At 37.0% G+C, this 57,671-nt stretch carries 53 protein-coding genes, 1 pseudogene and 2 riboswitches (2 of these 56 running past the window's edge); of the genes and pseudogenes, 12 read left to right on the forward strand and 42 right to left on the reverse strand.

Annotation, left to right across the window (positions count from 1 at the left end; all coding sequences use genetic code 11):
- The 8 genes from AC1DCY_RS02965 to AC1DCY_RS03000 form a co-directional block, all read right to left on the reverse strand.
- On the reverse strand, nucleotides 1–232 hold the 5' portion of the coding sequence (locus tag AC1DCY_RS02965) for a M20/M25/M40 family metallo-hydrolase (RefSeq protein WP_477347305.1). It extends 1,418 nt beyond the left edge of the window; 232 of the gene's 1,650 nt are visible here — the first part of the coding sequence; the start codon lies at nucleotides 230–232; the stop codon falls past the left edge of the window.
- Between the two features lie 57 nt (nucleotides 233–289).
- Nucleotides 290–1,012, reverse strand: coding sequence for an amino acid ABC transporter ATP-binding protein (locus AC1DCY_RS02970; RefSeq protein ID WP_053483812.1), 723 nt, complete (start codon nucleotides 1,010–1,012; stop codon nucleotides 290–292).
- A gap of 4 nt (nucleotides 1,013–1,016) precedes the next feature.
- A complete protein-coding gene (locus AC1DCY_RS02975; protein WP_477347308.1) occupies nucleotides 1,017–1,682 on the reverse strand; it encodes an amino acid ABC transporter permease in 666 nt (221 codons plus the stop codon).
- A 32-nt stretch (nucleotides 1,683–1,714) separates the two neighbouring features.
- Nucleotides 1,715–2,533 (reverse strand): ABC transporter substrate-binding protein, encoded by an 819-nt coding sequence (locus tag AC1DCY_RS02980; protein WP_477347310.1) that lies wholly within the window; start codon nucleotides 2,531–2,533, stop codon nucleotides 1,715–1,717.
- Between the two features lie 174 nt (nucleotides 2,534–2,707).
- A complete protein-coding gene (locus AC1DCY_RS02985; protein ID WP_477347312.1) occupies nucleotides 2,708–3,460 on the reverse strand; it encodes an SDR family NAD(P)-dependent oxidoreductase in 753 nt (250 codons plus the stop codon).
- A 45-nt stretch (nucleotides 3,461–3,505) separates the two neighbouring features.
- Complete coding sequence (gcvPB, locus tag AC1DCY_RS02990) at nucleotides 3,506–5,080, reverse strand: aminomethyl-transferring glycine dehydrogenase subunit GcvPB (protein ID WP_477347314.1); 1,575 nt, start codon at nucleotides 5,078–5,080, stop codon at nucleotides 3,506–3,508.
- A gap of 21 nt (nucleotides 5,081–5,101) precedes the next feature.
- Nucleotides 5,102–6,493, reverse strand: coding sequence for an aminomethyl-transferring glycine dehydrogenase subunit GcvPA (gcvPA, locus tag AC1DCY_RS02995; RefSeq protein ID WP_477347316.1), 1,392 nt, complete (start codon nucleotides 6,491–6,493; stop codon nucleotides 5,102–5,104).
- Nucleotides 6,494–6,517: 24 nt separating this feature from the next.
- Nucleotides 6,518–7,294, reverse strand: coding sequence for an SDR family NAD(P)-dependent oxidoreductase (locus AC1DCY_RS03000; RefSeq protein WP_477347318.1), 777 nt, complete (start codon nucleotides 7,292–7,294; stop codon nucleotides 6,518–6,520).
- A gap of 181 nt (nucleotides 7,295–7,475) precedes the next feature.
- Here AC1DCY_RS03000 and AC1DCY_RS03005 point away from each other — a divergent pair, with 181 nt between their 5' ends.
- Nucleotides 7,476–8,855: a sigma-54 interaction domain-containing protein gene (locus AC1DCY_RS03005; protein WP_477347320.1), complete on the forward strand. Its 1,380-nt coding sequence runs from the start codon at nucleotides 7,476–7,478 to the stop codon at nucleotides 8,853–8,855.
- Nucleotides 8,856–8,997: 142 nt separating this feature from the next.
- On the opposite strand, the gene AC1DCY_RS03010 is transcribed toward AC1DCY_RS03005, so the two are convergent.
- The 4 genes from AC1DCY_RS03010 to cdaS form a co-directional block, all read right to left on the reverse strand.
- On the reverse strand, nucleotides 8,998–10,053 hold the full coding sequence (locus tag AC1DCY_RS03010; RefSeq protein ID WP_477347322.1) for an LLM class flavin-dependent oxidoreductase: 1,056 nt from the start codon (nucleotides 10,051–10,053) through the stop codon (nucleotides 8,998–9,000).
- 14 nt (nucleotides 10,054–10,067) lie between these two features.
- Nucleotides 10,068–11,009 carry a ring-cleaving dioxygenase gene (locus AC1DCY_RS03015; RefSeq protein ID WP_477347324.1) on the reverse strand — a complete coding sequence of 314 codons (942 nt, stop codon included), beginning with the start codon at nucleotides 11,007–11,009 and terminating at the stop codon, nucleotides 10,068–10,070.
- 52 nt (nucleotides 11,010–11,061) lie between these two features.
- On the reverse strand, nucleotides 11,062–11,505 hold the full coding sequence (locus AC1DCY_RS03020; RefSeq protein ID WP_477347326.1) for a MarR family winged helix-turn-helix transcriptional regulator: 444 nt from the start codon (nucleotides 11,503–11,505) through the stop codon (nucleotides 11,062–11,064).
- Nucleotides 11,506–11,604: 99 nt separating this feature from the next.
- On the reverse strand, nucleotides 11,605–12,225 hold the full coding sequence (gene cdaS, locus AC1DCY_RS03025) for a sporulation-specific diadenylate cyclase CdaS (protein ID WP_477347328.1): 621 nt from the start codon (nucleotides 12,223–12,225) through the stop codon (nucleotides 11,605–11,607).
- Nucleotides 12,226–12,487: 262 nt separating this feature from the next.
- Between cdaS and AC1DCY_RS03030 the strand changes: the two genes are divergently transcribed.
- Nucleotides 12,488–13,054, forward strand: coding sequence for a hypothetical protein (locus AC1DCY_RS03030; RefSeq protein WP_477347330.1), 567 nt, complete (start codon nucleotides 12,488–12,490; stop codon nucleotides 13,052–13,054).
- A 309-nt stretch (nucleotides 13,055–13,363) separates the two neighbouring features.
- On the opposite strand, the gene AC1DCY_RS03035 is transcribed toward AC1DCY_RS03030, so the two are convergent.
- Complete coding sequence (locus tag AC1DCY_RS03035; RefSeq protein WP_477347332.1) at nucleotides 13,364–13,933, reverse strand: DUF6434 domain-containing protein; 570 nt, start codon at nucleotides 13,931–13,933, stop codon at nucleotides 13,364–13,366.
- A 170-nt stretch (nucleotides 13,934–14,103) separates the two neighbouring features.
- Complete coding sequence (locus AC1DCY_RS03040; protein WP_477347334.1) at nucleotides 14,104–15,534, reverse strand: DHA2 family efflux MFS transporter permease subunit; 1,431 nt, start codon at nucleotides 15,532–15,534, stop codon at nucleotides 14,104–14,106.
- Between the two features lie 170 nt (nucleotides 15,535–15,704).
- On the opposite strand from AC1DCY_RS03040, the gene AC1DCY_RS03045 reads away from it, so the two are divergent.
- Nucleotides 15,705–16,247: a TetR/AcrR family transcriptional regulator gene (locus AC1DCY_RS03045; RefSeq protein ID WP_477347336.1), complete on the forward strand. Its 543-nt coding sequence runs from the start codon at nucleotides 15,705–15,707 to the stop codon at nucleotides 16,245–16,247.
- Nucleotides 16,248–16,389: 142 nt separating this feature from the next.
- Here the strand turns inward: AC1DCY_RS03045 and rnz are convergent, their stop codons facing one another.
- The 19 genes from rnz to AC1DCY_RS03140 form a co-directional block, all read right to left on the reverse strand.
- On the reverse strand, nucleotides 16,390–17,322 hold the full coding sequence (gene rnz, locus AC1DCY_RS03050; protein ID WP_477347338.1) for a ribonuclease Z: 933 nt from the start codon (nucleotides 17,320–17,322) through the stop codon (nucleotides 16,390–16,392).
- Between the two features lie 97 nt (nucleotides 17,323–17,419).
- The gene (locus tag AC1DCY_RS03055; protein WP_477347340.1) at nucleotides 17,420–18,256 is read right to left on the reverse strand and encodes a class I SAM-dependent methyltransferase; all 837 of its coding nucleotides are present in this window, start codon (nucleotides 18,254–18,256) and stop codon (nucleotides 17,420–17,422) included.
- Nucleotides 18,253–19,752 carry a cobyric acid synthase gene (locus AC1DCY_RS03060; protein WP_477347341.1) on the reverse strand — a complete coding sequence of 500 codons (1,500 nt, stop codon included), beginning with the start codon at nucleotides 19,750–19,752 and terminating at the stop codon, nucleotides 18,253–18,255. The genes AC1DCY_RS03055 and AC1DCY_RS03060 overlap by 4 nt, the downstream gene beginning before the upstream one ends.
- Nucleotides 19,731–20,159, reverse strand: a complete 429-nt coding sequence (locus AC1DCY_RS03065) for a hypothetical protein (protein WP_477347343.1) — start codon at nucleotides 20,157–20,159, stop codon at nucleotides 19,731–19,733. Before AC1DCY_RS03065 ends, AC1DCY_RS03060 begins: the two co-directional genes overlap by 22 nt.
- Before the next feature lie 276 nt (nucleotides 20,160–20,435).
- Nucleotides 20,436–20,972: a cob(I)yrinic acid a,c-diamide adenosyltransferase gene (locus AC1DCY_RS03070; protein WP_477347345.1), complete on the reverse strand. Its 537-nt coding sequence runs from the start codon at nucleotides 20,970–20,972 to the stop codon at nucleotides 20,436–20,438.
- Between the two features lie 14 nt (nucleotides 20,973–20,986).
- Nucleotides 20,987–21,547 carry a nitroreductase family protein gene (locus tag AC1DCY_RS03075; protein ID WP_477347347.1) on the reverse strand — a complete coding sequence of 187 codons (561 nt, stop codon included), beginning with the start codon at nucleotides 21,545–21,547 and terminating at the stop codon, nucleotides 20,987–20,989.
- A gap of 37 nt (nucleotides 21,548–21,584) precedes the next feature.
- Complete coding sequence (cobA, locus tag AC1DCY_RS03080) at nucleotides 21,585–22,352, reverse strand: uroporphyrinogen-III C-methyltransferase (RefSeq protein ID WP_477347349.1); 768 nt, start codon at nucleotides 22,350–22,352, stop codon at nucleotides 21,585–21,587.
- Complete coding sequence (locus AC1DCY_RS03085; protein ID WP_477347350.1) at nucleotides 22,349–22,987, reverse strand: precorrin-2 dehydrogenase/sirohydrochlorin ferrochelatase family protein; 639 nt, start codon at nucleotides 22,985–22,987, stop codon at nucleotides 22,349–22,351. Before AC1DCY_RS03085 ends, cobA begins: the two co-directional genes overlap by 4 nt.
- Nucleotides 22,980–24,347, reverse strand: coding sequence for a cobyrinate a,c-diamide synthase (locus tag AC1DCY_RS03090; RefSeq protein WP_477347352.1), 1,368 nt, complete (start codon nucleotides 24,345–24,347; stop codon nucleotides 22,980–22,982). The genes AC1DCY_RS03085 and AC1DCY_RS03090 overlap by 8 nt, the downstream gene beginning before the upstream one ends.
- A gap of 11 nt (nucleotides 24,348–24,358) precedes the next feature.
- Entirely contained in the window at nucleotides 24,359–25,480 is a 1,122-nt protein-coding gene (locus AC1DCY_RS03095) for a cobalt-precorrin 5A hydrolase (protein WP_477347354.1), read from the reverse strand.
- Nucleotides 25,473–26,258, reverse strand: a complete 786-nt coding sequence (gene cobM, locus AC1DCY_RS03100; RefSeq protein WP_477347356.1) for a precorrin-4 C(11)-methyltransferase — start codon at nucleotides 26,256–26,258, stop codon at nucleotides 25,473–25,475. Before cobM ends, AC1DCY_RS03095 begins: the two co-directional genes overlap by 8 nt.
- A complete protein-coding gene (gene cobI / locus AC1DCY_RS03105) occupies nucleotides 26,258–26,965 on the reverse strand; it encodes a precorrin-2 C(20)-methyltransferase (RefSeq protein ID WP_053483789.1) in 708 nt (235 codons plus the stop codon). Before cobI ends, cobM begins: the two co-directional genes overlap by 1 nt.
- A complete protein-coding gene (cbiE, locus tag AC1DCY_RS03110) occupies nucleotides 26,958–28,178 on the reverse strand; it encodes a precorrin-6y C5,15-methyltransferase (decarboxylating) subunit CbiE (protein ID WP_477347358.1) in 1,221 nt (406 codons plus the stop codon). Before cbiE ends, cobI begins: the two co-directional genes overlap by 8 nt.
- A complete protein-coding gene (locus AC1DCY_RS03115; protein WP_477347360.1) occupies nucleotides 28,135–29,268 on the reverse strand; it encodes a cobalt-precorrin-5B (C(1))-methyltransferase in 1,134 nt (377 codons plus the stop codon). The genes cbiE and AC1DCY_RS03115 overlap by 44 nt, the downstream gene beginning before the upstream one ends.
- Complete coding sequence (locus tag AC1DCY_RS03120) at nucleotides 29,268–29,927, reverse strand: precorrin-8X methylmutase (protein ID WP_477347362.1); 660 nt, start codon at nucleotides 29,925–29,927, stop codon at nucleotides 29,268–29,270. Before AC1DCY_RS03120 ends, AC1DCY_RS03115 begins: the two co-directional genes overlap by 1 nt.
- A 12-nt stretch (nucleotides 29,928–29,939) precedes the next feature.
- Entirely contained in the window at nucleotides 29,940–30,701 is a 762-nt protein-coding gene (cobK, locus tag AC1DCY_RS03125) for a precorrin-6A reductase (RefSeq protein ID WP_477347364.1), read from the reverse strand.
- Nucleotides 30,698–31,630, reverse strand: coding sequence for a sirohydrochlorin chelatase (locus AC1DCY_RS03130; protein WP_477347366.1), 933 nt, complete (start codon nucleotides 31,628–31,630; stop codon nucleotides 30,698–30,700). The genes cobK and AC1DCY_RS03130 overlap by 4 nt, the downstream gene beginning before the upstream one ends.
- Nucleotides 31,631–31,644: 14 nt before the next feature.
- Entirely contained in the window at nucleotides 31,645–33,315 is a 1,671-nt protein-coding gene (gene cobJ / locus AC1DCY_RS03135; RefSeq protein WP_477347368.1) for a precorrin-3B C(17)-methyltransferase, read from the reverse strand.
- A 4-nt stretch (nucleotides 33,316–33,319) separates the two neighbouring features.
- Nucleotides 33,320–33,691: a (2Fe-2S) ferredoxin domain-containing protein gene (locus AC1DCY_RS03140; RefSeq protein WP_387081853.1), complete on the reverse strand. Its 372-nt coding sequence runs from the start codon at nucleotides 33,689–33,691 to the stop codon at nucleotides 33,320–33,322.
- Between the two features lie 139 nt (nucleotides 33,692–33,830).
- Nucleotides 33,831–34,012, reverse strand: a riboswitch (cobalamin riboswitch).
- A gap of 374 nt (nucleotides 34,013–34,386) precedes the next feature.
- A riboswitch (cobalamin riboswitch) is annotated at nucleotides 34,387–34,571 on the forward strand.
- 159 nt (nucleotides 34,572–34,730) lie between these two features.
- Between AC1DCY_RS03140 and AC1DCY_RS03145 the strand changes: the two genes are divergently transcribed.
- From AC1DCY_RS03145 to AC1DCY_RS03165, 5 genes are all read left to right on the forward strand, one after another.
- Nucleotides 34,731–35,477 carry an energy-coupling factor ABC transporter permease gene (locus AC1DCY_RS03145; protein ID WP_477347370.1) on the forward strand — a complete coding sequence of 249 codons (747 nt, stop codon included), beginning with the start codon at nucleotides 34,731–34,733 and terminating at the stop codon, nucleotides 35,475–35,477.
- Between the two features lies 1 nt (nucleotide 35,478).
- Complete coding sequence (locus tag AC1DCY_RS03150; protein WP_049664351.1) at nucleotides 35,479–35,751, forward strand: energy-coupling factor ABC transporter substrate-binding protein; 273 nt, start codon at nucleotides 35,479–35,481, stop codon at nucleotides 35,749–35,751.
- A gap of 3 nt (nucleotides 35,752–35,754) precedes the next feature.
- Nucleotides 35,755–36,525 carry a cobalt ECF transporter T component CbiQ gene (cbiQ, locus tag AC1DCY_RS03155; protein ID WP_477347373.1) on the forward strand — a complete coding sequence of 257 codons (771 nt, stop codon included), beginning with the start codon at nucleotides 35,755–35,757 and terminating at the stop codon, nucleotides 36,523–36,525.
- On the forward strand, nucleotides 36,525–37,361 hold the full coding sequence (locus tag AC1DCY_RS03160) for an energy-coupling factor ABC transporter ATP-binding protein (RefSeq protein ID WP_477347375.1): 837 nt from the start codon (nucleotides 36,525–36,527) through the stop codon (nucleotides 37,359–37,361). Before cbiQ ends, AC1DCY_RS03160 begins: the two co-directional genes overlap by 1 nt.
- A gap of 247 nt (nucleotides 37,362–37,608) precedes the next feature.
- Nucleotides 37,609–41,097, forward strand: coding sequence for a S8 family peptidase (locus AC1DCY_RS03165; RefSeq protein WP_477347376.1), 3,489 nt, complete (start codon nucleotides 37,609–37,611; stop codon nucleotides 41,095–41,097).
- A gap of 439 nt (nucleotides 41,098–41,536) precedes the next feature.
- Here AC1DCY_RS03165 and AC1DCY_RS03170 read toward each other — a convergent pair whose 3' ends face one another.
- A complete protein-coding gene (locus AC1DCY_RS03170; RefSeq protein ID WP_477347378.1) occupies nucleotides 41,537–42,640 on the reverse strand; it encodes a glycosyltransferase family 4 protein in 1,104 nt (367 codons plus the stop codon).
- 299 nt (nucleotides 42,641–42,939) lie between these two features.
- Between AC1DCY_RS03170 and AC1DCY_RS03175 the strand changes: the two genes are divergently transcribed.
- Genes AC1DCY_RS03175 through AC1DCY_RS03185 form a run of 3 tightly spaced genes read left to right on the forward strand, consistent with a single transcriptional unit; the run spans nucleotide 42,940 to nucleotide 45,458 of the window.
- On the forward strand, nucleotides 42,940–43,539 hold the full coding sequence (locus tag AC1DCY_RS03175; RefSeq protein ID WP_477347380.1) for a glycosyltransferase family 2 protein: 600 nt from the start codon (nucleotides 42,940–42,942) through the stop codon (nucleotides 43,537–43,539).
- A 39-nt stretch (nucleotides 43,540–43,578) separates the two neighbouring features.
- On the forward strand, nucleotides 43,579–44,607 hold the full coding sequence (locus AC1DCY_RS03180) for a polysaccharide biosynthesis protein (protein ID WP_477347382.1): 1,029 nt from the start codon (nucleotides 43,579–43,581) through the stop codon (nucleotides 44,605–44,607).
- Complete coding sequence (locus AC1DCY_RS03185; RefSeq protein ID WP_477347384.1) at nucleotides 44,604–45,458, forward strand: SDR family oxidoreductase; 855 nt, start codon at nucleotides 44,604–44,606, stop codon at nucleotides 45,456–45,458. The genes AC1DCY_RS03180 and AC1DCY_RS03185 overlap by 4 nt, the downstream gene beginning before the upstream one ends.
- Before the next feature lie 253 nt (nucleotides 45,459–45,711).
- Here AC1DCY_RS03185 and AC1DCY_RS03190 read toward each other — a convergent pair whose 3' ends face one another.
- The 6 genes and pseudogenes from AC1DCY_RS03190 to AC1DCY_RS03215 all read right to left on the reverse strand — a co-directional run bounded on the left by AC1DCY_RS03190 (nucleotide 45,712) and on the right by AC1DCY_RS03215 (nucleotide 54,154).
- Complete coding sequence (locus AC1DCY_RS03190) at nucleotides 45,712–46,845, reverse strand: DUF4261 domain-containing protein (protein ID WP_477347386.1); 1,134 nt, start codon at nucleotides 46,843–46,845, stop codon at nucleotides 45,712–45,714.
- A gap of 304 nt (nucleotides 46,846–47,149) precedes the next feature.
- Nucleotides 47,150–47,596, reverse strand: coding sequence for a YfmQ family protein (locus AC1DCY_RS03195; protein WP_477347388.1), 447 nt, complete (start codon nucleotides 47,594–47,596; stop codon nucleotides 47,150–47,152).
- A 173-nt stretch (nucleotides 47,597–47,769) separates the two neighbouring features.
- Entirely contained in the window at nucleotides 47,770–49,200 is a 1,431-nt protein-coding gene (gene pdxR, locus AC1DCY_RS03200; RefSeq protein ID WP_477347390.1) for a MocR-like pyridoxine biosynthesis transcription factor PdxR, read from the reverse strand.
- A 1,258-nt stretch (nucleotides 49,201–50,458) separates the two neighbouring features.
- Nucleotides 50,459–52,435: an AAA family ATPase gene (locus tag AC1DCY_RS03205; protein WP_477347392.1), complete on the reverse strand. Its 1,977-nt coding sequence runs from the start codon at nucleotides 52,433–52,435 to the stop codon at nucleotides 50,459–50,461.
- 9 nt (nucleotides 52,436–52,444) lie between these two features.
- On the reverse strand, nucleotides 52,445–52,933 hold the full coding sequence (locus AC1DCY_RS03210; RefSeq protein ID WP_477347394.1) for an ABC-three component system middle component 4: 489 nt from the start codon (nucleotides 52,931–52,933) through the stop codon (nucleotides 52,445–52,447).
- Nucleotides 52,923–54,154: pseudogene (locus AC1DCY_RS03215) on the reverse strand (ABC-three component system protein). Before AC1DCY_RS03215 ends, AC1DCY_RS03210 begins: the two are co-directional and overlap by 11 nt.
- Nucleotides 54,155–54,535: 381 nt before the next feature.
- Between AC1DCY_RS03215 and AC1DCY_RS03220 the strand changes: the two are divergent.
- Entirely contained in the window at nucleotides 54,536–56,149 is a 1,614-nt protein-coding gene (locus AC1DCY_RS03220) for a P-loop NTPase family protein (RefSeq protein WP_477347395.1), read from the forward strand.
- A 344-nt stretch (nucleotides 56,150–56,493) separates the two neighbouring features.
- Here the strand turns inward: AC1DCY_RS03220 and AC1DCY_RS03225 are convergent, their stop codons facing one another.
- Together AC1DCY_RS03225 and AC1DCY_RS03230 are read right to left on the reverse strand one after the other, a co-directional pair.
- Nucleotides 56,494–57,285 (reverse strand): putative hydro-lyase, encoded by a 792-nt coding sequence (locus tag AC1DCY_RS03225; protein WP_477347396.1) that lies wholly within the window; start codon nucleotides 57,283–57,285, stop codon nucleotides 56,494–56,496.
- A 65-nt stretch (nucleotides 57,286–57,350) separates the two neighbouring features.
- On the reverse strand, nucleotides 57,351–57,671 hold the 3' portion of the coding sequence (locus AC1DCY_RS03230; protein ID WP_477347436.1) for an NRAMP family divalent metal transporter. The gene runs 897 nt beyond the window's last position; 321 of the gene's 1,218 nt are visible here — the last part of the coding sequence; its start codon lies off the right edge, out of view; its stop codon occupies nucleotides 57,351–57,353.

A 57,671-nucleotide genomic window follows, 5' to 3' on the forward strand; every position in this document is an offset into this window, starting at 1 on the left:
TGGATTTACCTTTGGTCCCCTTAACAAAAGCAAAAACATTATATCTTTCAATATCATCATTTCGTGTTTGTGAGATGAAAGTTTGACTAGGATTATTTTCGAAGTATGCTAGGTTTTGAATCTCTTTGTACAATTTATTCGCAATTTCAATTTCACCCCGAGTGTTTACTACACTCTCAACCTGTACTAAGTTATTTGTTACCTCTAAGACTGTCTCATAGCTTTTTAACACATCCACAACCTTCTTTCTGAATTTTCAGTATTATCTAAGTACACGTCTATCAATTCCTCATAAAACTTGTTGTAAAAACTTAGCTGTTCTTTCGTGTTTAGGGTTGGTGAAAATTTCCGTCGGCAAACCATCTTCAATAATTTCTCCTTCAGATAACATGATTACACGATCAGCCACTTCTTTAGCAAAACTCATCTCATGGGTGACAACAACCATAGTCATCCCTTCTTTCGCTAATTTTTTCATCGTTTCTAAAACTTCTCCTACGAGTTCAGGATCGAGTGCTGAAGTTGGCTCATCAAAAAGCATGATTTTGGGCTCCATAGCTAAAGCACGAGCAATTGCTACCCTTTGCTTTTGACCTCCTGATAATTGATCTGGATAATAATCTACTTTATCTGCTAACCCTACCATTTGAAGTAATGCTAGACCTCGCTCAATCGCCACTTCTTTTTTGATTTTCTTCACTTGTACAGGAGCCTCTATAATATTTTGAATAACGGATAGATGAGGAAATAGATTAAAGTGTTGAAAGACCATCCCCATATCTCGCCTTATCAAATTCAAGTTATCCTTTTCCGCATTAATCTCCTTTCCATCAATGGCAATTGTACCAGCATCTTTCACCTCCAAAAAGTTCATACATCTAAGCAAGGTACTTTTTCCCGATCCACTGGCGCCAATTAATACAACCACTTGTGATGATTGAATGTCCAACGTAATATTCTTTAAAACTTGTAAATCACCAAATGACTTTTGTAAATTCTTTATTTTAATCATCTTATCATCTCTTTCCTACATCTAATTTTCTTTCTACCTTTTTGAAAATAAGAGTAAATATTAAAACGAGAATCAGATAATAGATACCCACTACGAAATATGTTTCAAGTGGCATATAGTTGGCGGCTTGAGCCGATAATGCATGATTATACAATTCTGAAACAGCTATATAGGCGACTAAAGAAGAGTCCTTCAAACCTATGATAAACTGGTTACATAAAGAGGGTATAGAACGTTTAAATGCCTGTGGTAAAATAATTCTCCTCATAAGTAGCATATATGACATTCCTAATGAACGAGAAGCTTCCACTTGCCCACGATCAATGGATTGAATGGCACCTCTAAAGATTTCTGCGATATATGCGCCAGAATGGATTCCTAACGCCAATGCGCCAGCTGTAAAATCTGAAAGGACAAATACACTCGATATCCCATAGTATAAGAACATTAATTGAACAATTAAAGGCATTCCACGAACGATAAAAATATAAACATCTGCGATTTTTTCTAGAATCTTCAGATTTGAGACTTTAAAGAAAGCAAATAATAAACCAATCATTGTCGCAATAATTAAGGACACACAAGTTAATTCAATCGTAATCCACGCAGCTTTTAAAAATTCAATCCCATGCTTCTCAAATATATAGAGTATTTTCTCTATAAATTCCATAACATCACTCCAACGTTAAAGTATAGTGAAAGTTATTTTTCTAGTAAATTAGCATTAAACCATTTCATACTAATTTTTTCGTAAGTTCCATCTTCAACCATATCAGCAATAGCTTGATTAATCGCTTCTAGGAGTTTTTCATTTCCTTTATTCACCGCAACAGCGATTTCTTCTTTTTTGATTACGTCATCTACAGCTTTTACCTTTAATCCTGTCTCATTCATAATGGACAAACCAACAATACGATCTGTTATCACTGCATCTAGACGACCAGTTGGGATATCTTGTAAAGCATAAATGTCACTAGAAAAAAGTTTGATGGATGATGTATATTGTTTTGCATCCTCTTCATATGTGCTCGCTTGCATTACACCAATTGTTTTATCTTTTAAATCATCTTTTACTTGAATAGTAGTGTTATCTTCCCCTACAAAAATTTGGGCACCTGAAATATAATATGGATTTGAAAAATCTACTTGTTTTGCACGCTCCTCTGTTGCTGTCATACTCCCGATAATGGCATCGTACTTATGACCCTTTAAACCTTGAAGAATCGTTTCCCATGGATTGGTTACAGGATTGGCTTCAAGACCTATACGCTTAGCAATTTCTTCACCTATGTCAACATCAAAACCAACTAATTTATTATTCTCTTTATAATTTAATGGTTTTAATAATCCACTCATGGCAAATGTTAATTTTCCGTCGTTCACCAATTGCATCTTTTTATTTCCATTCGATTCTGTACTAGTCGCTACTTGTTTGTCCGATTTTTGTCCGCATCCTAGAAGTGTTAACACTATAATAAATATGGCTACTACATATCCAGATTTCAATAAGTTAATTTTCATCCTTACGCCTCCATCTACCTTATAGTTTTTGTTTTCACATAACCCACTTAACATGCTGTTCGGTGAAACGGAAAATCATGTAGAAAGCGTTTTCATCAAGATCATCATTGTTTTGAAAAAAACAAAACCGAGCTCCCCTCACAAAAGGCATTTGTCGGTTTTGTATTACCATACTTATGCCAGTTCTCCACCATCTATCGAGATATTTTGACCTGTAATATAAGCTGCTTGATCTGAAGCCAAGAATGCATATAGGGCTGCAATTTCTTCTGGTAGTGCATGTCGCTTTAACGGAATACCGGCATTTACTTGCTCTAACATTTCTGGAGTATACTCAGCCTTTTGCATTGGTGTTAAGACATATCCTGGGCAAATTGTGTTGACACGAATCGTCGGAGCCAACTCTAGTGCCATCGTCTTAGCCAATAGATTGACTCCTGCCTTTGAAGCGTTATAATCAGCATAATAGGGGTGACCTGTTATCCCATTAGTTGAAGCCGTCATCAAGATAACACCAGCGTTTTGTTGTATCATTAATTTAGCAGCTGCTTGGCTTGTATAGAACACGCCAGTAAGATTAATATCTATCACTTTGTTCCACTGCTCTGGTGAAATATCTAGAAAATTCGCACGAACACTAATGCCTGCATTCGCAATAAATATATCTACTCCCTCCATTTTTTCTACGATTTTATTAAATATCTCATTCACTTGTTCTGCATTGCTAACATCTACTGAAAAACCTGCGAAAATACCCGGGTTTTCTGATAGCGTAGCTTGGATGGCTTCCTTATTTATATCTAGAATTACTACCTTAGCTCCTTCAGCAACAAACCGTTTTGCTGTAGCTAGCCCAATACCACTTGCTGCTCCAGTGATTACTACTCTTTTATTTGCTAAACTATCGAAAAATGCATCTTTATTCATCGACTGTCTCCTATATAGCTATAGTTTTATAACTAGACAAATAATTTATTTCAGGACATTCACTTCTTGGGTCTTTTTTTGATAGAGACGCCACGAAAGGCACCATTTATCTGGGTTATCCAAGTAATCTTGTTCATCTAGCTGATGGATGGTGCTATTATATGGGGCATTCTTAACAATTTCCGGTGTTTCATATGCTTCTCTGGAAATTTGCTCGAGAGCCGCAATATATTCATCCAAATCAGCCTTGGAGTAAGATTCTGTCGGCTCCAGTGTAAATGGCTCGGGGACGATATAAGGATGATGACTTGTCCAATAATGTAAGCCAAAATCGGTCATTCTTCGTTGGACGTCTTCTGTCGTTATACCTGTCTCTTGTGTCAACTGCTCCCAACTATACCGTACTTGCTCTAAACGTTGCCCTTTTACATAAGGTGCACTTGCTCCTCGAATTTTCTGAACACGGCTATATAGATAGTTATTATTTAACACAGCAGTTTGTGCCACAGCTTTTAAACCAGACGGCCCTAAAGACCTAATCCAAGCATACGATCGTAGAATAGTTTGTGCTACGCCATGAAATGCTCTTACCTTGCCAATAGAATGTGTCAAAGCATCATTTAAATAATAACCCTCTTTATTTTTCTCAACGATTGGACCAGGTAAGTATTCTTTTAACTCTCTCGTAACACCTAATGCTCCTGTCGCTGGTCCACCACACATATGTGGTGCTGCAAATGTTTTATGCAAATTGAAAAAGCACATATCAAATCCAGCTTCTTTTGCTCTTGTTATACCTAATAAGCCATTTGCATTGGCCTGATCGTAATAACAAATACCACCTGCTTCATGAACAAGTTTTGTAAATTCTTTAATCTTAGAATTATAAATCCCTGTATCTTCTGGATTTGCAACAACAAAACCTGCAGTCCGTTCAGAAAGTACTTCCTTCAATTTATCAATATCCGGGAAGCCATCTTTGTCAGGATACAAGGTAATGATTTTATATCCTTTTACTGCAGCTGTAGCAGCTTGCGATGGATGTGAAAAAATCGTTGTAATAATTTCATCACGTTGATCCCCTTCTCCTCTTGCTTCATGATATTTCTGTACGATAGATGCCATCGCAAATAAGGCTTGCGTTCCTCCACTTGGCTGAAATGAAAAAAAGTCTAACCCTGATATTTCTCGCATAGCTAAATCTAAATTATGAATAATTTCAAGCATTCCTTGCACGGTACTGATATCCTGTAATGGATGTAACTCCATTATTTTATGATTTCGAATTAAAAGCTCATTTATTTTAGGAATGTATTTCATCGTACATGTGCCTTGGCCAATTTCCACATTGAAATCTGAGCCTAATGTTTCTTGTGATAATCTAACATAATGGCGTAACACACGAGCTTGCGCTATTTCGGGAAGATTCACCTTATCAGCACGTAACATGTTGTGAGGAAGTGTAGAGAGGCCATCACCAACTGCCTTTACAACCTGTTCTGAAGCTAAAGGAATTTCTACCCCTCTTTCACCAGCTTGATGTAATTCAAATATAATGGGTTCATTCCATTTCGCTTGATGAAAATCTACTTTCGACTCTAATCTTTTTATTTTTTTCACAGTTATCTTCTCTCCTCTCACTTATTGTTGCTCTACAATTTCCTTAATTGCGGCTACTAAATAATCTAAATCTTCTTTTGTATGAACTTCAGTTACGCAATATAATGCACTTTGGCCGTACTCTGGGAATTCCTCTGATAAATTCTTCCCACCGAAGATGTTTCTTGTTAATAATTCTTTATTAATTTGTGCTACTGTTAAGCCTGTATCATTAAAATCAACAATAAATTCTTTAAAGAATGGAGAAACAATACGCGATCCATTTACTCCCTCAATCTGGTTTAACTGTTTCACGGCATATTGACTATTTTGCATAATTGTTTGTCCTACTTCATACATCCCGTCAGGTCCTAACAAAGAAAGATATACACCGGCAGTAATGCCCCATAAAGCCGTCTGTGTACCGACTGATTCCTTTCCTTTTTCTCGTAAAGCAAAGGATGTTCGTTCATACGCTACATCACCAAAGCCATACTCTCCTTCTTTTTTTGTAGGGACAATCCCAAATAATCTTGAAGGATATTCATTAATAAAAATTTCATCATCTTTTGTAGCAATGAACCCTGCTTGACCGCCACTATAATTCATATGCATGCCTAGGGGTTGTAAATCCCCACATACAATATCAGCACCATAGTGACTTGGCGGTGCTAAAACACCTAACGAAATGGGGTCTACCCCAACGACAATTAATACACCGAGTTCTTTAGCCAATTTAAAGATTTCTTGTCCTTGCGTTTCTATACATCCTAAATAAGATGGATTTTCAAAATAAATGGCAGCCACTTCATCGGATAATTTACTTTTTAAATCTTCCAAATCTAATAATCCCGTATTAATATCAAACGCCACCCCACTAAACGACAATTGAGGAGTACCATAGTTTGTTATAATTTTTCTTCTTTCTGGTGATACAGTATTCGCAAGTAACACTTTATTTCTTTTGGTAATACGACTAGCCATTCGAATAGCCGTCGAAGCAGCTTGACCCCAATCAAATGTTGGCACACTTACAACATCCATATCTACTAACTCAGCCATCAAACTTTGATATTCAAAAAGAGCTTGAAAGCGACCATGATCTTCATAGGGTTCGCCTGCATATGCTGTCAAAAACTCAGACCGTTGATTTACTTCATCACACACTGCAGGTACAAAATGTTGCGAACATCCAGCTCCCAAGAAATTTAAGTATTCAGTTGAACTTATATTCTTATTTAATAAACCTTCAATATGACGTCGTAACTCATATTCTGTTAATGCCTTTGGAATATTCAAATCATCTTGATACCGAAGTTCTTTAGGAATACATTCAAATAGATTTTCTATCGAATTTACACCGATTTCTTCTAACATTTTTTGTTTTACTTCTGATACCATATTTGGGATATATGGATGGACTTTTTTAGTCATTCAATAACCTCCTAAAATTTTTATTTATGCTAATCCTCCGCCATCTACGGTCAACGTTGTTCCTGTAACCCAACTAGATAATTCACTCGCAAGGAATAATACACCATTGGCAATATCAGTTGGTGTACCTAGTCGCGCAAGGGGGCGATTAATGGCTGAATCCTTCAAAAACGCACGTTCTTCTACATTTAATTGTTCTGCTTCACCTCTTAAAAGAGGTGTATCGGTGTCGCCTGGGCAAATGCAATTCACACGAATATTTTGGTGTCCATGATCAATAGCCATTGCCTTCGTTAAATTCACTACTCCAGCTTTTGCTGCACAGTAAGAGGCCGCCTTATCTCCACCTTTTAGTCCCCAACCTGAGCCAGTATTGATAATACTGCCACCACCACTTTCACTCATCAGTGGAATCATATATTTAGATAGTAAAAAAGCGCCTTTCAATGACACATTTATAACTGCATCCCATTCACTCTCAGTTAATTCCACAACCGTTTTACGCCGAATGATGCCTGCATTGTTAAATAACACATCCACATTTTGAAATTGCTCTTTGATATAATTTGCTGCTGTCTCGCAATCTCTTGCATTTGTTACATCACATTTAACAAACCAAGCTTGATATCCTTCCATTTGTAATTTGGATGCAGCAACATTCCCCTTTTCTTCATCAATATCTAGTAACACTACCTTCGCTCCGACTTCAGCTAAGCGTTTGGCTGATGCAAAGCCTATTCCAGATGCTCCTCCAGTTATAACTGCAACCTTGTCATGTAATTTAAAATAGTGATTATTCATTTCATTCCCCTTTCTGTTTGTTACTAACTATATAAGCAAAAACCATGCCAATTTCTTTCATCAGCATTTCTAGGCTTCCGTTACTTCTGTAGGTCCAACAATTGTCAATATCGTCAAAACATTGACATTTCTGAACATTCAGACTTAAAATGATTTTCAATACGTAAAGGGGGGATTATTTTTGACATTCTATAACACTATTTCAAAAATAATTGAAACTTTTTCTCAATTATTAATGGTTGACATTGCTTTTTTTAGTTCAGAAGGTGAGCTACTCGTAGCTACAACCGCTTATAAAGAAAAAAAAGGCATAAAAGTACACCTTCCATACTTTCAAAAATATAAAGCCGAATCATTTATTGATGTTAAAAAACCTGGACATATGAGTATGTGTAAAGGTTGCCATTTTCAAAATAACTGTCCTTCGAAAGTTGAAATATTAAAAAATCTTATTCAAGATGAAAATCACTACGGTTATCTTAATTTTGTTAGTTTTACGTCTGAAGGGGAAACACAATTACTGAGTCAACAAAGTACCTATCAATACTGGTTAACTAAATTAGGAGATGTACTGATTGATTTACAAAAAAGCTATGGGCATTACCAACCACTAAAAAAACAAACACTTAAAGCAATCCCTTATATACTTGGAGATAATTTCTCACACATTCACACGACATTAAAAAATATTAGAAATAGTGCTTCGTCAATTTTATTAACTGGGGAGACAGGGACAGGCAAAAGTCTATTGGCAAAATACATTCATGAGCATAGCTTGGTGCAAAAAGGAGAATTTATTGAAATTAACTGTGCGAGTATTCCAGAGTCATTGTTTGAAAGTGAATTATTTGGCTATGAAGAAGGATCATTTACTGGTGCACGTAAAAAAGGGAAACTAGGTTATTTCGAATTAGCTGATAAAGGGACATTGTTTTTAGATGAAATTACCGAGTTGCCTATCCATCTCCAAGCTAAACTATTAATGACACTGCAAGATGGCATTATAAGACGAGTCGGAAGTACAAACTTTAAAAAAGTAAATATTAGAATAATCGCAGCAACCAATCGTCCATTAGAGGAATTAGTGAAAAAGGGGGAATTTCGTGCGGATTTATATTATCGTTTAAATGTTATTCCTCTTTCCCTTCCTCCGTTAAGGAATCGAAAAGAAGATTTGCACGATTTAGTGAATACTTTAATGGACAAGCTTCAGAATCGTACCGGTAAATTTATCCAAAGCTATAACTCTACCTACTTTGAACTGCTTCAAAGTTATCATTGGCCTGGGAATATAAGAGAGTTAGAAAATGTTATTGAATACAGCATGATTATGGAGAACTCGATGGAGCTTTCAATGGCTAGCTTGCCACCTTATATTTTAGAAAGCGCTCAACATAAATCTCAACAAAATCCTGCTAATTCATTGAAACAAGCAGAGAAAGAACTGATTCTTCAAAAGTTAAATGAGTATGGCTCTGATCGTTCTGGCAAGCAAAAAGTAGCTGATGATTTAGGTATTAGTGTTCGTTCCTTGTATAGAAAGATTCAAACCTTCGCTTAACAATCACCTAACTTTGGTTACTTCAATAAATCACTAGAAATACCCCCTCACCTACTAATCTACAATAAAAGTAAGTGAGGGGTTCCAATAATTGACGCTTATTTGACATCATGCTCTGAATCCAACAGCGACACCAGGCAAATTATTTCGCTGTATATTTTTTGATCGCAGGTAAAATATCGTTCCCTATAATTTCGATATTTTTCATTAATTTATCGAATGGCACGCCGCCAAAATCAATTTGTGCCATAAATCGTTGCATGCCATAGAGCTCGTATTGATATAGTAATTTTTCAATAATTTGTTCCTTACTGCCGACCATTAAGGCGTCTCGTGTATCTGGTGCTTCCGCAAATTGTTGCTTTGGATAACCGGCGCCCCGAATTGCTTGGAATCCACCATTTAAATGTGGGTACATCCCTTCTAGTGCCTCTTGTGTCGTATCAGCAACATAGAAAAGGCTAGTTGTAGCAATCGGTAACTCTTGCGGATCAAAGCCACTTCTCTCTGCTGCTTCTCTGTAGGCATCTACTGATGGCTTAAAGTTAACTGCAGGACCACCTAAAGTCGTTAACATCATCGGAATGCCCATATAGCCTGCTTTTATGGCACTAGCAGGTGGTCCACCGACAGCACGCCAAATTGGCAACGAGCCATTTTTAGGCTGTGGTAAAATTTGCGCATTGTGAAGTGGCGCACGGAATTGTCCTTCCCAAGTGACCAGTTCGTTGTCATTTATTTTTTTCAGTAACTCTAATTTTTCTTCAAAAATTTCTTCGTAATCCTTTAAATCAACGCCTAGTAATTGATATGCACCAACTCGAGAGCCACGCCCAGCGACTATTTCTGCACGGCCATCTGAAATTAAATCAATCGTTGCAAAATCTTCATATACACGTACCGGATCAGAGACACTTAGTACCGTTGCAGAGCTTGTTAATTTAATTTTTGATGTAGCTTGTGCGATCGCTCCTAAAAGAACCGTGTGTGCCTGTGTAGTAAAATACGATTGGTGACTCTCACCCACACCAAATACATCAATACCTGCTTGTTCTGCAAGCTGACTTACTTCAACTAGCTCTTGGATTCGTTGCTGAGCTGAAATACGTTCACCTGTTAATGGATTTGGAATATGATCCCCTAATGAATACAGGCCAAATTCGATGCCTTTTGATTGATCAATGCGGTATTTTTCCATGATTAAACCTCTCCTTAATCTAGTGGTTCTAAAATAGCTTCGATTTCTGCACGTCTTTCTTCTAAAAATGGTGGAAGATCAAGTTCTTTTCCAAGATCCTCTATTGTCGAATCAACTGTAAACCCTGGGCCATCTGTTGCCATTTCAAATAAAATTCCATTACGGTCTCTAAAATAAAGACTTTGGAAATAATAACGATCCACAATGCCAGTACTATCAAAGCCTTGCTCCTTAATTTTGACATCCCACTGTTGCAATTCCTCCACTGTTCCGACACGTAGTGCAAGATGATGAACACTACCACGACCTGGTTTCTCACTTGGCCCTTCTAGTTCTTGAACGACGATTTCTCCAAGCACTTCACCAGGGATAGATTGCAAGACTGCTTCTTTTTCACTTTCTGCTACAGCTGTGTAGTTAAATAATTCTTTTAATAAGTTTACTGTCCGTTGCAAGTAGCGCACTGTTATTTCAACTGTACCCATCCCTAAAATGCGATGTTCTGCAGGGATATTAGAGCCGTCCCATGGGTGCCAATGAGCTGGTGTTGCGTGATCATGATTGTTTAAAAGTACCATTCGTAACCCTTCATGATCCTCAAAAAACAATGCATCTTTCCCTGCATAAGTTGTAATTTCACTATGTTCAACCTCTAATTCTTGAAAACGATTTTTCCAATAGTGCAGACTGTCATAGCTAGGCACTAGTAGTCCGATACGTGTAATGGCATTTGTTCCTCGAACTGTCCGTCCTGCTACAGGCATTTCAAAAAATGTTAATTCTGTACCTGCTGCTCCTGTTAAGTCTCCATAAAACAAGTGATACATGGAAGGCGAATCTTGGTTTACTGATTTCTTTACACGACGTAAGCCGAGAATTTTTGTATAAAAATCATTATTACGTTTGCCGTTTTTTGTTAGCATTGATATATGGTGATGTCCACTTAATTTGTTCATGAATGTTTCCTCCTTGTTTTCACTTGACTAGGCAAGTGATAGTGTAAAAAAATCACGCTGGCGGTATTTTTTTTTCACGACTATGCTTCTCTAATTTCGACATTAATGTATTTAAAGTTTTCATTTCTTCTTCTGTTAATACTTCTTCAAAAAATGAGGATTGAAATTGTAGCTGACTTGGTGTTGCCGCATCAATCATCTGCTCGCCTTTAGCAGTTAGCGAGATTGTTTTAGTCTTCCAATTTTGCTTACGTTCAATAAGTCCCTCTTTTTCAAGACGAGCAAGCATCCGAGACATACCACCTTGCGTCACTATCACTTTCTCTGCTAATTGGGATTGCGTTAACGGTGCATATGTCTTTATTTGTATCAGGACATCAAATTGTGCAGTCGTTAAGTCAAAACGCTTTAAAAACTCATTGGATAGCTGGTTACTTTGATTTGTAAAGCGCATCATCCGAATCCATGTCAGTAACCCGAGCGTGTGTTTTCGCATCGCTTCCTCCTCCTCTCATTCATCACTTTACAACGCAAGAGATAAATAAGCAAGAAAAATATCTCGAATTCAAGATATTATTATAGTGTGAAGCTCACACTATATAATGCCATGCGTCGTAATTGGATATAAGTTTCCTTTAAAGGCAAAGGAAATTCTCCCTGTTTCTTCAGACACTACCATAACAAGTGCATCACTTTTTTCACTTAACCCTAATGCTGCTCGATGTCTTGTACCTAATTTCTTTTCCCCCGTATATCTCTCTGACAGTGGCAGTACATTTGCTGCTGATTTAATGAGATTTTGGCTTATTAAAACTGCGCCATCATGCAGCGGATTTCCAGGAAAAAAAATAGATTCTAATAAGGAATGCGTCACTTCTGCGCCAATATGAATACCAGGCTGTATATGAGGTGTCAGAGAATCCTCCCGTTCAATCACAATTAGTCCACCGTGTCTTCTTTTAGACATATTTTGTACGCAATGCGAAAGCTCAGGATATTTTTCAGTAAACGGGGAAAGATAGCAATTCAAATAAAATGTTGCAGCTTTCATTTCAATCGTTACAAATTTCTCTTTAATTTTTTCAAAGTTCCCAAGTAAACAGTTTGCATCAGTATCCATAGCTTCTACACTTTGCTGTAATGAATGAATGACCTGCAGAAGTTCTTCCTTTAATGTTTGTTTCATTGGTGAAAAATCGCAATTTGTTGGATCCACAAAAAACACCCCGCTTTTCAATTTTTTTATGAAACAACTCGTATTTATTATTAGTGTCTCTAGATGGAATTATTTTATTCGCCTTGACTAATACACCCTGCTTCTAATGTATGCTTCGCTTGTAGATCAGATATCTATCATTAAGCCTTTTTTCAGAAAATGTGTTCTTGTAAATCACATGGAAGGTTTCACAGATTTTTTTAGATCCATTCAACATTTCCAATTTTTACTTTTATAATTAAATAAAAATTGGAGGTGCTCTATGAAAAGAATACCGTTGTTATCGCTATTATTTATATTTATGATTTCACCCTCTGTTCAAGCACTCTCTTGGGCTTATCCTTTTGTCGTTTGGAAAGGAAATGTTTATGAAGTTAAACAAGAAGAATTTATTGAAGATAGTGAAATTGTTAATATTATAGGGGAAGTAAAGACCAAGCCAAATGATATGACCGGAAATTATTACGGAGATGCCTCAAACTATTACCCAAAAGGAACAAAATATTATGCAATAAATGGGATATCTACTTCTATAGCAATTGCAGTAAAGGAAAATAACCATTGGGTAAAGGCAGTCTTTGTTCATAAAGCACCTTTTCACATAATGAATGTCATTTCTAACATATACTTCATATCAGTTGTTGTAATCATAGCACTACTTATAATTGAGTTATATTATTCAGAACTAAAAAGTCCAAAAAGTGTATCCATTAGTTTATCTAATGAATACACTTTTTGTATTAGCTTACATTTGTCCAGCGCGAATTTTTTTAACAATGCTGAATGTCRTATAGGCAGCAGCCGGTGCAAGTACTACAATAAAAATTAGCCAAACCGTTAAGTTGTCCGTCGCTTTTAATGTGTCATAATTTGAGATAACAAAAAGAATTAGTCCAAATAATAATAAATAGCTCAGAACATTCGGAAAAATTACGATTAAACGCAATAGTGCTGGTGGCATCTTTTGCTGATTCATATAAAACCACTCCCCTTTAATCAATTATACAAAAATTCACTATTCACCGCATTATATTTCTTTTATATTCCAATTTTCCGTTTTACAACTATTACTACTTTGTATTTGATTGCTTATAAAAATTGTTGCCATTCTACTAACAGAGCAGTGTATTGGAAAAGACTAATTTTCAGGTATATATTTGTTACTTCCAGGAAGGTTCTTAATTTTGTTCCAAGCTTCAATCGCTTCTGCACGACTTTTCCCTTTATTTTTTGAGTCAGAGAAAAAGTCACGAATGAATTGATTGTATTCAAACTGAGGGGGAATTTTCTTCTCGTGTGATGGGTCTTTCTTACGTTTTTCTTCTTCATACCAAGCATCTACAACATCACGATACGTTTTTCCAATATTGTTTTTAATGTAGTTTTGGATATAGGTAGAAAAATGAAACTTTGGAATTACTGACTTGAAAAATGCTCTCACATCTTGACTACAACGATGATTTCCCAAAATGATTGTATCAAGACTTAGTTCACTGTTAGTTCGAGGTTTATTAATAGACTTTGAATTTCTTTGTGTTTTTTTTACCTTTCCTGTCCGAAGAAATGTTTCAATTCTATCTGAAATCTCTACCTTAGAACCAGACGCGCTTATTCCATTATCTCTACAAAATGATTGCAATTCTTCTTTTAACCAATAAAAATCCATAAAATCTTGAATACTAATTTCTTTTGTAAGAATAGGTCTCATTCATAACACTCCTTATATGTACACATTCATATTATAGAATGTTTGCTCTTTAATGTAAGCAAATTTTATTATTTAAACTTTACAAAAACAGCCAATTATAAAAACAAAGAGCCTTGCTACATTTTATTGTAGTAAGGCTCTTTTAATGTTGTTCTTTGAATGCTTAATCATTAAGCTTGTTGTTTAATCTTATTTTTAGATGGAACAAATAGAGTTAAAACAAATGCAATTATAGCTAAGATTGTCATGAAATAATAGGCATCACTTGAGCCTAAAATAGAAGCTAGTGTGCGAATACCTTCAGCCGCAGCATTTGGTGTTTCCGCTAGCAATGTTTTTGCATGGTTTGTCGTTTGTGCTGTGAAAATTGTAATAACGACTGCAGATCCAATTGCACCTGCAATTTGGCGTAATGTATTATTCACTGCTGTACCATGTGTGACAAGTGCCTTAGGTAAGGCATTCAAACCAGCTGTGTTCAACGGCATTGTGATAAAACTCAACCCTATACGTAGAAAAATGGTACGTATCATTAAAAAGCTATAGGTTGTTGTTTCTGTTAAATCTGTTACAACCCACATTGAAGGAATGACAAAAATTAAACCGATAATAAATAACGGCTTTGCACCATAGCGGTCATACATTTTTCCTGTTACTGGAGACATAAAGGCATTCACAAGTGCACCTGGTAATAATAATAAACCAGCGTCTAAAGCCGTAAACCCTCTACCGTTTTGTAAATACATCGGTAATAAAATCATGTCCGCATACATCATCATTGTGACAATAATATTGATGATGGACGTTAGCGTAAATAATTTATTGTTAAAAACGGATAAGTTAAGAAGTGGATCAGAAGATTTAATTTGACGAAGACAGAATATTGCTGTAATCATTACCCCTACAAGTATAGAAGCGATTACAACTTTATCATCCCAACCATGGCTTCCTGCATTACTAAATCCATACAAAATAAGACCAAAGCCAATTGTCGATAAAATAACACTGATTACATCTAACTTCGTTTTTGCTGTCTCTGAAACATTAATTAAATATTTCATTGCCATAAATATAATGATCACGACAAATGGAATTATTCCGATAAATAACCAACGCCATGAATAATAATCTATTACAAATCCTGCTAATGTTGGTGCAATGGCTGGTGCGAAAATCATAGCTAGCCCAATTAACCCCATCATACTGCCTCTTTTTTCAGGAGGGAAAATAAACATCACGATGCTCATTAGCAATGGCATAATAATTCCCGCCCCTATTGCTTGAATCATACGACCTATTAGTAAAGTGGTGAAGTTTGGTGCTACTGCACAAATAATAGAGCCTATTAATAAAAACAGCATCGAGCTTATAAATAATTGGCGTGTTGAAAAACGTTTCATTAAGTATGCTGTAATAGGTACTAGCACCCCGTTTACCAGCATAAAGCCAGTAGATAGCCACTGAACGGTTGTAGCAGAAACAGAAAACACGTCCATTAAATTACTTAATGCAACGTTTAACAATGTTTGGTTTAGTGTAGATAAAAAACATCCTAAAATTAGTACTGTTAATAGTACTTTTTTATTTATTGATTCCGACATTAATTTATTCCTCTTTCCACTTGTTTTATTAACACTATGTCAATAAAATAGATAATAACATTTTTATTTTTTGATTCCTATTTACAATTTTTCAAGAAGTGTCAATTAAACAACAAAATTTAAAATACTATTAATTAATTTTATATTTAATAGATAAAGGAGAATTAAAATTGACTACACAAAAAAAGCAAGACCCAAGATCTATTCGCTCTAAACGGGTATTTAAAGAAGCTGTAGTAGACATCTTAATTGAAAACCCTGATATTTCGAAACTTACAGTACAAAAAATAGCCCAACGTGCAGAGCTAAATCGAGCAACTTTTTATTTACATTTTTTAGATATTAATGATTTATTAAAGCAAGTAGTTTATGATATTTTCGACGACTTGTTGTCGAAAATGTCTCCAACTTTACAAATTGATAATTTAAATAATCAAGAACAATTAATTACGTTTTTAGATTACTTTTATAAGCACAGAAAAATTTTAGCTGTATTATTTGAGCACCCTGGTTTCAATAAAAAAATGCATATAACATTAAAGGACTTGATTGTCATACAACGTAAAAGTGAAGGCTCTGATAGTACTAACACAACTCTATCAATGGATATTCTCGCATCTTCAATACTTGGCATCATCATGTGGTGGCTCAGAAACGGGGTTCACTTTAGCTCCGAATATATAGCCAGTCAAATTATTGAATTATATCGATAATTATTGCTAACTCACCTTAATATGTGGGTATTTCGTTATGTGTTGCTGTCGCTTCGCTTTCGCCCAGTAAACATCCGATGAATAAAAAGGGAAAAGTACCTTTTAAATGAAGCGTCATCTAAAAGGTACTTTATGTTTTTGTTTAAATTAAATTGTTGTTATTCCAAGAGAATACGGATTGATCAGATGTCAGGAAAGTTTGTGGGAAAATCTCCTGTGCATCTGCTAAGAATTTTGGTAAATCATGTGGTAAGAAGCGAGCACTTAAATGGTTTAGCAGTAAATAATTTGCTCCTGCTTGTTGTGCCACCTTTGCCGCTTCAATATTTGTAGAGTGTCCGTAGTTCGCTGCTAAATCGGTCGTAGTACCATCAAAGGTCGCTTCATGAATAACGATATCTGCTCCATTCGCCAATGAAATTGCCTCTGGACAGTATTTCGTATCTCCTAAAATAGTGAGCGTAAAGCCTTTTTTCGGCGGAGCGACAACATCTTTCGCATAAACAATGGTGCCATCCGTAAGCTCAATATCTTTCCCAGCTTTTAATTGTCCTAGCAAAGGACCTTTTGGAACACCAAGAGCCTGTGCTTTTTCCATTAACAATTCGCCAGGCAAATCCTTTTGCTCAATACGGTAGCCATAGCATGGAACTACATGTCGCAATTCACTTGCACTTACTGTAAAATGTTCATCTTCATAAATAATACCTTCATGAACTTCAACAAATTGTAATGGATAGGTTAAATGCGTCTTTGACAAGGCTAAGGTTTGCTCAATCCATTGCTGTAAACCTTGTGGGCCAAATATCGTTAATGGCTCGTCCCCGCCCTGAAATGAACGAGAGCTTAAAAAGCCAGGTAATCCAAAAATATGATCACCATGTAAATGTGTAATAAATATTTTCGTTACTTTACGTGGCTTTAACGATGTATGCAAAATTTGATGTTGGGTCGCCTCCCCACAATCAAAAAGCCACATTTCCCCCACTTCATCTAAAAGCTTTACCATTAGGGCACTTGTATTTCGGTCTTTTGAAGGCATTCCTGCGCCTGTTCCTAAAAAATGTAGTTGCACATATGCCACCTCACTTCTATTTCTATCGCTTTATTGTACCCTATCGCTCCCAATAAAAAAAACCTTTGGTCACTAGTTTTGTCCAAAGGTTTCATAATTATTTCGGCTCCCATGATACGAGTGCCGCATGGAAATCATGACGATAATAATAACGCCCGTTCTTTTCCTCAATAAATGGCAAAAGCGACTCCTCAACATGTGCTCTATTAAAAGTATCATTTAATATTTTTTTACTCTGTGTTGTTACAAGCTGCTCATAGCTTTCATATTCATATACTCGTTCTAATGGGATGATTTTGCACTCTGCATAAATATCCATTTCATAAAGCAAATTTAAAAATTCTATATAGTCTCTTCGTGGAAATTTAATATCGTAGCCATACTTTTCGTATAAAATTTCATAGTGAGGTTGAATTGGCCCTGTTGTCATGCCAATAATTGCACGCTTTTTAGCTAGACGATTCATATGGTAAAGTGCTGATTTGATTTCATACATACGATAAAAGCAATTGACACCAATGACTAAATCGTGCGCCTCGACTTCATCTTCAGCAAGGCTTTCCCATTTTGCATGAATATATGAAACATGATGCTTATCCTCCATGCAATTTTCTAAATAGCTAAGGATACTTTCTGAGCTATCTACACAAGTTAGCTTTTGCACATGATCAGCTAGTGGAAACGTATAATTGCCCCAGCCTGGACCAATTTCTAATACCGAGTGCTCTGGTTGAATACTTTTTTTAATTTCTTGAAAAATCCTTTCAGCATAAGGATCTGTTTGTCCAACCTTTTTACGTGCAATTGACTGTGCCCAAAACTGTTCCTCTAATTGATCATTGACCATTCTTTCAGGCATTTGGCCATGCCAGTCCTTCATACCTTCCTGCCATAACGCCTCATAATTAATAGCTAACGGTCCTTTTCTTGTCATACAGGTACCTCTACATTCATGATTTCGTATACTTTTTTCATATCGAGATTAGCACGCACATGCTTTGCCAGCATATTGTAAGCGTCCTCTCTACGTTCTGCGTCACTTTTCACATCACTTGGTAAAGCAGCGAGCCCCTTTTTCAAGCGAATGTCATTGACAAGCTGTCGTGTAAACGTGCGATTATGGAATAGGCCGTGGAAATATGTTCCGATCACTTGTTCATCAGCACTTACTGCCCCATCTACTCGCCCATCTGCAAGCTGTAAAAATGGCGAAACTTCATCACGTAAAATTTTTGTACGTCCCAGATGAATTTCATAGCCAGTAAACGTATCCTGTCCTCTTGTACCTGTCATTTGCACTGTTTTTTTATCACCAACAAAAACAGTTTCCATTGGTAATAATCCTAGACCTTGCGCTGAATCACCATTTCCTTCTACTGCTTCTGGATCTAGTAACGTTTCACCAAGCATTTGGAAGCCACCACAAATACCAATAATTTTTGTCCCTCGTTCACGTAAATCAGCAATCGCTTGATCGAAGCCTTGTGCCTTTAACCACGCTAAATCATCCATTGTACTTTTTGTTCCAGGAAGTATAAGTAAGTCAGGCGTACCAAGCTCATTGACATTGCCAATTAAACGTACACCAACCTCTGGCTCATCAAAAAATGGATCAACATCCGTAAAGTTTGAAATGCGCGGCAAGCGAATCATTGCCACATCCACTGCAAACTCCCCTTGCTTTGGCTTTTTAAAGCGTAATGAAGATAGCGCTAGCGAATCCTCAGCTTCAATATTGACTTCTACATACGGTACAACTCCAAGGACGGGAATCCCTGTTTCTCGCTCTACCCATTCAATGCCATCATCGAGTAATTCACGCATCCCTCTAAACTTATTAATAATCAGCCCTTTTACTCGTGCACGCTCTGCATCGTCAAGTAATGCGAGTGTTCCAACAATCGATGCAAATACTCCGCCCCGATCGATATCAGCCACTAGCACAACCGCTGCATCCGCTAGATGAGCCATGCGCATATTTGCTATATCACGGTCTTTCAAATTGATTTCTGCCGGGCTTCCCGCACCTTCAAGGACAATGACATCATATGTATTTTGTAAAGTTCGTACTGACTTTTCAACGATCGGCATCGCTTCTTGGACGAATTGATTGCGATAGCTTTTGGCATCCATATTTAAAAAATGTCTGCCATGAACAATCACTTCCGATACCATATCCTGCTTTGGTTTTAACAATATAGGATTCATATCCGTAGTTGCGACAACACGTGCTGCCTCTGCTTGTACACCCTGTGCACGGCCAATTTCTCCGCCATCTTGAGTTACAAACGAATTAAGCGCCATATTTTGTGATTTAAACGGTACTACCTTTAGCCCATCATCAGATAAAATACGGCACAACGCAGTACAAATCATACTTTTCCCTACATCAGAAGCCGTTCCTTGAATCATGATAGATTTTGCTGGCATAGTCTTTTCCCTCCTATATTTATAGTTGAAGCGGGGGTGTTCTTCTTGCTTTCGCGGGTATTCCCTCCAAAGCGCGAGTATTCCTCTTGCTCCCGTGGGTATTTCTCCCCAAAGCGCGAGTATTCCTCTTGCTTCCGTGGGTATTTCTCCCCAAAGCGCGAGTATTCTTCTTCGTTCCGCGAGTATTTCCTCTCAAAGCGCGAGTATTTTGCTTCGTTCCGCGAGTATTTCCACTCAACGCGCGAGTATTCTGCTTCGTTCCGCGAGTATTTCCTCTCAAAGCGCGAGTATTCTGCTTCGTTCCGCGAGTATTTCCTCTCAAAACGCGAGTATTCTGCTTCGTTCCGCGGGCATTCCCTCCAGAGCGCGAGTATTCTCACAAACTTGCGAAGTTCAACTTGATACACGGGGTTCAGCTTGCTTCCCGGGTTTCTACCCCGTTCCGCGGGCATTCCCCTCCAAAGCGCGAGTATTCCACCATGTTCCGCGAGTATTTCCTCTCAAAGGGCGAGTATTCTGCCTCGTTCCGCGAGTATTTCCTCTCAAAGCGCGAGTATTCTGCCTCGTTCCGCGAGTATTTCTCTCCAAAGCGCGAGTATTCTGCCTCGTTCCGCGAGTATTTCCACTCAAAGCGCGAGTATCCCCTCCAAAGCGCGAGTACCCACCGCTGCGAGAGGATCCAATTAGAATTCTAGGCCTTTTACAGCGGGAATTCCTTCTTCATAATAATGCTTTGTCGCATCGATTGTTGATACTAAATCGGCCATTGCAATTAGCGCTGGATTGGCGCTACGTCCTGTTACGACTAAATGCATTGTAGGTGGGCGCTGCTGAATAGCTTCAATAACTTCCGCTAATGGGAGCACATCATCGATTGGGAATTTTGTAATAGCCAGCGCATTGTTGAGCTCGTCTAATACGAGTAAATCAATACTGTCGTCTTGCAAGGCAGCCTTTGTTTTTTTCCATGCTTTTGCTAATGCAGCACGATGCTCCTCTGGTGTTTTTGTCCATGTGAAGCCGATTCCCATTTGCTCCATTTCTACGCCAAGCTTACGAAGAGCAATTTGCTCTCCGTATGTACGCTCTGGTGATTTAATAAATTGCATGTAACGCACATTCAGGCCTCGACCAACTGCGCGCAATGTGACACCAAGAGAAGCTGTTGTTTTGCCTTTCCCTTCACCTGTATAAACTAAAAACAAGCCTTTTCTAGCCATTCTTTAAGCCTCCCTTAAAGCCATGTTGTTTTTTCTTCAGATGGTGTACGTTTCTTGTCTTTAAGCTCCTGTTCTTCTGGATAGCCAATAAAGATCGTTCCTACTACCTTTTGTGATTCACTTGCGCCAATGAATGCATGCATACGTGGATCATGAACAAGCCCTACACCACGTGTACGCCATACAAAACCAAGCCATAGCTCTTCTGCAGCAAGCCACATTGACATGATAGCGCTACATACGGCAAAGACATTATCTGCTGTCGCATCTGCATCTTCTTCTACTATATCTGCTGTCACAACAATGGCCACAGGCGTTGTTTGAACAACTTTTAACGAGCTTTCCACTAAATTTGGTTTTGTTGGGAATCGCTCTTGCAAATAAGCATTTGCCATTTCCTCGTAGCGTTTCATCGCATCATCTTGAATAACATAAAAATGCCAAGGCTCGCGCATACGGTCATTTGGAGCATATGTTGCTGCTTGTAAAATTTGTTCGATTTTTTCTTTTTCAACAGGCTGTGTCGTGTAATTACGAATCGCCCGACGATTTTTTAAAGCTTCCATTACTGTCATGATGTGTTTCCTCCTTATGCTCAAATTACTTTTGTCTTTATGTAAGGGCTAGTCCCTGTTCTTCAAACCATTGAATTTTCTCGCGTACAGTGACGACATCGCCTACGATAATCATGGAAGGATTATGATAGCCTTCTCGTTCAATAATGCTTGCAATTTCATCAAGCTGACCTGTAATGGTACGTTGTTGCTCTGTTGTTCCCCACTCAATAACGGCGACTGGAGTAGTTGCCTTACGACCATTTTCGATGAGCTTTTTAGAAATATAAGCTATATTACCAACACTCATATAAAAGGCGACTGTATCGATACCTGTTGCAAGGGCTGGCCAATTTAAAAAGTCTTGTCCTTTTTCCTCACGGCCATGTCCTGTTACAAGTGCAAAGCTCGTCGCAAAATCTCGGTGTGTTACAGGGATGCCGGCATACGCTGGGGCGGCAATTCCTGCTGTAATACCAGGTACGATTTCATAAGCAATACCATGATTTTTTAAGATTTCCGCTTCCTCTGCGCCACGACCAAAAACGAATGGATCGCCACCCTTTAAACGTGTGACAATTTTGCCTTCCTGCGCTTTTTCAACAAGTAATGTATGAATCTCATCTTGAATTAAGTGATGCTTACCAGGTAATTTACCGCAGTACACAAGCTCAGCATCTTTTTTCGCAAACTCTAGCAATTTCGGGTTCACAAGACGGTCATATGCAATGACATCAGCCTTTTGAATACATTCTAGCCCGTACACTGTAATGAGCTTTGGATCTCCTGGTCCAGCTCCAACTAAATACACTATTCCGTCTTTCATCGCGCTTCTCCCATCAGAATATGTTGTAAAAATGCTTCGCGTCTATCAATCTCTCCATTACGAGTCCATTCTAGTAAGTTCGGTTCAAGTAATGCTTGTAAAGCGTTGCGTCTTTGTGAGCCTTTTTCAAACTTAGCAGCAATCATTAAACGTGCCTGCTGTAGGAAGCTTACATAGTCATCATAAACGTCATCAAATTGCTCTTCGAGATCAGCTTTGATTTTACGAGCTAATGCTGGACTGGCACCTGACGTTGACACTGTCAACACTAAAGGACCACGACGTACTGTTGCTGGCGTTATAAAGTCGCTTTCAGCCTGTGCATCTGCGCGGTTGATGAGCTGCCAATGTTGCGCTGCTTCTTGGACATCCTCATTTACTGACGTATCATTTGTTGCCGCGATGACAAGTGATGCATCATCTAAATCACGTGGTTCAAACTCTTTTTCACGCCATGTAATTTGCCCTGACTCAGCAAGAGGCAGTAAGGATTCATCTAGAGTTGGACTTACAACGACAACATTAGCTTTAGCTGGAAGCAGTGATGCTACCTTCTGTGTTGCTACGTGCCCCCCACCAACAATCACTACAGTTTTATATTCAATATTGATGTGAATAGGAAAATAATTAGTCATGATTTTTCACCTTCTTACAAGCTGTTAACCAATTGTCAACAAGCTTTGGGTTCGATACGAAATGAAAATGCGTATAGCCTGCTACTAAATTCCCTGCTTGGTAACCCTCTTGTTTGTTACCAAAGCGCCCCTTCGTTTCATAGGCTGGCGTATTATGTGAGCCGCTATATTTTGAATAGTGGAATTCATGTCCCTTAGCTTCTTCATCCGTACCAATTAAAAAATTATTTGGTGTGCCAAAAATTTCTCGGTAGCCAAGAGCTGCAAGCTTTGTTTGCATCGCTACTTCTCCCGGAATAACACCAACCATGTCATAACGGTCACCATTGCTATTCGTAATAGCCTCCGTCAAATACATAAAGCCACCACACTCAGCTAATGTTGGTAGACCTTTTGCAACTGCTTCACGAATAGACTTTTTGGCATCCGAATTGTCCGCCAAAATATCTGCAAATTCCTCTGGGAAGCCCCCACCTATATACAATCCGTCTGCTTCAGCCGGAACAGGCTCATTCGCAAGTGGTGAGAAAAATTGTAGCTCTGCTCCTTTTGCACGTAGCAGATTCAAATTCTCTTCATAGTAGAAGTTAAAAGCAGCATCCTTTGCTACAGCGATGCAAATATTTTGAGATGGTTGTTCTGCAAACAATTGCCCTGATTCTTGTAGAACAAGAGCCTTTGTTAATTCTAGCAATTGATCTAAATCAATCGTCTCTGCCATTAAAGAACCTAGCTTATCAAAAAATGTATCGAGTTCTCCTCGTTCGATTGCAGGGACTAATCCTAAATGTCGACTAGGAATATCAATCCCTTCCTCTCGCTTCAAATATCCGATGACAGGGATACCACACTCCTGCTCAATAGCAGCCTTCGCAATTTCATAATGACCGACACTACCGACTTGGTTGGCAATGACACCAACGATGTTCGGTTGATCCGACAACAATTGAAAACCTTTCACAACTGCTGCTACACTTCGTGCCATACTTGCACAATTGACAATTAAAATAACGGGGCTCTCTGTGACAACACTAATGTCTGCTGCAGAGCCAGCATCCGATAGCGGACTTTTGCCATCATAAAAGCCCATAACTCCTTCAATAATGGACACATCAGCATCTTTGCTTGCGCGCGCGACAATATCACGCACTGCTTCATGGGAAAACATCCAGCTATCGATATTGCGCGATACCCGTCCTGTTACGGCAGTATGATAGGTAGGGTCAATATAATCGGGACCACATTTAAAGCCCTGCACAATTTTGCCCTTTTCTTGTAATGCTTTCATTAGTCCAATGGTAAAAGTTGTTTTACCTACCCCACTGCCAGTACCTGCAAGTACAAAACGATTTGTTTGCATAGGCTTCCTCCTTAAAATGTTAATCTAGCAACAGAGATTGTAGCATTGCCCKATTTTTTCTTTTCTAGCACAAGCGACTCTACCTGCGCATAACGCATTGCTGCAGGCTCACTCACCCCGTATGCTCCTGTATATTTAAATACGGTTTCCGAAGGTGATGGGAAATCAATTTCATTTAATTCCGCCGGTGAATATGTTACAAATTCCCAATCGTATTTCTTTGTTATGTCTAGGAAGCATTGCTCGTCCTTCTTTAAATCAATTGTGCATAGCGCTTTCACACTTTTTTTCGAAAGCATCAGTTCTGCAAGAGTTTCATCAATGATTTGTTCAATTTCTTCCATAGATGTCCCACGATTACAGCCCATGCCAAGCACGACCGACTTTGGTCGATAAATGACACCATTTTCAAGAAGCACTTCTTCCTCTGGGTCAATAATGCGGTCAGTAATCAGCAAAGTAGCATGTGGTTTCGCTTCAATCGCAGCATATGTTGACGGATACATTTTAATTTGCTCTGGCATCGCTGTGTCACGCATCCACCAGTCACGTTCTCCCGTTTCCTGAACGATTGCAACATGCTCCTCGTTAACAACAGAGGCACTGACAGGTGTCAGTTTGTCAGCACTATCCCATACCCAACCAAAACGTGCACCAAATAAATCAACCGGAATAGTCTTTTGCACATCTGAGGCTGTCGTAATAATTGGATTTGCTACAAGTGCTGCGGCTACTTCATGTGTTAGCTCATTGGCGCCACCTAAATGTCCTGATAAGACGCTAATAACGTTTTCACCACGGTCGTCAATGACAACAACACCTGGATCTGTCTTTTTATCTTTTAAAATCGGTGCGATCATGCGTACAACTGCACCGAGTGAGATGATTAAAATTAAGCCTTTATATTGCTTAAAAAGAGTAGGCAGCAGTAAACGCACAGTACCTGTAAACATCTGAATATGCTTTTCTGCTTCATCACCCTGCTCGAATTTACTCATGTAATATAAGTCGCTCGCAGCAAAGGTTTGCTGCAAGCGACGTCCAATTTGAACACCGTGCTTGGTGATGGCTACAACTGCATAAGGATTTCGTTGGTCAACCTCTGGCAATACGCCCTCTTGTAACTCAATCACTAGTCTTCACGCCTTTTCTAAAGCCATGTGTGAAGCTAGCATCATATAATTTCGAACGATATTGATCTTTATCATGAATATTCGGATCTAATGCCCAGCCAGCTAAAATCATCGCATGTTTACGAATACCATTCACACGCATTGCTTCATCCAGTTCAATTAATGTTGTACGTACGATTTTTTGATCTGGCCAAGAAGCTCGTTGAATAACAGCTACTGGTGTATCATCAGCCCAGCCAGCATTTTGTAATTCTTTTACTATTTTCTTTGTTAACGTTGCACTTAGGAATAATGCGATTGTACAGTGATGACTCGCTAAATCACGTAGCTTCTCGAATTCTGGTACAGGTGTACGTCCTTCGGCACGCGTTAAAATAAGTGTTTGTGTTAAGTCAGGAATTGTTAATTCTGCCCCAATTGCCGCTGCCGAAGCGAAAACAGAGCTAACACCAGGAATAACTTCATAGCCAATGCCTTCTTTTTTTAATAGTGCCACCTGCTCCATAATCGCTCCATACATTGCAGGGTCTCCCGTATGCATACGAGCTACTACTTTACCGGCATTGACACGATCTACCATGACCGCTACCATTTCCTCTAAATGCATCCCTGCTGTACGAATAACTTCTGCATCAGGTCGTGCCTTTGCAATAAGATCCTCACTCACTAAAGAATCTGTATACATGACAACGTCTGCTGTTTGTAGCATATGTAAGCCTTTTACTGTAATTAAATCTGGATCACCAGGACCAGCGCCGACAATATAAATTTTCTTCATTATTTACGCACCACCATTAACGTTAAATATTCTAAATCAACACCGTCTAGCTCCTGTACATCCCAAATAATTTCCTCGTCAGACGTTACCTTTGTTACGACCGATGCCTTATCAAGTAAATCTAAATCACGTAGCACCTCAAGCATTAAATCAATAACCTTCGCTACTTTTATGAACACCACTGCATCGTGACTTTCAATCGCTTCACGCATTGCATCATAGTCATCATGGGCAGGGACAATGGCTACACGATCATCGCCATCTGCCAGCGCGATTCCAAGTCGTGATGCTGATCCATTGAATGAAGAAATTCCGGGAACTGTTTGAATTTCAACGTCAGGGTGCATATCTTGCATAAGCTTCATCATATGGATGAACGTACTATATAGTAATGGGTCACCTTCTGTTACGAATGCGACGTCCTTACCTTCTTTTAATTTTTCATAGACAAGTTCCACTGATTTCGTCCATTCGCGTTCTAATACAGCTTCATCTTTTGTCATTGGGAATACTAGGCCAAGCATGTCCTTTTCTTCTGGGTTAATATAAACATCTACGATACGGTGGGCATAGCTTTTACTGCCTTTTAGTTTTTTCGGATAGGCAATAACAGGCGATTCTTGAATGATACGGAATGCCTTAACTGTAATTAACTCTGGATCACCAGGACCTACGCCCAAGCCATATAAAATACCAAGATTACTCATGATTTTCTTCCTTTCGATATGCAGAAATAATGTAGATTGGATTTAATGGGACAAAACGTGTCATATCTAATATTGGTTTACTGCGCGCAAGCTGTGCCTGCAAGATGTCTACAGCAAAACCACAAGACTTAAACGCTTCGACTGCTTTATATAAATTTTCAATTGTTGCAGCATTCAAGACAATACGACCATTTTGCTTTAAGCGTGTACAACACATTTGTAATAGCTCCACCATTTCTCCTCCTGTACCGCCGATAAAAATCGCATCCGGATCAGGGAAGTTTTCAAGTCCTGCTGGCGCTTTACTATGAATAGCTGTAATATCTACACGGAACTTTTGCTGATTTTGCAAGCAATTTTCTAAATCAGGAGCGTTTTTCTCCACTGCAAAAATTTGACCTTCTAGCGCAAGCTTACCTGCCTCAATGGCCATCGAACCCGTACATGTGCCAACATCCCAAACGACGCTATCCTTCTGTAGCTGCATCGCTTGTAAACTTAAAACACGAATTTCTTTTTTCGTAATAAGCCCTTTGTCTGGCTTACGCTGTGAGAATTCTTCATCATCAATACCGAGAGCATAACGTTTCGGTACTGAAGTTTGCTGTAGAATGACAACATTTAACGGAGAAAAATCAGCCATCTCTAATTCATCAAGCGAATACCAGCCGAATTTCTCATTTGTACCCTGTAAATTTTCTGCAACAAACGCACGGTATTCTGTCATGCCAAAATGTTTTAAATAACGTGCTAGCGCATTCGGATTATTTTCTGCATCTGTTAACAATGCCACTTTCTTTTTACCATCAATACGTTGTGCTAAGCCTTTCATGGAGCGCCCATGAATACTTGTGACATAAGCATCCTGCCAGCTTTCTCCCATCTTAGAAAAAGCAAGCTGTATTGAGCTCATATACGGATAAACTTCAATGTCTAGCTTCTTCGCTAAATAACCACCGATTCCGTAAAATAATGGATCCCCTGAAGCTAAAATAACTGTATTTCTTGTTTCTGTAGATAATTTTTCAACAAGCGCTGAAAGACCACCTTTAATCAACATTTTTTCACCAGTAAAGTTCGGGAAAAATTCTAGAACACGCTCCCCACCAACAAGTACCTCACAGTCTTCAATCCACTGCACATATTGCGGTAGCAAGCTTTCTTGTCCGTTATCCCCGATCCCAATCAATTTCATCGATCGATGCAATGTCATCAGCCCTTCCTAATAATTGTCCCTGCATCGAATAAATCGATGTGGAAAGCGTTAAACCACCCTTAATATGATGTAATGATGAATAACAGCACGCTTCACATAAGTGATTGAAGAATGCATCATAGCCCTTTTCTGCCATAATTTCTCCGACCTGTGAAGCAGTGTTTGCCTCTCGTACGTTTGTAACGGTTTCACCATCTGCACCTATATCCACTGCTAATTGAGCTAAAAAGTTAAAATCAATAGGCGCACTTTTGGAGTGCACCATCATGACACCTTGTGCCACTTTCGAGAATTTCCCCATCATACCAACAAGCGATACTCGCTTCATACCAAGTCGTTTACAATGCTTTAATGTAAAGCCTACAAAATCGCCCATTTCTATAAACGCTTCCTCTGGCAAATGAGGGTACTGTGCCATCGCATACTTTTCACTACGTCCACCAGTCGTAACAACTAAATGCTCACAACCAGCCTCTTTTGCAACACTGATCGCTTGGACAATGCTGGCCATATAGGCGGAACTTGAAAAAGGCACGACGGTTCCCCTTGTGCCTAAAATGGAGATGCCTCCAATAATACCAAGTCTCCCATTTAACGTTTTTTTAGCAATTTCCTCACCTTTAGGAACGGAAATAACTACATTAACGCCTCGTTTAATTTGAAATTCATCAAGTACGCCCTGTACAGTACTATGAATCATCTTCCGTGGTACTGGATTGATGGCTGCTTCTCCGACAGGTACTGGTAAGCCGGGCTTTGTTACACGCCCGACACCAATTCCGCCGTCCAAATGAATACCTGGTATAGCCGACCAGCTTACTGTGCCGATAATGAGTGCTTTATGTGTTGCGTCTGGGTCATCACCAGCATCTTTAATCGTTTCACAGCTGACAGCATCCTGCTGAAATGTACATTTTTCTATCGTAAAGGTCGCATCTCGGCCAATCGGCAAATGAATGGTACTAGTTTCTTGCTCTTCATTTGTAATTAAGGCAAGTAACGCAGCCTTCGTTACTGCAGTCGCACAGGATCCCGTTGTATAACCGTGACGCATGTCCTTGGGATCCTTTTTAGGCTTCCGCTCCATTATTTTTTCGCCTGTTCATCCGCTAAAAGTGAGACAGCATTCAATGCGGCAACCGTCACTGTACTACCGCCTTTACGACCAACATTTGTAATATACGGAATACCTTCTAGTTTTAATAGCTCTTCCTTCGATTCAGCAGCTGACACGAAGCCAACTGGCATACCGATAATTAAATCTGGTTTCGCTAAGCCTTCTTTAATTAAACGAATTAATTCAAGTAATGCTGTTGGTGCATTCCCAATTGCATAAATGCCACCTTCATGTAATTTAGCAGCCTTTTGCATAGAAATAATCGCACGTGTCGTGTTTATTTTTTTCGCTTCAATCGATACGTCTTCATCTGCAATATAGCAGTGTAAATCGCCTCCATGCTTTTGGAAGCGTTTTTTACCTGAACCACTTTCAATCATTTGCACATCTGCAATGACATGGCGACCGGCAAGAATTGATTTAATACCTGCTTCAATCGCTCCTGGTGTAATAATAACGCTACGTCCTAGTTCAAAATCAGCAGAAGCATGAATGATTCGGCGTACAATTTTCCACTCGTCCTCTGAGAAGTTATGCTCGCCCATTTCCTCTGCAATAATTGAAAAACTGTAATCGTAAATTTTATCTGGGTCTACTGTTAAAGGTTTGAAATCTGTTTTAAAATCCATTTGAATTGCCTCCTAAAGTGTGTTTTGTACAGCTTGTAATACATCTTCAAATGTAGAATATTGCTGTCCGTATTTTATATTTGGTCTTGCAATTAAAATCGTTTCAATGCCACATGCAAGGGCAGCGTCTAACTTTTCATCCACCGAGCCAACCTTGCCGCTTTCTTTCGTAATCATCAATGTCACATCATATTGACGAAACAGTGCTTCGTTTAATTCCTTAGAAAAAGGGCCCTGTATGGCAACAATATCTCTTTGTGCCACACCAAGTGCTTCACATTTTTCCATATTATCGAGTCGAGGAAGCATACGTGCAATCACCCGCGTATTTTCTAAGCCATGTAATACCTTTGTAAAGGTAGCCAGCGTTTTACTGCCCGTAGTTAACATAATGACACCACGTTTTTCAGCTGCTAAATGGGCAGCCTCTTCATAATCCTTCACAACCGTAATTAGTGGATGGGCATAATGCTCATGAGCACGTTCATAGCGAATATACGGAACATTGGCTTGCTCTGCTGCCGCCATGGCATTTTTTGAAGCTTCTTCGGCAAATGGATGAGAGGCATCTACAACTAAACGGTACCCTCGCTCAGTGATAATCGTCGCCATCTCCTCTGCCGTTAAACGACCGATTAAATGAGGTAGACCGACTTCTGCAAGGCTTGAAGCGGCTGAATCAGTAACGACCGTAGCCGTCACAGCATAACCTGCTGACTGTAGTTCAAGTGCTAGATTCCTAGCATCGCTCGTCCCTGCTAACATGAAAATCATTTTACCGGCTCCTCTTCATGGTGGTGATGATGGTCATGGTCGTGATCATGGTCGTGGTCGTGATCATGGTCGTGGTGGTCATGTCCATGGTCGTGGTCATGATGGTGATGATGATGCGCAGGTCCATGCACTGCCGCATAAGCACGATAATTTTCTAAATCTTGCATACCTGTCGATGTACCATTCACAGCTTGCTCAATACGCTCTAATAACACATTTTGCAAACGCTCATGATAGCCAAAATAGTTGGCAATTTGAAGATCACAGTCAGCATATTTTTCGTTAAATTGCTTGCACATGTCGTTCATACGCTCCATTAGGATACCTGTAAATAAAAAGTACGGTAGCATAATGATTTTTTTGGCACCAAGCTTCACACAGCGCTCTATTCCTTCTTCTACACGTGGATCTGTGACACCCATAAATGCGCTTTCCACATACTGAACAGGGAGCTTTTCCCATAACAAACGTGTGATTTTATAAAAATCACCATTTGCAGATGGATCACTACCGCCTCGTGCAATTAATAAAACGGCTGTATCTTTATGTTCTTCTTCAGCACTAAAACCAATTTCTGCTAAACGGTCTTCTAAAATAGCAAATATCTCTTCATGGACACCGATTGTTTGACCGTATGTGAACGTTATATCTGGATAATGCTCACGCGCATGTTCGATTTCTGCTGGAATATGTAGTTTGGAATGTCCAGCATGAAGAAGAATAATCGGAATAACATGTACCTCTGTAGCACCCTTCTTCACACAGTTCGTAATACCTTCTTCAATGTTTGGCGAAGCGAACTCTAAAAAACATGTTTCTACTAAAAAGCTATCATCAATACGAGGTGTCATTTGCTCGATAAACGTGCGTACCTCGTCATTCCCTGCTGCTAAACGGCTCCCGTGGCCGACAAATAAAATTGCTTTCATCTCATTACCCCTCACTAGTCGCCGCATGGTGCGGGCTCAACTTTTATTTTTGAAGACATATCCTGATACGTAAAATGTAGAATCTTTTTCACACGCTTGAAGTATTTAAACAAACGTTCATTTGGATGCGCATTGGCTTTATATTCTTCGATAATGTCTGTGATAAGTGGTATTAGCTGATCAGGCTCTAACCCCTCAACAACTGGCTGGGCCGCATGTGCTGTACGACCAACCGGCTTGGCACCAATAAAAACATCAAATTTACTTTTACGATAAACAATGCCAATATCATCAAATACCGCTCGATAACACGCCATACCACAGCCGTTAAAGCCAATATTTAATGTTTTCGGTAACGACATACCACCAAGCTTTTCTTGAATCTCTTCAGCATATGGAATCGAATCAAACTTTTCTCCATAACAGAAGTCACAAGCCTTTAACGATAATACGTCACCAAGTGGTGCTAGTAAAAAGCCAACTTCCCGAAGTTTTGCGGTAATCGTTTCAGGCTCAGACGTTGGAATTTTCAAATGAATTTGATGGTCTGGTGTATACTCCATCGTTCCTTCTTCGCCAACTACCTCAGCTAACGTCATCATTTGTTGAGGACTAAAGAACTTATTGGCAACCCCAGGACTAACCGCTAATTCAAAAATAGATTCGATTTTTTGTTGAATACGCTTAGGCGTTACTTTCACCGCGCTTGTTCCCTTCACCATAGTAAGAGCAGCTGTCGCCATTTCAAGTGATGATTTTTTAGGCTTTGGTTGTGGTGTTATGGCTAAACTGGGCTTAATACGATTGGCATTAGGATCGGTCGCAAAATCATTTCGTGCCGCTCCTGTTTCTTGATTCATCGCCCATGGTTCATTTTCTTCCTTAAGTCGTTGATGTGGTCGTAACGGCTGTTTTTCCTCACCAAGTGTATATTTACGCTGATACCCACGTGGCGTAATCATTTTATTGTCGTAGAAGAATGTTGTTGAATTCCCGATAATAACCGTTGTTAACATGCCGATATCATGTTCAAGCATTTCTGCTAAAGTAGTCATCGTAATTTCCTGACGGTCACGATACGCGCTTTTCACAAGTCCAACCGGCGTATCTGGAGAACGATATTCCAATAAAATTCGTTGTGCCTCTACAATTTGTCTCGTACGACGTCCACTTTTCGGGTTATAAAGAGCAATAACAAAATCCGCCATTGCTGCCGCTTCCACTCGTTTTGCAATTAAATTCCAAGGTGTTAGGTGATCGCTTAAACTAATGGTACAGGCGTCATGCATAATGGGAGCACCTAGTAAACTTGCACATGAATTAATAGCTGAAATACCTGGAACAATTTCTACCTCGATACCAGTTGCTTCTGTCCAACCTAGCTCGATTAATACTTCATACACTAATCCAGCCATTCCATAAACCCCGGCATCTCCACTGGAAATGACCGATACGATACTTCCAGCCTCTGCTTGACGCACCGCTTCTTGTGCACGTGAAACTTCCTCTGTCATACCAGTACTAATAATCGACTTTGCACTAACTAAATCCTGAATCAGTTCAACATAAGTTTTATAGCCTATAATCATATGACTTTGTTGTAGTGCCTCCACAGCACGAGTCGTAATATGTTTAAAGTCTCCAGGGCCAAAGCCAACTACGAAAATCTTACCTTTTTGAGCCATTTTGTTACCCCTCTTTCACCTTTTCAATGCCTTTAATGGCTGTTGTTTGCGCTGTACGCTGCAACGAACCTTCACGCAATGTAAAAACATGCTCATTATGTAACGCTTCATGATTTAAATCTTGTACGAGTGCTCTCGCATGCTCCATCGTCGGCACACGGTACCAATTCCCCTGAGGATAAGCAATGACAACACAAGCATCCTTACACCTGCCATTACAGCGGGTCCTTGTCGTATGTATTTCCTTATCAAGCGCTAGCAACTGTATTTCATCACGGATTGCCTGCGTAATGTCCTCAGCATCTTTTTTCATACAGCTACTACCATTGCAAATAAAAAGATGTGTTTTCATCCCCTCTAAATTCCAAGTTGTCATAGTTGTTCTCCCCTCATTTGCTTTTAGGAAAAAGAAAAACCTTTACTCTAGTCGAAGAGTAAAGGTTTAGTAGAAGCCAAATAAAAACGAATATATACGGGTACTCGCTCTCGCTTCAACTTCTCCCTCCGAAAAGTTTGCATGCATCATCACATAAGCAGGTTTCCTGACTTAAGCTTCCTTTTACTTTCGCGCCTTCCTAGTTTTCACTAGTGGCATCTGCGATTTCATCAGCTATTACAGTAGCGGGGGCTGTATCGGACTTTCACCGATTTCCCTATTATCTTGAAAATATTCAAGCACTTATGGATATGTTTTATATGAATTTTTTTATATCAATTATGCCTCGGCATAATTCCGTGACATCCGCCGGAGGCTTAAAGTTCTTTCAGCGGATGTTTGGATACCCGCTGAAAAGTAGCTTAAATTCGCATTCATCTCACCATCTATAGAGGTAGGAGACATTTGCTGAAAGAATTTAAATGTAATAGAAAACTGTTTCTATCATAGCTTATTTTTTTAAAATTTCAACATTTCTTTCTAAAATTGTGACATTATTATTAATTTTTTTTGAGAAATGCGACATTTATTTTAGATTTATCCGAATTTTCGACATAGAGACTCAATTAAAAATTTTTTCATAAAAAGTATAGCATATATATGGAAAATCATGTTACACTTTGTCGTGAAATCTCACAACTTCATCTTTTTTCGGTGCGAATTGTTCATCATTTCGCTTAAAAGGGAAGCCGGTTCAAGTCCGGCGCGGTCCCGCCACTGTACTAGGGAGTTTTATAGATAATGTCACTGTCCAAAGGATGGGAAGGCCTATAAAACGTTGAACTAAAGCCAGGAGACCTGCCGAAAAATATGTGATCGTTTCAACCTACGAGGATGGGTGTGCGGCTTAGCAGATTAGAATTTTATTTGCTTTTTTAGCTATGCACTTTTCCAAAACGGAAAAGTGCTTTTTATTTTCATTCAGAAATTGTTTAGTTCGCATACTAATTCGAAATATTTTAATGAGGAGGAGAGATTTTTGAAATTTTCAGGTTGGAAGCTTAGTTATTTCTTATTGGCATTTTTATTCGTGCCAAACCGTGCATTTGCGATGCATATTATGGAGGGCTTTTTGCCAATTGAATGGGCGATTTTTTGGTGGGTCATATCGATTCCTTTTATTATTTTAGGATTACGTTCAATTCGTAAAACCATTGATGAAAATCCGGAAACAAAAATGATATTAGGGCTATCGGGTGCCTTTGCCTTTGTACTATCAGCCTTAAAAATCCCTTCTGTAACGGGGAGTTGCTCGCATCCAACTGGGGTTGGGCTTGGAACAGTTCTTTTCGGACCATTAGCGATGAGTGTTATCGGGACAATCGTATTATTATTCCAATCTTTACTTTTAGCACATGGTGGGCTTACAACATTAGGGGCAAACACCTTTTCCATGGCAATTATGGGCCCTATTATCGCTTACTATGTTTTTAAGGGCTCACAAAAAATAGGACTATCATTTTCCATCGCTGTCTTTTTAGCAGCAATGCTTGGTGACTTAGGAACCTATATTGTCACTTCTGTGCAATTAGCCCTTGCCTTCCCTTCTGAGGTCGGAGGCTTTATGGCTTCATTCACAAAGTTTGCAGGTATTTTTGCGTTGACGCAAATTCCTCTTGCTGTTAGTGAAGGAATTTTAACAGTGATCGTTATGAACTTCCTGAAAAAATACAATGTCAGTGAATTAAAAGCTTTACGTGTGTTCTCAGCAAAGGAGGCTCACTAAAATGAAAAAAAACTTACTGCTCTTAGCCATTGTTGTGTTACTAGCAATCGTCCCCCTGTTTATTCAAAAAGGTGCAGAATTCGGAGGGGCTGATGGCGAAGCGGAAGCAGCAATTAGTGAAATTGATGCTAGCTACGAGCCATGGTTTGAAAGCTTATGGGAGCCGCCAAGTGGTGAAATTGAAAGCTTATTATTCGCACTACAAGCTGCTATCGGAGCTGGATTTATCGGCTATTTCATCGGCTTAATGCGCGGCAAACATAAAGAGGGTTAAGCGATGTTACTCATTGATAAGTATGCTTATTTGAATAAATTAGCGTCTGTTCATCCGCTAGAAAAAATGACGTTATCCCTTGGACTGCTTATATTGTCGCTTATCATGAGAGATGAACGAATTTCACTCATTACATTTATTGTGATGAGTGCTTTTATCATTTTAGGCGCAAAAATTCCTACAAGATATTATGCAAAATTACTATTGCTACCTGGATTTTTTTTACTATCAAGTTTTGTATCCATTTTAATATCTATCGCGCCGGCAACTAACAAGCTTCCATCAAACATTTGGTCATTTTCTCTTCATAATTGGACTATTTTTGTCGGCAGTGCAAGCCTAGTAACAGCTCAGCAGCTTTTTTTCATTGTCCTTGGAAGCATTAGCTGTTTGTATTTTTTAATTCTCACAACATCAGTCCAATCCATTTGCTACGTTCTACGACAATGGCGACTTCCAACTCTATTTGTAGAGCTAGTAGAACTAACGTATCGTTTTATTTTTATCTTTTTAGAAAGTATGCAAAAAATTCATCTTGCCCAACAGGCCCGCCTTGGGTACAGCTCCCCTATGCAGTGGCTTCGCTCGGTATCAATGCTGATTACAGCTTTATTTGCCGAAATGTTCCAACGAAGTCGTGAACTAAACAATGCAATGGAAGCACGCGGTGGCGAAACTGTCTATTGGCAGGAGGATATTACCTATAACGTGAAAAATTGGCTAGGTATTACTACTATTTTTATACTCCTTATCATTTACGGAGGTTTTTTCTAATGACAGACTTATACTTTGATTTAACACATTTATCCTACGCTTATGCAGATGGAACTCATGCCTTAACGGATATTACACTTCAGATTCCAAAGGGAAAGAAAATTGCTTTACTTGGTCATAATGGGGCTGGTAAATCAACGTTATTTCAGCATTTAAATGGTATTTTGAAGCCTACTGCTGGAAGTATATCCTTTTGTGGCAAAGAACTTAACTATAGTAGAAAAGCATTAAAAGAATTGCGTCAACAGGTTGGCATTGTTTTTCAGGATGCAGACAACCAGCTTTTTTCTGGCACAGTTAAGCAAGATATTGCATTTGGGCCTCTGAATCTTGGCTGGACAACTGAAAAAATTGAAGAGAAAATTGCGTGGGCTGTCGCTCAAACCGAAGTCGAAGCATTGCTAGATAAACCGATCCATTTTTTAAGTGTTGGACAGAAAAAACGTGTCGCCATGGCAGGAGTACTTGCAATGGAACCTTCCGTTTTATTATTAGATGAACCGACTGCTGGACTAGATAATTATTATAGTGCACAAGTTTTACAATATTTAGCTACGTTAGAAAACGGTGAACGAACAATTTTACTGGCAACCCATGATATCTCATTAGCCTATGAATGGGCAGATCAAATCATCGTGATGGAAGCTGGAAGAATTATTTATTATGGGGATCCAGTTGCAATGTTCTTTCAAGAGGATTTGCTTGAAAGAGCCCATCTTGAACGCCCATGGGTCTTTGAAATGGCCATTGCCTTACAAAATAAAAAACTATTTGAGAATAACATCAAAATACCTCGTTCGAAGGAAGATTTACACAGACTTATAGAGCAGCTTTAAGTTAATTTGTCCATAGTTGGTACTTTTCAATTGTGGCTGAATCCATCCTCCTACGCCAGCGTAGGAATGGAGCCGTCGCCTGTATTAAATCTCTCTTCTACATATTTTTATCATGGGTAAAATATTATGGAAAAATATAGATTGGTACTTTTGGAAAAATATATCCTCATTTACGAAACTTTTCTATTACTCATTCGTAATAGTAGAGATGGCCCAAATATTTAATACACCCAAGGAGGGAAAACAGTTGAAGAACTGGAAAAAGAAATCAATCGCTCTAGTAGCATCTGCTACACTAATGGTTCCTGCTGCTTCTGCCTTTGCTGAAGCACCGGCAAAGAACCAAGAGTTAGTGAAAGTAGCTAGCAATAAGGATCAATCATCTAAGAATCAAAAAGAATGGATTAGTAAGGATACTATTATTATCAAGCATTCAGGTCTTGATAACAATGTGCACAAGAAAATCGGCTCAAAAGTGATTCGCTCTATTCCTTCATTAGGTTACGATGTTATCCAACTTAACAAAGGAACAAATTTAGAAAAAGCAGTTTCATATTATGCTAAGCAAAAAGGGGTTAAAAGTGTATCCCCAAGCTATGTGTATCATTCCTTTGGCACAAAAACAGATCCAAAGAAACAGGATATGTATCATTTAAACCTACTTCAAATTGATAAAGCTCTAAAGTTAGCAGGTAACAATGATGTAAAAGTGGCAGTTATCGATTCTGGTGTAGACTTTAAACATCCAGATTTAAAATCTCAAGTGCTACCTCCATATAATGCTGCAGCACCTGCCAATACTTCTTATCCTGGTGATCATGGAACACATGTAGCAGGAATTATTGGCGCTACAAAAGATAATGGAATTGGGGGTCACGGGATTAATCCAAATGCCAAGCTTCTTCCAATTGATGTATTCAACGGAAAAGATGGTGCTAATGATTTCGTCATTGCACAAGGCATCCTTTATGCAATCGAGCAAGGCGCTGATGTTATCAATATGAGCCTTGGTGGCTACGGCGAATCTCCATTAATGCAGGAAGCCGTTCAGAAAGCAATTGATAAAGGAGTTACCATTGTAGCAGCCGCTGGAAATGAATCGACAGACAATTACTCCTTCCCTGCTTCTTACGAAGGCGTGATTAGTGTAGGCTCTACGAATGATAGAAACAAGCTATCAAGCTATTCAAACTATGGTCCATCGGTTGATCTAGTAGCTCCAGGTGAAGAAGTTTACAGTACGGTTCATGATGAGAAAAAAGGATCATCCTTTGTAAAATTTAGTGGAACATCGATGGCATCTCCTGTTGTTGCAGGTGTGGCTTCTCTATTAAAATCAAAATACCCAGATTTAAAGCCATATGAAATAGAAGCTATTCTCGAAATGACCGCAAAGGATTTAGGTGATGAAGGCTATGACCTTACATATGGACATGGACTTGTAGATCCTGTAAGTGCATTACAGTTTAATATAAAAGATTTACCAAAACAGTATTCAGAAACAAAAGAAGAGCGCTTGAAAAACGCAAAAACCCTTAAAAAGGATACATTAAATACAGAAAAAGGCACATTCAACCAACCAGACGAAAAGAAATGGTACAAGGTTAATTTAGATGCAAATGAATATGCCCAGCTGACATTAAACGGTGCAAACAAATATGATTATGCATTTGATTTGTACTTCTACCCTGAAGGTAACAGCAAAGAAGTAGAACCAATTAACGTCAATGATGTTCGCGTTGGCAAGCAAGAAGGATACCTATATAAAGCAGAGCAAAAGGGAACCCTTCTTATTGGAGTTAAAGATCATAATGGCAACTATAGCTCAAAGGGCGATTCTAACTATGTCTTCACAGCTCAAACAACTAATAAATTACCAATTGATTCATTAGATATGGAGCATATGGAGAAGATTGAAAAATTCCCATTCAGTACAGAAGGGAAAAACTATACCCTACTTTCAGAAGATCATCTAGGTGACAAAGACTATTTTACATTTTCAGTAAATGAACCAACAACACTGAAATTTGATTTAACTGGAATTCCAGGTGTTACTGCATCCATGGAGCTTTATTTAAAAGAAGACTTAGCTAATGTACCAACAGAGGAAGTCGATGCTGAAGGTTTAGATGAAGCATATCCAATCCGAGCATCTTATGGTACAGATAAAGGCGATGGAGTAAACTTGGTAGTCGATGCTACGCCAGGTGAAGAGTATGTAATAAGTGTATCTAATAATAACAGTAACAATTTTTCACTTGAAATGTTCTATAACGGCGGTATTAATACTGAAGAAACTGTTAGTGAATCAATCATTCCTTACACATTAAAAAGTGAAGTCGTAACCCTTCCACAAGATGAAGACGGCCTTACATTTAATGGGGAGATGCAAGAAAACAACATACAAAAAGATCCTTTATCTTTAGCTGAATATAAAACAAAAAAACGTAATCAAGTAAATGATTTTATGAATATATTCATGGATCCAAATGCTATGGGACAACCGGAAAACGCTGACCAAATTATGGACCAAGCGATTCGTTTTGATATTGGTCAAGATCAAAAAGCATACTTCCAAACTGAAGACGATGAAGATTACTTCACATTTACAGCTAAAGAAAATGCCGTTTATGGTTTCAATATTCAAAAAGGGTTGAACCAATCACCAGCTGGTAATATATTCGAATACGATGAGAAAACAAATGAATTAATCCCAGTTTCTTCATTAACTAATGATATGGGGATACTTAGCCTACTTCTTGGATCAAAAATTGATGAAAACGAAGCTAAGACAATTGCATTGCAAAAGGATAAAACCTATGTTGTACAAGTAATGAATCTTGGTGAGCGTTCTGCTGAACCGTATACACTTAAAACAAGTAAAATGGCAGCTATTCCAGCAGAGTATAATAGAAAAAATAATACACCAAAAACTGCTAAAACGATTGGACCTAATATCACTTACAAAGATCATCTAATCTATCAAGATGATACAGATTTTTACTATTTTAGACAACAAGGCAAAGATGAAGTCATGAGCCTTCTTATTTCTTCTGTACCATATACAAAAGAACAGCTAGAGCAATTACCAAAAGAACTTCTAAATGACTTGAAGTTTTCAGGCTCCATTATAGAAGATACAAATGGTAATAAGAAAATTGATCCAGCAGAATTGGCAACAGAGATTCCATTTGGACAGAGTGAAGACCTCCTTCAACTACTACTAGGTCTTGGAGGAACAACAGATGTAAATACTTCTTTTAAAGCCAAAAAGGATCACGCGTATTTTATTGTTCTTAACGGAAACAATGTTGGACAAGTATCAATCCAACCGTATACTTTAACTTTGTTTGATCATAAAAAAGCAGATGAAGATGCAGATTCCAAATTAGTTAACGGTATACCGACAAAACCAACTGCGCTTACGAAAAAAGATGGTAAATGGATAGCTTCTCAATATCTAAATGCAGGTGTTCCATTTGGCGATAAGGACTATTTTGAATTTAAAAACGACAGCAAACGCGATGTGTTCTTCTCTCTTAAAACAGAAAAAGCACTAGATGGCGTCATCCGTATTATTGATGCAAAAGGAAAAACAGTAGAAACTTTAGATTTTTACGGAGCTGGAGATGCTGAAGTAGGTACAGTCGAACTGGATAAAGGAACTTACTATATTGAAGTAAGTGAATATTACGGCAAAGCTAGTACTCAACCATATACACTTGAAATAAAGTAAGACTTTAATCAGTGGGGATTTTTCATCCMCACTGATTATTAGTCTTCACCAATCTGGCGTTTACGGGCAGTTCATCTCAATGCCTTTGCATAGTTTTGAGGTGCTAGTCGCTTCTCTTTCTGTACAGATAAATTACTGCCCGTTAATGCGGGATAAAACAACTGAAAAAACGAACTTAGTAGAAGAATAGAATATTTTCGGTAGAAGGTAGTGTAAAAGGATTATCCCCTAGATGATGAAAAATCTAGGGGATTTTTTTATACATTGGTTTTTGGGTTTATTTCCCGAACCATCACGAAGGCGCTTAATACTTTTAACCTTGTTCCCCTATCGGCTCTTTCAAGGAGTCGCCCTGTCTTCACTCTAATTACGTTATATAATTGCATATGGTCAAAATCATGAATCTATTTTTCATTAAAGATTACTCCTCTTATTCGATCTAATTTAAACTTGGCTTTTCCTCTAAATATTGAGCCACTTTTTGCACAATATGTTTCCAATTTAATTCCGCTCTTGCGAATGCTTGTAGATGTTCGCATGTATCAACCAATAAAACTTCCTGTTTCGTTACTTGTTGCAATGTCCGTCCTACACTTTGCCAATCATGTGTCGGATGAATTGTTCCATAGCGTTGATTATGGGTAATATCCGCAGCCCCATCTACATCAGTCGTTACGATATAACAACCATTTTTTGCGGCCTCAGCAAAAACATGAGCATAGCATTCTACTAATGAGGTAAGGCAGAAAATTTTAGCCTTTCTATACTCTTCCTCCAGTTGCACCTTATCATAAATCGGTCCTAAAATAGTGACCTGCGCTGCGAATGGGCTTCCATCAAGTACGTTCAACAGCTCCTGTCTAAACGCCTCTGACATTGGACCTACTAACCGAAACTCCCAATCTGTCAGTTGTGCTGCTAAAAATGCTTTGACCGCTAAAAGAATTTGTTTTTCAGGAGCATCTAAACGACCAACCGTTAATATTCTATTTTCTTTCTCGTTAAATAAAACAGGCTCTGTTTGAAACAGCTCATAAAAGCCATTAGGAATACGTTTAATATCTAAATTCGAAAATTCATGAATAGAGTTTTGAATGGATTCACATTCAGAGGACAGCACATCACAAAGCTGGAGTAACTCCGTAAAATAAGGATAGGTTTTCAATCGATTTAACCAAAACCGATTAACATCTAGTTTCATATAAATTTTTCCGTTCGGATTATATTTTTTATAGGTTTTTAATATCGACAAATACGATGGATACGGCCCTATTGCAAATGCAATATCGATGTCCTTCGCATGCTCTATTAAATAGGTATTCATATTAGCAACATAGCCATCCCCAAACGGAATAGGTTGAAAAGTGACAGAAGGAAAGGTTTGTTTTAATAAGACTTCATTCATTTCCGTCGTTAAAATACTAACATCATAGCCTAAGTATTCACCTAACAAAATAGGAACTAGGCACAAATCTTTAAAAATATGTGCGTCGGAGAGCTTATATGATTCCACGCTACATATGAAGGCTATCTTTTTGGACATAACATCCCCCTTTTATCTAACGACTGTATTTTCCTTAAATTATGATTTCTCGTTTAATAACGTGAAAAGATTAGTATAAATACCATGTATACACTAGTAAAATCACCTTATTTTTAAAGTGCTTTCTCTCTTTTAAATATCTAACGAGGGTAAACAATTGCCTACAGAACAACTCTTGCAATGCATATTGTAATAAAGAATCCTTTATGTCAATCAAAGCTAACAGCATTAGACTTTATAAAACTTCTGCTTACGCCTATTAAACATTTCTACTCACAATAAAAGAATCGAGGTTTTACATGAAAATTAGCTTTTTATCACCTGCCTATAATAGTGAAGAATGGATATTGACCATGTTGGAAAGTATCCCAATAGAATATGCCTATGAAATTATCGTCTGCGATGATGGCTCAACCGACAATACTTTAGCCCTATTAAAGGACTATCAAAAAAACTGTCCAGCCTTAAAAATAATTACCCATCCAACTAATTTGGGTGCTAGTGTAGCCTATAATCGATGTATCACTGAAGCTACTGGTGATTATATAGCTATCGTTGATAGTGATGATCACTATTTACCAGCTATTCGAAACGTCTTAGCCCAAGTAGATGGTCAGTTTGATATTTACTACTACAACATGCTAACAAAGGCAGGCTATGCATTTTTTAAAGATGAATCTAATCGCTACACATTACCTGGACAATTTAAAATTATTCGAAGAAGTTTTATAGGTGATGCAACCTTTACCATAAGAAAAGATATTGCTGGAGATTGGGATTTTAACTGTGCCTTAATGGATAAAAACCCGACGAGCAAATATACAAATGAGTTGGCATATTGGTATAACTTCCCGAGAGAGAATTCTGAATACGATTTGCATCGAAGAGGATTAAAATGAATCATTACCCTATACATGTGGGAGGTGTGAAACAATAAAATGTTTAAAGATAAAGTTCTTCTCATAACAGGAGGCACCGGCTCTTTTGGTAATGCGGTATTAAAAAGATTTTTAAATACCGACATTAAGGAAATACGCATTTTTTCAAGAGATGAAAAAAAACAAGATGATATGCGTAAACTCTATCAACATCCGAAAATTAAATTTTTCATTGGCGATGTACGTGACATCCAAAGCATTTACAATGCAATGTATGAAGTCGATTTTGTTTTTCATGCCGCCGCTCTTAAGCAAGTCCCCTCTTGTGAATTTTTCCCGCTAGAAGCAGTTAAGACGAACATCCTTGGCACTGATAATGTTTTAACCGTCGCTATTCAAACAGGTGTTAAAAAAATTATTTGCCTCTCCACTGATAAAGCTGCTTATCCAGTTAATGCAATGGGAATTTCAAAGGCTATGATGGAAAAAACGTTTATTGCTAAGTCAAGAATGGTTCATCCAGATCAAACATTGATTTGTGGTACACGATACGGAAATGTAATGGCTTCACGAGGCTCTGTTATCCCTTTATTTATCGAACAAATTAAAGCTTGTAAGCCTTTAACTATTACAGATCCAAAAATGACACGCTTTATGATGAGTCTTGATGAGGCAGTAGAATTAGTTTTATACGCCTTCTCACATGCTGATAACGGAGACATTATGGTACAAAAATCACCAGCTGCTTATATTGAGGATTTAGCACTGGCTTTACTAGAAATTTTTCAAGCTCAAAATAATATACAAATTATCGGAACACGGCACGGTGAAAAGATTTACGAAGTGTTATTAACAAAGGAAGAAGCTGCAAAGGCCATTGATATGGGGAATTTTTATAGAATCCCTGCAGATAATCGGGATTTAAATTATGGAAAATATCTTGATGAGGGCTCTCCTAAAATTACGTTAACCGATGAATATAACTCTACTAATACGAAAATACTGTCCGTCGCTGAAATAAAAGAAAAATTATTAAAGCTCCCTCTTGTTCAAGAAGAATTACATAATTGGATGGGAGGAAAACCTTGAAATTTTTAGTTCTCGGCGCTACTGGAATGGCTGGCCACATGATTTCGCTCTATCTATGCTCTCAAGGGCATGATGTAACAACCTATTCACGAACAGTCTTTTCATACGGAAAAAATATTACAGGAGATATTACTGATTCAAATTTTTTAAGGTCACTATTGCTAGATCCCGACTATGATGTTGTCGTCAATTGTATCGGTGTATTAAATGATGCCTGTGAAACCAACCGTGAGAAAAGCATATATCTCAATAGTTATTTGCCTCATGCCATTGTATCTTTATTAAAAAACAGGAAAACTAAGCTTATTCATTTGAGTACGGATTGTGTATTTTCAGGAAAAGCCGCTCCCTATCATGAAAAAAGCCTTCACGACGGGGTAACCTTTTATGACCGGACGAAGGGCTTAGGCGAAATTGAAAGCACTCAACATCTGACGTTTCGTAACTCTATTATCGGCCCTGATATGAAAGAGGATGGCATAGGCCTCTTCCATTGGTTTATGAAGCAACAGGATACTATTGACGGCTATACTGGCGCAATATGGACCGGAGTTACTACCCTAACATTAGCAAAAGCAATTGAACGTGCAGCAATTGAAGGGACAACAGGCCTCTATCACCTCGTCAACAATAGCAGTATTTCAAAGTTTGATCTGCTGCAACTATTCAATAAACACTTCAAGGATAATAAAATAACCATCCGCCCATATCAGCTTGTAAACATTGATAAAACACTAGTCAACACACGAAAAGATTTTTCATTTACTATACCAAGCTATGAGGAAATGATCCTTGAGATGAAGAAATGGATATGGCAGCATAAAGAATTATATCCTCATTATTTTCAATGAGTTTGGAGGTTCAGTATGCTAAAGAGAAAGTACGGAGACCGTGCAGAATGGCCACGAGTTATAGAAAGAAAGTATAGTCAGTCATACCTTGATACCAGTGAATTTAAGGGTTTTATAACATTATTACTTTAAGGCTGAAAAAGATGGTATTACTCTCCTCAATTACGGATGGAAATCGCGATTAGTGTAGCAAAGTATTATTGTTTATGCAGCATAAAAAAGACACCTGCTACGGTGTCTTTTGGGCATGAGACTAGTATTTGATTTTAAGAGTATCCCCATCGACATAAACTCCCTCGGAACGGGAAATTGGCAGCTTTTGCTCTGCTGAGAAGCCGATCGTTTCTCCATCCCTTAAAGTGACATTCTCTTCTACAATATATCCGGAAATAGTAATCAAAAAATCACGCAGCTCGGCAGGAGATGCTTGGCTGTCCAGGATTTCAATTTCATCCTTGCCAAAGGCCTTTAGCCCATAGGTATATCCATCTACCCCGTTTTCCGTTCCGACCAGGCCGAAATAAACCAGATTCAGTAAAGGAAACATGTCGTCATTCTTCATGACTTCTGCCATATCCTGAAAAAGTTCAGGCTGAAATACGGTGCCACATGTATAGATCCCTATTGCGTTAGGAAGCTTTAGACAACTGGCCGCCAGCTTGGTGTATAGCCTGCCGCTGTCCAGCGGGGAGCCGGAACGGGTAAATACAGCCAGGATGATTTGAGCTACATGCGTTTGAGTAACCTCCACGGCTTCTTTCCACATGTAGTTTCCCTGTGCATAATGCTCAGCCTCACCATCTGGTATGGGAGCATCCACAAAACTTACCGCTAACATGCAGTCGTCCACTTCAAAGACCATGGTTCCTTCATTTGATTCTTCGGCGTTTTCCTCATCCTCATCCTCTACCGATGAGCAGGAAATGTTCCAATCATTCAAAAGGTTGACTTTTATCTGATCAATATCACATTCTGCAGAATTAAGTAGCACGAACCCGTTAAAAATACCAGATCCATTGTCTTGCGTTTCCGTCTCGTCCCCCATGGATTGGGTAGCTTCATATGCTGCAGCCTGCTGCATCCAGTATTCTCGGATTAATTCTACCATCTTTACAGCTTCTTGCTCTGCAGTCGAAGGGTCATAGGGTTGCATCTCGCTGAATATATGACCACAATGCTCAGTGTCAGACGGGTCCTCATAGCCTCCACATACAGCCAGGAGCCATTTTCCGAGCATTGCTTTTTTATACTTGAATATGTAGTAGTGCATATCATGTAAATCAAATTCTCCTGCAATTTCTATTTTGCTGGGTTGTTTCCCGAGTTCACGTTCATCTGCAAGCCAGTCAATCATGGATTGCATCGCTGCTTGTTGTTGAGCTGTCATTAATTTCTCTCCTTCGCAAATGTATTATTCTACCATTATTATACCAGCTTTCAGGGAAAGAAATAGTGAAGCAAGAATTATTCCTCTTATGGTAGATTACTCCTATTTCTATTATAGGAAGTCGTTTATCAAGTATTGAGTGCTGTGATGAGTAGCAATATTATCTCGATTTTTTGGTCATAAAAAAATCCTCTATTCAATTGAATTGAAAAAATAATGTCGGTACTATATTCACTTAATTTTCAGGGTAATAAAAAAGGGATTCTACGTCAGTGACTGAATCCCTAATTTTCGAAACCTTTTTTCAATGGTTTGTATTTGTAGTTAAAATGGAGAAATTTTGTAGATATTCAGAACTAACACTATATGAAACAACCTTCTCCTGGCACTTCTTGACTACATCAACGTGGTTGTCGTAACTAAAAACAAAGAAATCAACCTCTTTTTTGCCTCTTTTTACGTTCATGACAAATGGAGTAACATTAGTCTCTGGCTGTAAAAATAATTTTTCATTCCCTGGAAATATATAGTGCTTTTTTAAAAAGGAAGCTTTATTAAAATAATCTGTAAATCTAATTTTTTCTTCCTCCTCCAAATTATTCCCATTAAATGTTACCGTAACATCTTTTGAATCAAGCTTTTTATGAAGTTCAAATTTACTTACTCCCCATGCCACAGCTACACTGGGAGGGCTCATTAATAATTTAATAATAGATCCAATCACTAGCGTAATAATCATACCCGTTGTCATATCATATCAACTCTTTCAGTAGGCTATATCGATGATTTATCATCCACCTCTCCATGATAAGGGATTTATATTTTTTATAACCATCCAATTCGATACTTTTTTGACCATCCATTTATCTAAGGGATAAATGTTTTAAAACATCCATTCTTACACATTTTTAGTCATCCAATTGGCTATAAACTATTCAGAGCTTCTGCAAACCTTTTGATTCCTTCATCTATTGAATCTTCATCTTCCTTGGCGAAAGTAAAACGAACAAAACCATTTTTGGATCCCAGTGTAGAACCAGGTACATAAATGACGCCTCTCTTAATGGATTCTTCATGCAATTGGATTTCATTATAATTTTTAAGTATTTTACACCATATATGAATACCACCCTGAGGAATAGAATACTCCACCAGATCTTTTAAATAAGTATCAAGGCTTTTTATAATTTTATCTCTCCTTTTTTCTAATTCCTTAATTAAACTTTTTATATGAATATGAAAATTTTCTGATTCTAAAAAATCATTCGCTATCCATTGTGTATAGCTAGAATGACCGAAGTCGATTTGTTGTTTCGCATCGGATAATCTTTCAATCACCGATGTTGGGCCAATAATCCACCCTATTCGTAATCCTGATGCAACAATTTTGGACAAAGAACTAATGTATAAGACGTTGCCATTCCTATCCATTGATTTAAGGGTAGAGATTTTTTCTCCTGAAAAAGCTGTTAAACTATAAGGATCATCTTCTACTACTGGAATTCCAAGCTTTGAGGATATGTCTAAAATCGCTTCTTTTTTCTTTTTATTCAATAAGGAGCCCGTTGGATTCTGAAAATACGGATTTAAAAAAATCATTTTAATTCGGTGTTTTTTATATAATGTCAGCAAATCCTCTGGGTTCATTCCATCCTTATCGACTGGTAGATAATGTACTTGTATACCTACCGATTTAAAAATTGGAAGATTATAATTGTAAGAAGGATCTTCTATTGCTATTGCATCTCCAGGCTTTAACAAACATTGTACAACTAAATGTAATGCTTGTTGCGCTCCTGATGTTATAAGTATTGAAGAAGGATTAGTTTCGATTCCCCGACATTTTTTTACGTGTTTTGTAATGGTATTTCTAAGGATTTCATTCCCCTGTGGATGATCGTATCCTAGGCTTCCAATAAAAGAACGTGTTGACGTTATCTCGTTTAAAAAGCTTTTTGGGAAAAGTTCTTCTGACAATTCACCGGAAGCTAAATTTATTAATTTATGTTCAACAGCTTCTTTTCTTATTTTTTGCGATAAAGGTTGACTAGGTAAAAAAGAACCCGCCTCAATATACCTATTCCAGCTAGGAATCCGTTTTTTTGTCATACCCCATATATCTTTACTAATGGTAGTACCACTTCCTCTATTTCTTTCAATTAACCCAATCGATTCTAATTCGTCATATGCATGAACAACAGTACTTCTGTTTAAATTTAAAGCACTAGCTAAATATCTCTCTGATGGCAATGGTTTATCAGGTGGAAATGTACCATCTGCAATTCCCTTTTCAATATATTCTGCGAGTTGTTTATAGATAGCTTTTTTCGCTTTTCTATCAGGTTTCCAATCCAACTATACTCACCTCATTAGTTCCTTCAAACTTGCTTACATCTTGTCTTCTTCTTTTAGCAATGTTATTCAAGGTAAAAAATTATATATTAATATTATATCAATTGTATTTAACCATCCACTTCATTGTCATTTTAGCCATCCACTTAAAAAATCAATCCTCATTTTCTATTTTATAACCAATGTTACAATGAGCGTGACGTCCGGAATCGGCTTTGTGCTTAGGCCAGCACGATGCAGGTCAGTTAGCCTATGTGAACTCCTTTCCTATTCCGTGCCGGAGACTTTAGGCCAACATGATGTGGGTCACTCAATCGTTGACGCAGGACGTGGCGTTCTTAGATTAAGTTCCTCTATTTAGCGAGTGTTTGGACACCCGCTGAAAGGTAGCTTAGCATTCATCTCACCACCTATAGAGGTGGGAAACTTCTGTAGCTTACGTTACAAAAGAGATTTGCTGAAAGAAGTTAAATAATCTCGTTTTTCTTCATGCTTTCTAACCTGAAATAATGGTTGTTCATTTTACTTCAAATATCCCCTTCTTTTTGGACAAAGAAAAAGCACCTCCACATACAATCCAAAAGTACAGAATCTCGACTGACCGAGTACTGTAAAACTGAATTATAAGCGAAAATGCTTATTTCTCTAGGTATAACGTTATGATTGCACCTCCCAAGAGGGAATGAAGCATTTGCCTGAAACCTTGGTATTGCTAGGTTTCACTTAGGTTTATTTAAATCTATTTTTTTATGTTATTTCTTTGGAACAATTAGCTTAACAATTATTGAATTTCTGAGATAACTGAAGCTAAGCAAAATTACTTAGCCCAAAAAATCAGGGCCTTCCTTTTCTATAGAGACTTAAATATCGCCTGATCCCCTTTGTAGAAATCGAAAATTTAATTAGATCTTTCAATAATGAATCTGCTTAGCTGCTGGTCTTTAATCAGTAGCTTTTTTACTGCTTCCTTTACCGAGTAAAAAATCAAAGTTGCTATTAAAGGATTGCAGCAAAGACTTACAACCCTTGAAATCAAGGGTTTCTGTCACTAATCTTCGGTAATGTACTTTCTTTGCCGAAATACTCGTAAATTGAAAACATTTCTTTCACTTCATAAAAACATTATTATTCAGCTAATCAATCTATAACTACAATAAAATACATATTAAAAAACAATAAAGAGCAAGGTAGATTGAATGTAGTGAGAACCCCAAAAAGGATCGTATAAAAAATGTGTATATGATTTGTTTAGAGCTACTTCTTATGCATTATTTATAAACCCTTTTTCATAACCATGTTTATTTTTTGAACTAAAACGTTTAATAATATAGGCACTATAATCAACTATTAAGTCTTCCGGAAAATCATTATCTACAATAATTATTTGATGTTCTTTACCTATTAGTCTCGCTTCAGCTGATAATGAATTTAAATATTCATAAATTCTTTTATATTTCGTAGGGTCATCTAGCGCTTCTTCATTATTTGTAATATCTGTTTCTTCTTGATTTATCTCACCCTCAATACTAGTCTTCCCTATATATTTCCCAATTGTATCAATCATTAATAAGGATGGAAACTGTGTATTAGAATAAAAACTATTTTTTAGTAGTGCAAACAGATATCCAATCGAAACTAAAGTCCTTAAACCTCCTGAGGTTAGTTTAATGTAATCTCTATCTCTTACAACGGGTAGGAAAGTTTTTTCACTTATTCTAATTCCATAAGGGTTTTTTATAGGAATAAAATTTAGAAACTCAGAGAGATTTTGTGAAATGTTTGCTAGTACACCATTTACAGAAGGCGCATTCGCCTTTAATTCAATTAATTCATCTTTTAATTCCTTTATATTACTGTTCGTTTGATTAATAGACTCAATAATTTTTTCAATTTGATTTCTTAGTTTTAATAGGTATTTAATCCTATCTATTTTTTCAAAAATGGAATTCTTCATTGAAAATAACAAATCTCTTTGAGAAAGATATGGAGAAATATATTCATTTACTTTAAAATCTAATAATTTTTTATTCTTGTCTAAATTATGATTTTTTTCATGTGATTCATTATCTATTGTTTCAATTTCAAATCTAGTTAATTCAATTAAATTTTGAAGCTCTTTTATTTTATTTCGTAAACTATTTAATTCAATTTTTAAAGTTTCATTATCATAATTTTCCAATCTATGTTCACTAAATTTTAATTCCATTAAGCTGTTACATAACGGACAATTACTAGTACGATTAAAATTTTTGGATATACTTTTCTTAACATCTAAAGACAATTTAAATTTTTCATAGTTTATCTCATATTCTTTTTTCAATTTGGTATATTGTTCTAATTGATTTAATAGAACGTTACGTTTTTGAATTAACTTATTTATCTCTACCTCTTCGCTATGTACTTCTACTCTTAAAGCACCCTCAAATTCAGTATCTGACTGCATCATAATATTAATTTGATTTAACTTTTCTTCTAATTCTTTAATTTCTAACTCATGAATATTTTTATCACTAATTAATTTTTCTTTGGTATCAATTTGTGTTTCTCTAAAAAACTTGTTTAATGTTTCATACTCTTTTTCCAAACTTAGTTTTTCATTTGTTAATTTGGATATTTGATTTTCTATTTCGGTTATCTGAGAATCTAATACATTATGTATAAATTTAAACGTTTCTTTATTTTTTACTGCTACAGGAAAGTTTTTCGCATCTAATATACTTTTACTACCAACATCATCTTGATCTAGATAACAATATTTAAAAATGTCTCTAAAGCTCAATCTGTGCAAGTTTGAACTATCTTTACTAGGGGACTGTTTAATGTTTATTAATGGAATATTTAATGCCGTTAATAAAAAATTTGAAAAGTATCCCGCTGGTCCTTCAGTACTAAAACTGGAACTATATTCTTTTGGAAAAACTGAATCCATTTCATCTAAACTACTTTGATATACTTCAATATAGCTTTGTGGTGAAAATATATCTCTTTTAATTGTATAAATTTCATTTTTCAACTTTAACTCTAATAGTACGAATTTACCATGTGTTTCAATTTCTTGATATAAATCAATTTCACTTCCACCTAATGCATAATCTATTAAATTTAATATACTTGATTTACCAGTATCAGAATCTCCATAAATTATATTTATTCCATTTTTAAAAATTACTTCATAATTTTTATCTCTACCAACTAGAACTAACTTTTTTAATTGTAATATAGGTGATTGAATGGACATTATTACACCTCACTGTTTCAATAGATTTTTCAGTTCGCTTATATTTTTACTTTTAATTTTATCAAGTTTATCAGTTAATTCATTTAATCTTTCAAATTTACTATTCTCAAAACCTAGTACAAATTCTTTACCGATTTCTGTAATAGAATAATAGACTTTTTTATCAATAATTTCATAATCGATATATTTATTAACTAATATGTTCAATAGGCTTCTATATTCTTTATCCATTGTTAAAAAATTCAAATAAGAATAATTTTCTATAGTATCTTTCTCTGAAAATTTCAATTGTAGTTCTATATTATAAAACTCTAAAATCTCTTTAAATATTTTAGGGTTTGCAATTAAGAAATCAAAAATCATAATCTTTTCAAGAATTAAAACTTTTTTACCTTTTGATGTAAATGAATTTTTATTTAAAATAATCATTAATCTCAATAACCTATAATGAAAATCAAATTCTGGTTCCATAAAGTAATAATTCTTTTTAGGCTCCATCTTTAAATCTCGCCTTTCTAAATTCCTCAACAGTCTTTATATTATTGTTCTTAGCCCACCATATATCTTGATCATATTTATTTGCTAATTGATTCAACATCCCAGTTTTTCTAGCCGCATCTATTAAATCGCTTGATACTTTTAAAGACTTATCATTTTCTAAAATTATCATTTCATACAATGAAGAGACCAATTGATTGCTAGATTCCAGCAAACCAGACGTATATTTAACAAAATAAATATTATATAAATTCTCCAATTTTACATATAAAAATTCTAAATCTTCCTTAGAGTATCCATTTTTCAAAAGTGCTTTCACAATATATTCGCTTCAAAAAAATATTTTTTAGAATCCAAAACTAACTTATTATGCACATCCGCAATTAATAATTTCATTACAAACAGCTCATCATCTAACTGACCATTATCTTCAAACTTTACATATTTCAAATCTTGTTCTCTAACATAGTTTGTAAGCTGCATACAAATATTTTTACAAACCATTGAATCTGTATCATTTGGTTTGACTATATTAAAATGATCGTTTTCACAACCTACTTTAATAATTTTATCACTTTGATAGGCAACTGCACTTTTCTCATTAACAACGTCATCATAGAATCCATAATAATAAATTGTATTTGGAATAGTACTTTTTAAATTTATCCAATCTTGAGTAATTTCATCTAAAATATCACTTAACGGTGCTAGGTCTTCAATCTGTGGATTGTTAAGTTTAAGTTTCTTTCCAATAGTTGCCCATTCAGAACCTTTGTGAGGCACAGATAAAGATAAAAATAGTTTTACTTTGCAAGACTCTTCTCTAAGTTCGTTAATTATATATTTTTTAGTAATCAGTCCTCCCATACTATGTGCAATTATTATGATATTTTTATATTCACTACAATATGTTTCGATTGAAGATTTCATGAAATCACTAAGTCTTTTTATATCTAAATTCTTTTTAGTAGCTGTTGTTTTTTTCAAGAAAATCTTAATTAAACTTTTTGCTTGTTGAACTTTTTCAAGTGCAATAAACTTTGTATAATACTCAAAATTCGCAATATCAAAATTAGCTTTAACTGCTTCATTTTTTAATAACAACTCTTGAAATGAAAGTTCATTTTCATTTACCCATGTGCCTGATCCCCCAGTAAAACCATGAACCATTAATATTAAATTTTCATTATTTTTTTTTTGAGCAAAAGTAATCGGTATCATAATACACCTCCGTACAAATTATGTAATTATTATACTATATTTCGCTCACTATTCAAATTAATCCTAAAGACTTATGACATTACCAAATATTATAGGTGGAATGGGTTGATTGGTGGGATGGGTTGATTGGTGAGTTAGGTGTACTTTCTCTTAGGTAAGATTAAGAAAAGCGTGAGGACTTCGGCCAAATTTGACACTAGTGGATAAATTCTCAGTTTCCAAGGGAATTGAGAGTAAATACTTAAAATCCAAATGCCTCTTACTACCATTGAAAGTTTTATATTTATTTTTCACAACCAACAATTATTAGCTCTATTTTGCATTAAAGGATTTAAATAACAATGACTGTGATTTACAATATAAGATAAGGAGGCGATATAAATGATAAAAAAAATTGGGATAGTAGGACGTGCGCGTGTAGGCAAGAGTCTTTTATGTTCGAGATTTTGTGAAGACTCAAACTTAATCAAAAATCATTTTGCAGCAGATGGTGGAGATTTCACTAAAGTAAATGTCCAATATGTAATAAATAAAGAACTATCAAAAGAACAGCAATCTATAAGATTCATTAGTCCGAATTCTTCGTTAAACGGTATTCGTTATCCTTTAACTGAAGATGGTCTTAATAAATTTGAAGAGCAAATCTTCAAAAACAATACTTATTCAAAACAAATTGAAGACAAAGCTGGTCAACGAAAAGATTTAGATCCAAAGAATGATATTATTGAGATTCATACAAGACCTAGTGAATTAGTTTTAAATATTATGGGAATAAAGTTAAACGGTTTAATTATTACTGATACACCAGGTGTATCAGGAAATGTCGAAGGCTTAGAAAATATTAACGATGCAGATTTATATGTATTTATGATGCGTTCCGATAACCTTTCTGAATATGAAAAATCAGTGAAAAAAATGGAGCCTATTATTGGTGGGGCACGAGTTTTATTTATTTATAACATTCGTGATGAAATATCAGATGAAACTGATTATAAAGAAACACTTGAGACTACCTTTAAAGCTATGAAAGACTTTGAAGAAAAACTTGCTATTCTAAGGTCAAACTCGATCATTGAAAATAGTATTGAATTACTAAATCCTCTCAACTCTGTTATACCTATGGGGAATTTTCATAAAAAAAGAATTAATTTCGCAGAATTCACGTTTAATCATGAACTAGCACAAAAACTAAAATCTATGTTAGAGGTTCCTTTGTATAAGCAGGAAGAAAATATTTTAAATGCAGAATTACATAATTGTATAAACAATAAAAATACTATTATTGAATTCACAAAAAATGTAATTGATGCGATTCCTTTAGACATTAGTAAAGGGGTAAACACATATAAAGAAAAATTTTTAAAAATTGAACTTCATGATAGAGTAATGTCGAGAGATAATTATCGAATCAGAGATGCTGTTAATTCCAATAAAGGGGCACTTCTCACAAAAATTCATGAATACTTTGATAAATTAAAAGTAAATGTTGATTATACTGATATGATTCCGAAACATCTACAAGAAATCATAATAAAATATATATATAGTAGATTAACCTTATCAGTAAAAAAAGATTGCGGCATATCTTTAGGGCATCATTTTGAATCGAATCCACCTACTACTATGTGGGCTCAAGAAGCTATTCTTGCTCAAGAGCTATTAGGAGCTAATGCAACAAATAATTCTATACTATACACTTCTGTATTTAAAAATAATGGTATTTCCTCATCTTCCTGGAACAGTGTAAGATTGATTAATTCTTCTCATGAAGAACATGGAGATTTTTGTAATGAGAAATTAAAAATTATTGTAAAAGCAGAGTTAGATTCCTTAGAATCAAACAATATTAAGGAGTTAGTATTTAATTCATATAACTTATCGTTATTCTTAGTCGGGAAATTAGCAATATTTAATTTTTTCGTTGAATCTTTAGAGATTGAAGTAGATTTAATAGACTTTATTGGTGATACTATAACCCTGTCATCTACATTTTAATAACCTATCATTTAAACAAAGGCCCCTTCCCATAAATCGGGTCTTTGTTTCATACATAAGGAGAAATATTTATGAATATAATATTAAATGGTATTTCTAAAAAAGTTATTTGTACAAACGATGAAAACAATGAACTATACAACTATTTTTATGATTCGAGTGTTAATAACCCCTTTCTAACATTTAACAACTAAAAAAACTATTACTATTGATTATGATTCTCGGAGATATACTTATTTACCAAATGTCCATAGATATACTTATAATTATTTAAGAAATTGGTTTCGTCCCAACCTCTTAACACTTACTAATGAAGAAAATAAATAGATGTCTTCGAACATACCTTAAAGTATGCTCAAGCTTGTTTCCTTTATATCAGTGATTAGCATATGACCCGCTGCATGAGTAATTATAATAGAAGGTTTACTTTCCATTGCTACTGCCTGAGGGGTTACGCCACAAGCCCAAAATACTGGTATTTCCCCCGGCTTAATGGACACGGCATCACCGAAATCTGGTTTTGAAATATCCGTAATACCTATTTGTTCTGGACTACCAATATGAATTGGTGCACCGTGTACATTTGGAAAACGCGAAGTAATTTGGATTGCACGAATCGCATCCTCTGCTGTCATAGGGCGCATACTGACAACAGTTGGTCCTTCAAACATACCTGCTTTTTCACACGCTATATTTGTTTTATACATTGGCACATTACAGTTTTCTTGAATATGTCTTATTGGAATACCTGCTTCAAGAAGAGGTGTTTCAAATGTAAAGCTACACCCTATTAAAAAACCTACCATATCCTCTTCCCAATAATCTGTAATATCTAATACTTCTTCAGTTAAAATACCATCCCGATAAATACGATATTTCGGAATGTCCTTGCGAATATCTGCATTTTTAGCAATCTTTGAAGGTATAAATGAGCCAGGTTCTGTCACGTCTAATAACGGGCATGGCTTTGGATTTCGCTGACAAAAGAGTAGAAAGTCAAAGGCATGCTCCTTCTTCAATATCACTAAATTTGCTTGTGTAAACCCAATTGACATGCCAGAAGTTGGTCCAGAAATTTCTTGATTGCGAATAAGTTTACGGATTTCATTCGGCTCTAAAGCACTATATGTTGTCATCATCAATTCACTCCTTATAAATTAACCATCCATGAAAAGATGCTCATGGATGGTTGGTTGTTAGATTAACTAAAAATTTTTGGAACTTGTTCAATGAATGTAATAATGCTGAGATATCCCATAAGAACAACTACAATTGCTCCAGTTACAGTTAACCAACGTGGATGCTTATATGTACCAACAATATCTTTTTTGTGTGCAGCAACTAATATAATGCCAAGTGATAATGGTAAAATCAGTGCATTTAATGCACCTACCAAAATTAACACATTAACAGGCTTTCCAACCAAGGAAAAAGTTGTTGTTGAAATGACGATAAATGCTATAATCACCCAATTATGATATTTCTCAATGTTAGGGTGGAATGAACGAATAAATGAAACGGA

The sequence above is a fragment of the Lysinibacillus sp. 10T31 genome (assembly GCF_056394365.1).

Bases quoted from the DNA above. Each gene is read 5' to 3' on its own strand.
- AC1DCY_RS02970 (WP_053483812.1), bottom strand. From the start codon at position 1,012: ATGATTAAAATAAAGAATTTACAAAAGTCATTTGGTGATTTACAAGTT.
- AC1DCY_RS02975 (WP_477347308.1), bottom strand. From the start codon at position 1,682: ATGGAATTTATAGAGAAAATACTCTATATATTTGAGAAGCATGGGATT.
- AC1DCY_RS02980 (WP_477347310.1), bottom strand. From the start codon at position 2,533: ATGAAAATTAACTTATTGAAATCTGGATATGTAGTAGCCATATTTATT.
- AC1DCY_RS02985 (WP_477347312.1), bottom strand. From the start codon at position 3,460: ATGAATAAAGATGCATTTTTCGATAGTTTAGCAAATAAAAGAGTAGTA.
- gcvPA (WP_477347316.1), bottom strand. From the start codon at position 6,493: ATGACTAAAAAAGTCCATCCATATATCCCAAATATGGTATCAGAAGTA.
- AC1DCY_RS03000 (WP_477347318.1), bottom strand. From the start codon at position 7,294: ATGAATAATCACTATTTTAAATTACATGACAAGGTTGCAGTTATAACT.
- AC1DCY_RS03010 (WP_477347322.1), bottom strand. From the start codon at position 10,053: ATGGAAAAATACCGCATTGATCAATCAAAAGGCATCGAATTTGGCCTG.
- AC1DCY_RS03015 (WP_477347324.1), bottom strand. From the start codon at position 11,009: ATGAACAAATTAAGTGGACATCACCATATATCAATGCTAACAAAAAAC.
- AC1DCY_RS03020 (WP_477347326.1), bottom strand. From the start codon at position 11,505: ATGCGAAAACACACGCTCGGGTTACTGACATGGATTCGGATGATGCGC.
- AC1DCY_RS03035 (WP_477347332.1), bottom strand. From the start codon at position 13,933: ATGAGACCTATTCTTACAAAAGAAATTAGTATTCAAGATTTTATGGAT.
- AC1DCY_RS03040 (WP_477347334.1), bottom strand. From the start codon at position 15,534: ATGTCGGAATCAATAAATAAAAAAGTACTATTAACAGTACTAATTTTA.
- AC1DCY_RS03055 (WP_477347340.1), bottom strand. From the start codon at position 18,256: ATGACAAGAAAAGGACCGTTAGCTATTAATTATGAGGCGTTATGGCAG.
- AC1DCY_RS03060 (WP_477347341.1), bottom strand. From the start codon at position 19,752: ATGCCAGCAAAATCTATCATGATTCAAGGAACGGCTTCTGATGTAGGG.
- AC1DCY_RS03070 (WP_477347345.1), bottom strand. From the start codon at position 20,972: ATGGCTAGAAAAGGCTTGTTTTTAGTTTATACAGGTGAAGGGAAAGGC.
- AC1DCY_RS03075 (WP_477347347.1), bottom strand. From the start codon at position 21,547: ATGACAGTAATGGAAGCTTTAAAAAATCGTCGGGCGATTCGTAATTAC.
- cobA (WP_477347349.1), bottom strand. From the start codon at position 22,352: ATGAAAGACGGAATAGTGTATTTAGTTGGAGCTGGACCAGGAGATCCA.
- AC1DCY_RS03085 (WP_477347350.1), bottom strand. From the start codon at position 22,987: ATGACTAATTATTTTCCTATTCACATCAATATTGAATATAAAACTGTA.
- AC1DCY_RS03090 (WP_477347352.1), bottom strand. From the start codon at position 24,347: ATGCAAACAAATCGTTTTGTACTTGCAGGTACTGGCAGTGGGGTAGGT.
- cobM (WP_477347356.1), bottom strand. From the start codon at position 26,258: ATGAAGAAAATTTATATTGTCGGCGCTGGTCCTGGTGATCCAGATTTA.
- cobI (WP_053483789.1), bottom strand. From the start codon at position 26,965: ATGAGTAATCTTGGTATTTTATATGGCTTGGGCGTAGGTCCTGGTGAT.
- cbiE (WP_477347358.1), bottom strand. From the start codon at position 28,178: ATGACATTGCATCGATCGATGAAATTGATTGGGATCGGGGATAACGGA.
- AC1DCY_RS03115 (WP_477347360.1), bottom strand. From the start codon at position 29,268: ATGGAGCGGAAGCCTAAAAAGGATCCCAAGGACATGCGTCACGGTTAT.
- AC1DCY_RS03120 (WP_477347362.1), bottom strand. From the start codon at position 29,927: ATGGATTTTAAAACAGATTTCAAACCTTTAACAGTAGACCCAGATAAA.
- cobK (WP_477347364.1), bottom strand. From the start codon at position 30,701: ATGATTTTCATGTTAGCAGGGACGAGCGATGCTAGGAATCTAGCACTT.
- AC1DCY_RS03130 (WP_477347366.1), bottom strand. From the start codon at position 31,630: ATGAAAGCAATTTTATTTGTCGGCCACGGGAGCCGTTTAGCAGCAGGG.
- cobJ (WP_477347368.1), bottom strand. From the start codon at position 33,315: ATGGCTCAAAAAGGTAAGATTTTCGTAGTTGGCTTTGGCCCTGGAGAC.
- AC1DCY_RS03140 (WP_387081853.1), bottom strand. From the start codon at position 33,691: ATGACAACTTGGAATTTAGAGGGGATGAAAACACATCTTTTTATTTGC.
- AC1DCY_RS03150 (WP_049664351.1), top strand. From the start codon at position 35,479: ATGAAAAAAAACTTACTGCTCTTAGCCATTGTTGTGTTACTAGCAATC.
- cbiQ (WP_477347373.1), top strand. From the start codon at position 35,755: ATGTTACTCATTGATAAGTATGCTTATTTGAATAAATTAGCGTCTGTT.
- AC1DCY_RS03160 (WP_477347375.1), top strand. From the start codon at position 36,525: ATGACAGACTTATACTTTGATTTAACACATTTATCCTACGCTTATGCA.
- AC1DCY_RS03170 (WP_477347378.1), bottom strand. From the start codon at position 42,640: ATGTCCAAAAAGATAGCCTTCATATGTAGCGTGGAATCATATAAGCTC.
- AC1DCY_RS03175 (WP_477347380.1), top strand. From the start codon at position 42,940: ATGAAAATTAGCTTTTTATCACCTGCCTATAATAGTGAAGAATGGATA.
- AC1DCY_RS03180 (WP_477347382.1), top strand. From the start codon at position 43,579: ATGTTTAAAGATAAAGTTCTTCTCATAACAGGAGGCACCGGCTCTTTT.
- AC1DCY_RS03190 (WP_477347386.1), bottom strand. From the start codon at position 46,845: ATGACAGCTCAACAACAAGCAGCGATGCAATCCATGATTGACTGGCTT.
- AC1DCY_RS03195 (WP_477347388.1), bottom strand. From the start codon at position 47,596: ATGACAACGGGTATGATTATTACGCTAGTGATTGGATCTATTATTAAA.
- AC1DCY_RS03205 (WP_477347392.1), bottom strand. From the start codon at position 52,435: ATGTCCATTCAATCACCTATATTACAATTAAAAAAGTTAGTTCTAGTT.
- AC1DCY_RS03210 (WP_477347394.1), bottom strand. From the start codon at position 52,933: ATGGAGCCTAAAAAGAATTATTACTTTATGGAACCAGAATTTGATTTT.
- AC1DCY_RS03220 (WP_477347395.1), top strand. From the start codon at position 54,536: ATGATAAAAAAAATTGGGATAGTAGGACGTGCGCGTGTAGGCAAGAGT.
- AC1DCY_RS03225 (WP_477347396.1), bottom strand. From the start codon at position 57,285: ATGACAACATATAGTGCTTTAGAGCCGAATGAAATCCGTAAACTTATT.